At 55.5% G+C, this 57671-nt stretch carries 45 protein-coding genes (2 of these 45 cut by a window edge); 29 read left to right on the forward strand and 16 right to left on the reverse strand.

The genetic code is table 11. From position 1 onward, the window contains the following. The 10 genes from ACWHYZ_RS10575 to ACWHYZ_RS10620 all read right to left on the reverse strand — a co-directional run. Window positions 1–1261 carry the 5' portion of an acyl-CoA mutase large subunit family protein gene (locus ACWHYZ_RS10575; protein ID WP_447987218.1) on the reverse strand. Its footprint begins 335 nt before the window's first position, so 1261 of the gene's 1596 nt are visible here — the first part of the coding sequence; its start codon is at window positions 1259–1261; its stop codon lies off the left edge, out of view. A 2-nt stretch (window positions 1262–1263) separates the two neighbouring features. Further along, on the reverse strand, window positions 1264–2175 hold the full coding sequence (locus ACWHYZ_RS10580) for a 3-hydroxyacyl-CoA dehydrogenase family protein (protein WP_447987219.1): 912 nt from the start codon (window positions 2173–2175) through the stop codon (window positions 1264–1266). A 9-nt stretch (window positions 2176–2184) separates the two neighbouring features. Further along, complete coding sequence (locus tag ACWHYZ_RS10585) at window positions 2185–3369, reverse strand: thiolase family protein (RefSeq protein WP_447987561.1); 1185 nt, start codon at window positions 3367–3369, stop codon at window positions 2185–2187. Next, complete coding sequence (locus ACWHYZ_RS10590; RefSeq protein WP_447987220.1) at window positions 3369–4532, reverse strand: dihydrolipoamide acetyltransferase family protein; 1164 nt, start codon at window positions 4530–4532, stop codon at window positions 3369–3371. The genes ACWHYZ_RS10585 and ACWHYZ_RS10590 overlap by 1 nt, the downstream gene beginning before the upstream one ends. A 22-nt stretch (window positions 4533–4554) precedes the next feature. Continuing rightward, window positions 4555–5559, reverse strand: a complete 1005-nt coding sequence (locus ACWHYZ_RS10595; protein ID WP_447987221.1) for an alpha-ketoacid dehydrogenase subunit beta — start codon at window positions 5557–5559, stop codon at window positions 4555–4557. After that, entirely contained in the window at window positions 5556–6557 is a 1002-nt protein-coding gene (locus ACWHYZ_RS10600) for a thiamine pyrophosphate-dependent dehydrogenase E1 component subunit alpha (RefSeq protein WP_447987222.1), read from the reverse strand. The genes ACWHYZ_RS10595 and ACWHYZ_RS10600 overlap by 4 nt, the downstream gene beginning before the upstream one ends. A 29-nt stretch (window positions 6558–6586) precedes the next feature. Next, entirely contained in the window at window positions 6587–7351 is a 765-nt protein-coding gene (locus tag ACWHYZ_RS10605) for a hypothetical protein (RefSeq protein ID WP_447987223.1), read from the reverse strand. Then, window positions 7348–8352, reverse strand: coding sequence for a fumarylacetoacetate hydrolase family protein (locus ACWHYZ_RS10610; RefSeq protein ID WP_447987224.1), 1005 nt, complete (start codon window positions 8350–8352; stop codon window positions 7348–7350). Before ACWHYZ_RS10610 ends, ACWHYZ_RS10605 begins: the two co-directional genes overlap by 4 nt. Beyond that, a complete protein-coding gene (locus ACWHYZ_RS10615) occupies window positions 8349–9458 on the reverse strand; it encodes a homogentisate 1,2-dioxygenase (RefSeq protein WP_447987225.1) in 1110 nt (369 codons plus the stop codon). The genes ACWHYZ_RS10610 and ACWHYZ_RS10615 overlap by 4 nt, the downstream gene beginning before the upstream one ends. 277 nt (window positions 9459–9735) lie before the next feature. After that, entirely contained in the window at window positions 9736–10326 is a 591-nt protein-coding gene (locus ACWHYZ_RS10620) for a VOC family protein (protein WP_447987226.1), read from the reverse strand. A 247-nt stretch (window positions 10327–10573) separates the two neighbouring features. Here ACWHYZ_RS10620 and ACWHYZ_RS10625 point away from each other — a divergent pair, with 247 nt between their 5' ends. Genes ACWHYZ_RS10625 through ACWHYZ_RS10635 form a run of 3 tightly spaced genes read left to right on the forward strand, consistent with a single transcriptional unit; the run spans window position 10574 to window position 13720 of the window. Beyond that, window positions 10574–11362, forward strand: a complete 789-nt coding sequence (locus ACWHYZ_RS10625) for a TenA family transcriptional regulator (protein WP_447987227.1) — start codon at window positions 10574–10576, stop codon at window positions 11360–11362. Next, window positions 11355–12329 carry a hypothetical protein gene (locus ACWHYZ_RS10630; RefSeq protein ID WP_447987228.1) on the forward strand — a complete coding sequence of 325 codons (975 nt, stop codon included), beginning with the start codon at window positions 11355–11357 and terminating at the stop codon, window positions 12327–12329. Before ACWHYZ_RS10625 ends, ACWHYZ_RS10630 begins: the two co-directional genes overlap by 8 nt. Further along, a complete protein-coding gene (locus tag ACWHYZ_RS10635; RefSeq protein WP_447987229.1) occupies window positions 12326–13720 on the forward strand; it encodes a tryptophanase in 1395 nt (464 codons plus the stop codon). Before ACWHYZ_RS10630 ends, ACWHYZ_RS10635 begins: the two co-directional genes overlap by 4 nt. 161 nt (window positions 13721–13881) lie before the next feature. Here the strand turns inward: ACWHYZ_RS10635 and ACWHYZ_RS10640 are convergent, their stop codons facing one another. Continuing rightward, on the reverse strand, window positions 13882–14859 hold the full coding sequence (locus tag ACWHYZ_RS10640; protein ID WP_447987230.1) for a class I SAM-dependent methyltransferase: 978 nt from the start codon (window positions 14857–14859) through the stop codon (window positions 13882–13884). Window positions 14860–15876: 1017 nt separating this feature from the next. Here ACWHYZ_RS10640 and ACWHYZ_RS10645 point away from each other — a divergent pair. The 3 genes from ACWHYZ_RS10645 to ACWHYZ_RS10655 all read left to right on the forward strand — a co-directional run bounded on the left by ACWHYZ_RS10645 (window position 15877) and on the right by ACWHYZ_RS10655 (window position 19971). Next, window positions 15877–17817 (forward strand): right-handed parallel beta-helix repeat-containing protein, encoded by a 1941-nt coding sequence (locus ACWHYZ_RS10645; RefSeq protein ID WP_447987231.1) that lies wholly within the window; start codon window positions 15877–15879, stop codon window positions 17815–17817. An 84-nt stretch (window positions 17818–17901) separates the two neighbouring features. After that, window positions 17902–18057 carry a hypothetical protein gene (locus ACWHYZ_RS10650; protein WP_447987232.1) on the forward strand — a complete coding sequence of 52 codons (156 nt, stop codon included), beginning with the start codon at window positions 17902–17904 and terminating at the stop codon, window positions 18055–18057. A 657-nt stretch (window positions 18058–18714) separates the two neighbouring features. Then, window positions 18715–19971 (forward strand): right-handed parallel beta-helix repeat-containing protein, encoded by a 1257-nt coding sequence (locus ACWHYZ_RS10655; protein ID WP_447987233.1) that lies wholly within the window; start codon window positions 18715–18717, stop codon window positions 19969–19971. A 163-nt stretch (window positions 19972–20134) separates the two neighbouring features. On the opposite strand, the gene ACWHYZ_RS10660 is transcribed toward ACWHYZ_RS10655, so the two are convergent. From ACWHYZ_RS10660 to ACWHYZ_RS10680, 5 genes are all read right to left on the reverse strand, one after another. Continuing rightward, a complete protein-coding gene (locus ACWHYZ_RS10660; protein WP_447987234.1) occupies window positions 20135–21271 on the reverse strand; it encodes a glycosyltransferase family 4 protein in 1137 nt (378 codons plus the stop codon). 548 nt (window positions 21272–21819) lie between these two features. Next, window positions 21820–22671 (reverse strand): NAD-dependent epimerase/dehydratase family protein, encoded by an 852-nt coding sequence (locus ACWHYZ_RS10665; protein WP_447987235.1) that lies wholly within the window; start codon window positions 22669–22671, stop codon window positions 21820–21822. A 1-nt stretch (window position 22672) separates the two neighbouring features. After that, window positions 22673–24277 carry a hypothetical protein gene (locus ACWHYZ_RS10670; RefSeq protein ID WP_447987236.1) on the reverse strand — a complete coding sequence of 535 codons (1605 nt, stop codon included), beginning with the start codon at window positions 24275–24277 and terminating at the stop codon, window positions 22673–22675. A gap of 107 nt (window positions 24278–24384) precedes the next feature. Continuing rightward, window positions 24385–25590, reverse strand: coding sequence for a glycosyltransferase family 2 protein (locus ACWHYZ_RS10675; RefSeq protein ID WP_447987562.1), 1206 nt, complete (start codon window positions 25588–25590; stop codon window positions 24385–24387). A gap of 881 nt (window positions 25591–26471) precedes the next feature. Further along, a complete protein-coding gene (locus ACWHYZ_RS10680; RefSeq protein WP_447987237.1) occupies window positions 26472–27449 on the reverse strand; it encodes a hypothetical protein in 978 nt (325 codons plus the stop codon). Window positions 27450–28056: 607 nt separating this feature from the next. Between ACWHYZ_RS10680 and ACWHYZ_RS10685 the strand changes: the two genes are divergently transcribed. The 23 genes from ACWHYZ_RS10685 to ACWHYZ_RS10795 form a co-directional block, all read left to right on the forward strand. Continuing rightward, entirely contained in the window at window positions 28057–29460 is a 1404-nt protein-coding gene (locus ACWHYZ_RS10685) for a surface lipoprotein assembly modifier (RefSeq protein WP_447987238.1), read from the forward strand. An 88-nt stretch (window positions 29461–29548) separates the two neighbouring features. Further along, on the forward strand, window positions 29549–31774 hold the full coding sequence (locus ACWHYZ_RS10690; RefSeq protein WP_447987239.1) for a GumC family protein: 2226 nt from the start codon (window positions 29549–29551) through the stop codon (window positions 31772–31774). A gap of 152 nt (window positions 31775–31926) precedes the next feature. Then, window positions 31927–33342: a murein biosynthesis integral membrane protein MurJ gene (murJ, locus tag ACWHYZ_RS10695; protein ID WP_447987240.1), complete on the forward strand. Its 1416-nt coding sequence runs from the start codon at window positions 31927–31929 to the stop codon at window positions 33340–33342. 33 nt (window positions 33343–33375) lie between these two features. After that, window positions 33376–34509, forward strand: a complete 1134-nt coding sequence (locus ACWHYZ_RS10700; protein WP_447987241.1) for a hypothetical protein — start codon at window positions 33376–33378, stop codon at window positions 34507–34509. Between the two features lie 36 nt (window positions 34510–34545). Further along, window positions 34546–35658, forward strand: coding sequence for a glycosyltransferase family 4 protein (locus ACWHYZ_RS10705; RefSeq protein ID WP_447987242.1), 1113 nt, complete (start codon window positions 34546–34548; stop codon window positions 35656–35658). 64 nt (window positions 35659–35722) lie between these two features. Continuing rightward, complete coding sequence (locus tag ACWHYZ_RS10710; protein ID WP_447987243.1) at window positions 35723–37027, forward strand: O-antigen ligase family protein; 1305 nt, start codon at window positions 35723–35725, stop codon at window positions 37025–37027. A gap of 125 nt (window positions 37028–37152) precedes the next feature. After that, entirely contained in the window at window positions 37153–38301 is a 1149-nt protein-coding gene (locus tag ACWHYZ_RS10715; RefSeq protein ID WP_447987244.1) for a glycosyltransferase family 4 protein, read from the forward strand. 90 nt (window positions 38302–38391) lie between these two features. Next, on the forward strand, window positions 38392–39435 hold the full coding sequence (locus ACWHYZ_RS10720; RefSeq protein ID WP_447987245.1) for an NAD-dependent epimerase: 1044 nt from the start codon (window positions 38392–38394) through the stop codon (window positions 39433–39435). Between the two features lie 122 nt (window positions 39436–39557). After that, window positions 39558–41531, forward strand: coding sequence for an asparagine synthase (glutamine-hydrolyzing) (gene asnB, locus ACWHYZ_RS10725; protein ID WP_447987246.1), 1974 nt, complete (start codon window positions 39558–39560; stop codon window positions 41529–41531). Between the two features lie 45 nt (window positions 41532–41576). Beyond that, on the forward strand, window positions 41577–42293 hold the full coding sequence (locus tag ACWHYZ_RS10730) for a sugar transferase (protein ID WP_447987247.1): 717 nt from the start codon (window positions 41577–41579) through the stop codon (window positions 42291–42293). A 20-nt stretch (window positions 42294–42313) separates the two neighbouring features. After that, window positions 42314–43039, forward strand: a complete 726-nt coding sequence (locus ACWHYZ_RS10735; protein WP_447987248.1) for an acetyltransferase — start codon at window positions 42314–42316, stop codon at window positions 43037–43039. A 112-nt stretch (window positions 43040–43151) separates the two neighbouring features. Further along, window positions 43152–45683: an SLBB domain-containing protein gene (locus tag ACWHYZ_RS10740; protein ID WP_447987249.1), complete on the forward strand. Its 2532-nt coding sequence runs from the start codon at window positions 43152–43154 to the stop codon at window positions 45681–45683. A 145-nt stretch (window positions 45684–45828) separates the two neighbouring features. After that, on the forward strand, window positions 45829–46845 hold the full coding sequence (locus tag ACWHYZ_RS10745) for a right-handed parallel beta-helix repeat-containing protein (RefSeq protein ID WP_447987563.1): 1017 nt from the start codon (window positions 45829–45831) through the stop codon (window positions 46843–46845). Window positions 46846–46980: 135 nt separating this feature from the next. Then, window positions 46981–47778 carry an SLBB domain-containing protein gene (locus ACWHYZ_RS10750; RefSeq protein ID WP_447987250.1) on the forward strand — a complete coding sequence of 266 codons (798 nt, stop codon included), beginning with the start codon at window positions 46981–46983 and terminating at the stop codon, window positions 47776–47778. 82 nt (window positions 47779–47860) lie between these two features. Beyond that, window positions 47861–49777: an SLBB domain-containing protein gene (locus ACWHYZ_RS10755; RefSeq protein ID WP_447987251.1), complete on the forward strand. Its 1917-nt coding sequence runs from the start codon at window positions 47861–47863 to the stop codon at window positions 49775–49777. A 169-nt stretch (window positions 49778–49946) separates the two neighbouring features. Beyond that, window positions 49947–51068 carry a DegT/DnrJ/EryC1/StrS family aminotransferase gene (locus ACWHYZ_RS10760; protein WP_447987252.1) on the forward strand — a complete coding sequence of 374 codons (1122 nt, stop codon included), beginning with the start codon at window positions 49947–49949 and terminating at the stop codon, window positions 51066–51068. Window positions 51069–51139: 71 nt separating this feature from the next. Beyond that, complete coding sequence (locus ACWHYZ_RS10765; protein ID WP_447987253.1) at window positions 51140–52339, forward strand: glycosyltransferase family 4 protein; 1200 nt, start codon at window positions 51140–51142, stop codon at window positions 52337–52339. Further along, complete coding sequence (locus ACWHYZ_RS10770; protein ID WP_447987254.1) at window positions 52336–52992, forward strand: sugar transferase; 657 nt, start codon at window positions 52336–52338, stop codon at window positions 52990–52992. The genes ACWHYZ_RS10765 and ACWHYZ_RS10770 overlap by 4 nt, the downstream gene beginning before the upstream one ends. Next, window positions 52989–54527, forward strand: a complete 1539-nt coding sequence (locus tag ACWHYZ_RS10775) for a Rieske 2Fe-2S domain-containing protein (RefSeq protein ID WP_447987255.1) — start codon at window positions 52989–52991, stop codon at window positions 54525–54527. Before ACWHYZ_RS10770 ends, ACWHYZ_RS10775 begins: the two co-directional genes overlap by 4 nt. A gap of 144 nt (window positions 54528–54671) precedes the next feature. Beyond that, window positions 54672–56246: an NAD-dependent epimerase/dehydratase family protein gene (locus tag ACWHYZ_RS10780; protein ID WP_447987256.1), complete on the forward strand. Its 1575-nt coding sequence runs from the start codon at window positions 54672–54674 to the stop codon at window positions 56244–56246. A 42-nt stretch (window positions 56247–56288) separates the two neighbouring features. After that, window positions 56289–56672, forward strand: a complete 384-nt coding sequence (locus ACWHYZ_RS10785; RefSeq protein ID WP_447987257.1) for an SxtJ family membrane protein — start codon at window positions 56289–56291, stop codon at window positions 56670–56672. Window positions 56673–56731: 59 nt separating this feature from the next. After that, complete coding sequence (locus tag ACWHYZ_RS10790) at window positions 56732–56884, forward strand: DUF5989 family protein (RefSeq protein WP_447987258.1); 153 nt, start codon at window positions 56732–56734, stop codon at window positions 56882–56884. Window positions 56885–56894: 10 nt separating this feature from the next. Further along, window positions 56895–57671, forward strand: partial view of a carbamoyltransferase family protein gene (locus ACWHYZ_RS10795; protein ID WP_447987259.1) — the 5' end (the start) only. 1080 nt of this gene lie beyond the right edge of the window; 777 of the gene's 1857 nt are visible here — the first part of the coding sequence; it begins with the start codon at window positions 56895–56897; its stop codon lies off the right edge, out of view.

Below are 57671 nucleotides of genomic sequence, written 5' to 3' on the forward strand. Positions count from 1 at the left end.
CGAGGATTTCCCTTTGCGGGTAGCCGCGTTCGATCGCCCGCACCATTCCACCCATCTCGTCGAGTATGCGGAAATAGTCCCGAGCGGCTTCCTCCAGCCGGTTCGTCAAGGACTCGACATAGTACGAGCCGCCGAGCGGGTCGACCGTGTTAGGCACCTCGCTCTCATGGGCGATGATCTGTTGTGTGCGCAGCGCGAGCTTGACCGCCTCCTCCGTGGGCAAGGAGAGGGTTTCGTCCATGGAATTCGTGTGCAGCGATTGGGTGCCGCCCAACACCGCGGCGAGTGCCTGCAGTGCGGTGCGGACCACGTTGTTTATCGGTTGCTGGGCGGTGAGCGAGCAGCCGGCGGTTTGCGCGTGGCATCGAAGCTGGAGGGATCGCGGATCGCGAGGATGATACCGGCGTTCCATTTCACGCGCCCATAGTCGGCGAGCCGCCCGGAATTTAGCGATCTCCTCGAAGAAATCATTGTGCACGTTGAAGAAGAAAGACAGTTGCGGGGCAAATCGGTCTACGGGCACCCCAGCCTTCACCGCTTCCTCCACATACGTCAGCCCATCGTAGAGCGTGAACGCCAATTCCTGCATGGCGGTCGAACCGGCTTCCCGGATGTGATAGCCGCTAATGCTGACGGGATGCCACTTCGGAATGTGCGTGGCGCAATAGGTGATGGTGTCCGTGATGAGCTGCAGCGAGGGCGTTGGCGGGAACAGCCATTCCTTCTGCGCGATATATTCCTTGAGAATATCGTTTTGCAGGGTTCCTCCCAGGCGTTCATACGGAATGCCGCGCTTCTCCGCCACGGCCAGATACATGGCGAAGAGAATGGCAGCCGGACCGTTGATCGTCATCGAAGTAGTGACCTGATCGAGTGGAATGTCATCGAACAATCGTTCCATGTCCGACAAAGAGGACACGGCGACCCCGCAGTAGCCGACTTCCCCGTGGGCACGCGGATCGTCGGAATCGATTCCCATCAGCGTCGGCATATCGAAGGCGACGCTGATGCCGGTTTGCCCGTGCGCGAGCAGGAATTTGAACCGTTGGTTCGTATCGTCGGCTGTCCCGTAGCCGGCAAACTGACGCATCGTCCACAACCGCCCGCGATACATGGTGGGGTGAATGCCGCGCGTATAGGGGAAGGCGCCCGGGGTTCCGAGGTCCGTTTCGGGCGACCATCCCTTCAGATCATCGCTACTGTAGACGCGATTGAGCGCCAATCCCGAGAGCGAGGTGAAGGGTGCTTTGCGTTCTTGCATGGTTATGCCCCGGTCTTCGCATGCCCGGCGTGTGCAGGCGTCTGTGCGTCCGTTTCAGTGTACCCATAGAACCCTCGGCCACTCTTCTTCCCCAGCCGGCCCATCTCCACAAGCCGGCGAAGCAGAGGGCAGGGGCGGAATTTGGGATCGCCAAGGTCTTGATGCAACACCTCGCAAATGGCAAGAACCGTGTCCAAGCCGATCCGATCGGCGAGCGCCAGGGGGCCGACAGGATGATTGGTTCCAGCAGTCATCGCGAGGTCGATGGCTTCCGCCGGCGCGACTCCTTCTTCCAACAGGAAGACTGCTTCGTTGATCATGGGCATGAGAATGCGGTTGACGATGAAGCCGGGTGCGTCCTTGGAGACCACCGACACCTTGCCAAGCCGTTTGATGAACTCCAGTGCCCGATCCATCGTATGATCGGATGTCTCCCTGCCGCGCACAACTTCGACCAATGCCATGACCGGCGCGGGATTCATGAAGTGAAGTCCGACCACCCGGTCCGGTCGGCCTGAGGCGGCACCGAGTGTGGTGATTGAGATGGAGGACGTATTACTGGCCAGAACCGTTGCGGGGGGGACAATGCGGCCAAGCTGGATGAACACATTGGTCTTGAGCGAGAGATCTTCGGGCACAGCCTCTATCACAAGCTGCGCATAGCCCAGAGCCTCGAGCGCGGTCTTCGGATGAATGCGGCTCATGATGCCGCGAGCCTCATCCCGAAAAACCCTCCCGCGCTCGACGGCTCGCTCCACCCCCGTGCGGATCTTGTTGAGCGCATCGGCCAACGCCGATTCAGCATGATCCAAAAGAACGATCTCATACCCGGCCGTGGCGCAAACCTGACTGATGCCGCGACCCATCTGGCCCGCGCCAACCACTCCGATTGTCTTGATGTCTTCTTGCAACATCCCCGCCGGTTACGGACGTTCCACCACCATGGCCAGTGCCTCGCCGCCTCCGATGCAGAGACTGGCGAGCCCTCGTCTGGCGCCATGGCTCTCCATGGCGTAAACCAGTGTCGTCAGAATGCGCGCGCCCGTGGCGCCGATTGGATGGCCGAGCGCGATGGCCCCGCCGTTGACGTTCACTCGCTTGGGATCGAGTTCCAACTCGCGATTGATCGCCAGGGAAACTGCAGAAAATGCTTCATTGACCTCAAAGAGATCGATGTCGGCAATGGACAGGCCTGTTTGTTTCAGCACGCGCTTGATGGCCTCGACCGGCGCGATCGTAAACCACTCCGGTGCGAGCGCGGCCCCGGCATAGCCGACGATCCGGGCCAGAGGACGGAAGCCCAAGTCGACGGCTTCCTCTTCTGCCATGATGACGAGCGCAGCCGCGCCGTCGTTACACGAAGGGGAATTCCCGACCGTGAGGACGCCGTCTTCTTTGAAGACAGGCTTCAGCTCGCGCATCTTGCCGAGATCCACTCGATTGGGCTCCTCGTCGTCAGCCACGGTAACAAAGCGTCCTTTCTTCTGCGGGACTTCGACGGGCACGATCTCCCGTTTAAACGTCCCGGTCGCCATGGCTTCCCGAGCCCGGCGGTAGCTTTCCAAGGCGAAATCATCCAATTCCGTTCGCGCCAGTTGGTACTTCCCCGCACAGAGTTCGCCGCCATGTCCCATATGAAAATTGTTATAGATGTCCCATAGGCCGTCCTTGATCAGACTGTCGGTCAGCTCGCCGTGTCCTAACCGATAGCCTTGCCGGGCCTTCTCCAGTAGATACGGGGCGCGGGTCATGTTTTCCATGCCGCCCGCCACGATGATCCTTGCCTCGCGCAGTGCAATGGCCTGTGACGCCATGATCACTGTTTGCAGGCTGGAGCCACAGACTTTGTTGATGGTCGTAGCACCAATCGAATGCGGGATGCCCGCGCCGATTGATGCTTGCCGCGCGGGCGCCTGCCCCAGTCCTGCACTGAGCACACAGCCCATAAACACATCGTCTACGCGTTCTGGTGAAAGATTGATGCGTTTCAAGGCCTCGGCAATCACCACGCTTCCCAGCCTGGTCGCAGGGACGGCACTGAAAACCCCGTTGAAACTTCCGAGTGGAGTCCGGACGGCACTGACAATGACGGCTCGCTGTTGCTTCATCACAGGACTTGCTCCCAATTGCTTTGCTCAAGGTAGCCCTTCACCTTATTCATGAACCGGTCCGCCGTAGCCCCGTCGATCACACGGTGGTCAAATGACAGACTTAAATAGGCCATCGGTCGAATCGCGACGGCGTCATTGATGACGACGGCGCGTTTGTGAACCGCCCCGACGCCAAGAATCGCGATCTGCGGCTGATGAATGATGGGCGTGCTGAAGAGACTGCCGAATCCGCCATGGTTCGTAATCGTAAAGGTCCCGCCTTGCACCTCTTCCGGGTTGAGGTGTTTCGTCCTCGCACGTTCGGCGAGATCCGCCACTTCTTGGCCCAGTTGAGTCAGGCGTTTCCGATGGGGATGCTTGACGACCGGGACCAGAAGCCCTTCCTCTAAGGCGACCGCAATGCCGATATGGATATCGCGCTTCTGAATGATGCCCGCCTCTCCCCATGACGAGTTGAGAACGGGAAAATCTCTTATCGCGCGCGCAACGGCATGAATCACGAACGGAAGGTAGGTCAATGTCTGCCCTTCACGGACCTTCGCCACCGCTGAGAAGTCGGCTTCGAAGACCGTGACGACATGGGCAGATGTCTGACGGCTCTTGATCATCCGCTCGGCGATCATCTTTCGCATGGCTGTCAATGGCAGAACCTGCTCACTCTGAGGCACGGCGACCGGTTGTTCGTTCGTAATGTGTCGGGTCGCAGTCTTGCGCTCATTGTCTTGTTGTGCGATGTAGTCCAATACATCTTTCTTCGTGATCCGGCCGCCCCCGCCGGAGCCTTTGATCAGTGATAGATCAACGGCGTGTTCCTTGGCGACCTGTTTGACGGCCGGCGAATAATGATCTTCGTCGACGGGTGAGCGTTCCATCTGTCGAACGACCACTCCCCCGACACGGCTCACGACTCTGGCGTCAGGCGGTTCTGTATCCAGGCGTGCGAGAAGAGTGCCCACGGGAACCGTCTTGCCCGCAGGAACGAGCACGTCCGTTAGAAAGCCGCTGGATGGGGATGGGATTTCGAGGGCGACTTTGTCCGTCTCGACCTCTAATAGTGATTGATCCTTTTCCACTCGGGCTCCTTGAGGAATCAGCCAGGTGACGATGGTCCCTTCTGCAATGCTCTCGCCGAGTTGCGGCATGATAATATCGGTCTGCATGGTACTCCCCACTATCCTGAGCTCAATACGCGGCTAACGTGCGCGCGGCTGCCACGACATCACTTACCTTTGGAAGAAAAAACTCCTCCATGGGCGTGCTGAATGGAACCGGCGTGTCGGGCGCCGCGACGCGAAGGACGGGCCCGTCAAGGTAATCGAAACAGTCTTCCGCCAAGAGCGCCGCAATTTCGGCGCCGATCCCACCGGTTTTATTGTCTTCGTGCAGCATGATGGCTTTGCTGGTCTTTCTGACCGATTCGTAAATCGTCTCCTTATCCAATGGAATCAGGGTCCGTAGATCGACGACTTCCAGATGAATGTTCTCGCTCTCCAGCACCGTGGCAGCCTCTAGCGCAACGTGGACCATGGCGCCATAGGTGATGAGGGAGATCGTGCTGCCGGTTCGTTTCAGCTCGGCTTTCCCGATAGGCACAATGTAATCCTCTGTCGGCAGGACGGCCTTGATCCGGCGATACAGAAATTTGTGCTCGAAGTAAATGACCGGGTTAGGATCGCGAATCGCTGCTTTGAGCAGACCCTTGGCATCGTAGGGCGTGGAGGGAGCAACCAGTTTGAGACCGGGGGAATGAAAGAACCAGCCTTCCGGGCATTCCGAATGGAATGGTCCGCCATGCACTCCTCCGCCGAACGGGGCTCTGATGACCATTGGCACCGGGGCGTTCCACCGGTAATGATTCTTGGCGGCGACCTCGATGATCTGGTCAAACGCGCAGGAAATAAAATCGGCAAACTGCATTTCCACAACCGGTCGCAGGCCCATCATGGCGGCGCCGATGGCCGCGCCCACGATACCTGATTCGGCAAGGGGCGTGTCGAGGACACGATGGTCGCCGTACTTTTGGAGAAAGCCTTCGGTAATCTTGAACGCGCCACCATACCCTCCAATGTCTTCTCCCATCAGAAAGACCCGCTCATCCCGGCTCATCTCTTCATCAAGCGCCTGCGAGATCGCTTCCAAATAGGTCACCTCATGTGAGGTGGTGGAGTCGGCAACGCCGGTCGTCATGATGCCACCTCGTCTTTGGTTGCGAACACCCCGTCCAAGGTATCGCACCCTTCGGGAAGTGGACTGTGTTCAGCCCACTCCACCCCGGCTTCGACCTCCTTCTTCACCCGTTCCGCAATATCATGGAAGTACGCCTCGTCGGCATAGGTGAGTGCTTTCAACATCAGTTCGGTAATCAGGACCGGATCCTTTTGTTTCCACTCGTCCAGCAGGGCGCGGGGAACATAGGTGGCGGGATCATGTTCGGAATGGCCATGCATGCGCATGGTCTTGCACTCGAGAAACGTCGGCCCTTTGCCGGACCGTGCTCGCTGGATGGCTCGGCGCGCGGCGAGGTATACTTCGGCGACATCGTTCCCATTCAGGATTTCAGCGGGCATGCCGTAGGCCTTGGCCCGCTCCGCCACATGCTGAACGGCCATTTGGGCGCGGAGCGGGGTGGAGTAGGCATATTGATTGTTGTTGCAGAAGAAGACGACGGGCAATTTGCGAACGGCGGCAAAGTTCATAGCTTCATGGAAATCGCCACGACTCGTGCCTCCATCACCGGTGTTCGTGACGACGACACGACGTTCGCCGCGGATCTGAAAGGCCAGTGCGGCACCGGTCGCCACCGGCAAGTTATCGGCCAGATGGCTGACAAATCCGATCACGCCGCGTTTCAGATCCCCGATATGGACATTGCCGTCTTTGCCTTTTGTAGGTCCGGTCCGTTTGCCGAGGTATTGCGCGATGACCTCACCGGGCGTGATGCCGCGAATGAGAAAGGCGCCCATGTCGCGGTGGTAGGGGGCGATGACATCCTGGCTCTCCAAGGCGAAGGCGTAGCCGACGGCGATGGCTTCCATGCCGTGGCTCGTATAGACGCCCCCAACGATTCGGCCTTGCCGGTAGAGGGCTGTGATGCGATTCTCCAGCGTCCGTGTGAGCTGCAGATAGTAGTAGAGATGGAGGAGGTCGGTACGTGTGATATCTTTGGCGGCAACCGAAAGATCCATAAGTCCCTCCTTCACTGAAACAGTCGAGACTATAGTTCCGGCATGTCCCTCCAAGACAGGAGCGGCTTTCCATTCTGGCAGAGCGGGCACACGGACGGGTCCCACTGCGGCATCAAGAGATCGGCCGTGTAGTAAAAGGGGAATGTGCCGGTCAGTTCATCCATGAGGGGGAACTGACCGCTGTCGCGCCTCGCAAACACCATCATCCCGGCCAAGATGCCTCCATGATCCGTCACGACCTTGCCTAACTTGCTCACACACTGGCCGCGTGTCGTCACGTCGTTCAAGACCAGAAAACGCTCGCCGGGCCGAATGTCACCGTTCGCGACCTCGGTCCCAATCTTTCCGGTCTCCTGGTTGTAGGGGGTCAAGACGACCCGCAGCTGGATGGTATGCTGGAGCAGCTCTGCGACACGTTCGGCAAGCAGATGGGCGTCCGAGGCTGGGGCGACAAGACCCGTAAGGCGCTGTTTCTCATGAAGGCGCGCGATCCAATCCGCCATGTCGCGGGCAGTGACTGTGATGAGCTGAGGAATCCCGGCGATCGATTCGAATCTCAGATAGGTAGCCGTGTGATGTCCCGATACGACCGCTACGTGTGTGTCGAAGAAGACCGACTGCGACGTGCGAAGGATTCGAAGGATGTCCCAGTCATTAAGCTTGGATGCTGGAAACTCACGAATGATGCCGGCAAGTTTCGCATCGATGTCCTGTTCTTTGTAGAGTCGGTGATGTCGGTCACGAAGTTCTTGCAGGGCGTGGGCCGTTGGGGAATCGATCACTCTCACGCTCATGATTGTCTTCCTTCTTTCATGGGTTCGTCGACGATGCGCGTTCGCAAGATGCCGATGGGCTGGATCTCCAACTCCACGACGTCTCCCGGACTTAAGTAGCGATCCAGTTCAAGTCCGCATCCGCCTCCGACAGTCCCTGACCCGAAGACGTCCCCGGGGTAAATCGGTTCTCCACGGGACACATGGGCGATCATTTGAGGGAAGGACCAATGGATGCTGCCGAATCGTCCTTCCGACCAGACCGCTCCATTGACGCGCGCGATCATGGTGAGCGAGTCGAGATTGAGAATTTCGTCGGGCGTGACCAGGCATGGCCCGATGGCGGTCGCAAAATCCTTTCCCTTGGCGGGTCCAAGCCGGCACGCCATTTCTTGAAATTGAATGTCCCTGGCGCTGAAATCGTTCATGATCGTGTAACCGGCGATATAGTGCCTGGCATCTGATTCAGCGATGTCTTGTCCGCGTCGGCCGATAATGCACGCGAGCTCCAGTTCGTAATCCAGCTTCGTCGTATTCAACGGCCACGGCAGATCCTCGTCCGGCCCGATGATCGTGCGATGGTTGCCCTTATAATAGACTGGCGCTTTATACCATTCGGGTGGCACTGGCTGACCCCGCTTTTGTGATGTGGCCGCAATATGGTCTTCAAATGCGATGAAATCACGGAGGGAAGGGGGATTGGGAAGCGGCGCGACCACGCGAACACGGTCACAGGAGTACAGGACACACTCGCCCTCCGGACCGCGCACACTCTCGCCGAGGCGCTGGGCATAGTTAAAGGCCTCTCGGGCTCTTCCCAGAGCTGAAGCTCCGCCTTCGAGCAGCTCCAGCATGGACGTAGGAACGGCGGCATTGGCAATCCGATACGGTTGCGGCTCGTGCTGGTCGGCGAGCAGTCGGCCATAGGCCATATTGAGATCGATGATACTGTCCTGATAGAGAGCGCCGGCACGAACAAACGCGCCGACCGGAGTCTCCACTCGAAAGCTCACGAGTTTCATACCCGTCTCCATGTATCGCCGTAGTCTTTCACCTCAACGGGTTCCAGCTCAAATAGCACGGTGAACGGGGTTCGGGATTCGATCATGATGGCCACCTCATCTGTCGATGTTTTGGCCCGGCTCGCGTCGACGGCTTGCGGTTGTGGGCCGTGATGGATGCCTTGAGGATGCAGGGTTATCATGCCCGGCTGTATGCCCGCCCGGCTAAAGAAGCTCCCCTCGTGATAAAAAAGCACTTCGTCATAATCCATGTTCCGGTGATAGAAGGGGACCCGTAGTGATTGAGGATCGCTTTCCAACGGACGTGGAGCGAAGGTCGACACAAGGCATCCCCCGGCCTGGAAGGTGGCGTGGACGCTTGGAGGCAAATGGTAACGTGCACTCGCCACGGGGCGGAAGTCCCGCACGTTGAGTTTGGCGACCCATAAGTCTCCCTTCCATCCCACCACATCCATTGGGTAAAACGGGTAAACCACGGACGTATAGATGCCGGCCCGTTTGATGCGGACCTCCCATTCTCGTGCATCTTGCAGTGCGTCACTACCGGGATCGAGAATCGGAGCCGATACAACTCCCATATCGAACAACGCATGTTGGCCGAGGAGACCTCGGTCAGGCAGTCTCATCATGGCGGGCGTCTCCACAATCAAAAAGAGTGAAGGATTGGTCTCGACGTTGATCCGATAGGTGGTGCCCTTTGGAAGCAGTACATAGTCCCCGGGCTCATACGCCAGCATCCCGTAATCGGTTTCGAACCGTCCGCATCCGGCATGGATAAAGTACAGTTCGTCGCCGTCCGCATTCCGGACGAAGTAGGGCATCGTCTCGCTCCGCCGTGACACGAAGAGGCGGACATCGGCGCTGTGAAGAATTTCAACAGGTCTGGCATCGGCTACCCGCCGATCGGAAGCGGAGAGGGTCGAGCACGCAAAGGCACGGGGACGAAGCGGTCCCTCGATGCGCAGCCAACCGGTTGGAGGATGTCGTCGATACAGATGAGAAGCCGGGCCGCTAAATCCCTGACGGCCGTGTTCTTCTTCGTACAGCCCCTCGGGCACAGCGACGTGTGCCTGGTTGGGCGCGCAGCCTTGTTTGATTAGGTACATCGCGGAGCTCCCCTTGGCAGGATGTTGAAAAAGGTCGCCTGTTACACCCACCCGCCCCTGGCGCGCCAAGACGCGCCCCTTCCCTGCTTCGTTCTCGGCTTGAAACAATCCTCAACGTATTCGAGGAAAGAGCCGGTCTTGGGCGGCTGCTCGGGGCAGGGCGGGTGAAATAATGATACGCCTCCGGTTGTTTGTCGCCTGCGGCCTGCCGGACGGCCTTTTTGTACATCCTGGTAGAATATCCTCCGACTTTTGAGCATAGCTTGATATGGGTTGCTCATGACGCGCGCCGTGTCGGCGTTGCCGTATCGTCGCGTACTGAGAGGGCGTCATAATCGATGATTGTCTGCTCCACGCCGGTCATCTGGTCCCGCTCGATATCTTTGTACAGCGCTTCGACGGTGCCCCGTACGAACGTCTTGGCTTGCTCACCCCCATGCTGGCGTTGAGTGAGCTCCAGAAACATACCGCCGCCCGGGAATAACGGATAGGTAAACCGCTGTTTCAACGGACCAAAGCCATCCCGGCCTTCCTTCAGCGGGCCGCTGAATTTGACGCCGTGCGATTCCCACTCTCGACAGACGGCTTCGATGTCATCCACTTCAATCGCGACATGCTGGATGCCTTGGCCGTATTTCTCGATAAACTCGTTGATCTGGGACTTCACCACCTTGTCCCGGCCATGCATGAGCGCGATCTTGGCTTCCCCGCGCTGGACCACCACAGTATCCATGCTGGATTTGTCGCTTCCCACATCTTGCGCCGACCAGATGACATCGAATCCGAGGATTTTCGTAAAGAGGTATTCGCAGGCCGCGAGGTCCTCCACGCAGAGGGTCACATGATCAATGCCCATGGAGTCTTTCATAAGATGTCCCTCCTACAGATGTCGCCAGTATAACAAATAAAATGCATGATTCAATATAAAAAATACATTAAATGTTGCAGCAAAAGATGTTCCTGATGTCTCGTATGATCGAGTGTGTAATCATATTAGCCTGATATGGCAAGAGATATAGAGACAAATATTATCTTGCCAGAGTAATAGGAACGTTATATCATGCCACAGTAACTAATGAAATAGTGATGTCCCTGTGTGAGCGAGGAGGTGCGTCATGACCTTCTATCAAGAGATGCGAGCGGAGGTGTTGCGACATGGGGCGATCAATAATCCTTATCTCGACCGGTTTGAAACCGGCGGGCTCACCGATGAAGAGGTGCGATTGTTCGCAGTCGAATTTTATAATTTCGCGCGATTCTTTCCGAAGATCCTCGTCGCCCAGTTGGTGAATACCGAGGATGAGGCGGTGGCCGACGAGTTGACGCAGGTCCTGTATTCTGAACTTGGCGATGGCTGTACGAAACATCGGCATGAATTACTCTATCGAGACTTCCTCCGATCGATGGGCATCGCTGTCCATGAGGCGATGGCGGGTGCGATGTTGCCGTCTACGCGGGCGTACATTGAGGGCATGGAACAGTTGTACAGCAGCGGCAACCACGCCAAGGCACTGGGGGCATCCTTTGGTTTGGAAAATATGGCGATTACGATGTGGGACCATCTGATTCCAGGGCTCGAGAAGCTTCGTCGAGACCGATATCCTGAGATGGACGTGACATACTTCACATTCCATCGCGCGTTGGAGTCGACACACGAGGAGGCCATGGCCAAGGCGGTGAAGGCGATTGAAACTGCACCGGGTCTCGGGTCGGGAAGGATGTCTCCGACCGAATCAGGTGATTTTCACAGTGGGATGATCGCCGTATTAGATTACCTCGAAGGATTTTGGAAAGGATTGAATTACGCCAGGACGCAGACCCGCGGAGCAGCCCTCGATGCTGAAGAGGGTGGGTCGCCCTGGGTTCAATTTAAAGGTGAGCTGATGAAAGGCGAGCATGTCTGAGATTCCCAGGTATCTCGAGCAAGTGAAAGACCGCTATCGTCTCACGAGCGATTACGCCTTGGCGGAAAAGCTTGGGATCGCTCAGCCTGATGCCAACCTCATCCGGCGTGGGCTGAAAGTGCCGAAGCCGGAGCTCTGCATCAAGATCGCCAAGTTGTTGGGAAAGAATCCCGTCGAGCTTCTCCTAACCGCCCAGAAAGACAAGGCGCCGGCACAGGCCAAGGAATATTGGACGCTGGCCTTAACCGCCGTCGACGTCATGTTGCACGTCCCCAAGAGCCCTAAATATATCCCGCGCAAGGTGGAAGCAATCGGGCGTGAGTTGCGCCAGCTTGAATCCCAGACCTTGGCCTATGAAGGTGCGGCGGCCAGTGCGGAGGCAGTTCGCTTGATGGAAACGGCGGAGCGATCTGTGGATACGCTGATGGAGCGTTGGAACATTTGGAAAAAAGGCGAAGCCCTCTATCCGAGCTATCTCTTAGCCAATCAGGCCGCCGTGGGCCGTGGTGTCAAGATTCGCCGTTTGCTGGTCCTCACATGCGAGCAGATGCAGCGGGCGGCTTTAGTTGCCGATGCGGCCCAAGTCATGGATGATCAGCAGCGCGCCGGCATCAAAATCTATTATGCGTTCCGTGAGGAATTGATTCGTTCGCCGGCCTTTCAAAGACTTGAAGAAGATTTTAAAAAGCATGGCGCCGCCCAGGATCTCAATGCTGCGATGTTTGATGGTGAAATCCTGATCTTTTCTCAATCGTATGGCGAGGTGCCTCTCGGGATGGTAGGAAAACCGACGCCGATCACGATGATCAATCAGTTGATGATTACGTGGAAACCGGAACTGATTCGGGACCTGAATCCGGCACCGCTCTTTGATATGACGCGGTATGTTTTTGAATATGACGGCGCGAAGTCGTTCAGGGCACAGGTAGCGCGGGTGAAAAACGCCAAGCTGGGAAGCCTGGTATGAGATTCCCCTCTGAGCCATTTAAGATCAAAGTGGTGGAACCCATACGGCGCACGACGCGTGAAGAGCGCGAGGGACTGCTTCAAAAGGCCGGGTACAATCTCTTTCAGGTGCCCGCGGACAGTGTGTATGTGGACCTGCTTACGGATAGTGGAACCTCGGCGATGAGCGATCATCAATGGGCGGGCTTGATGCTGGGCGACGAATCGTACGCCGGGAGCAAAAACTATTATCATTTTGAAGAAGTGGTCCGGTCGATCTTTGGGTACACACACGTTATCCCGACGCATCAAGGCCGCATGGCCGAAAACCTGCTGTTTTCCACTGTGGTGAAGCCCGGTATGTGCGTGCCGAACAATATTCATTTCGATACGACTCGTGCCAACATCGAACATCAGCAAGCCGAGGCGCTCGATCTGGTCATCAAGGAAGCCTATGATCCTCACTGCGATCTGCCCTTCAAAGGCAACATGGATCTGGTTCGTCTGGAGGACGTCATCAATCGCGTGGGCCGGTTCCGTATCCCGCTCGCCATGGTGACGATCACGAATAACAGCGCGGGCGGCCAACCGGTCTCAATCGAAAACATCCGCCAGACTCGAGCGCTGTTGAATCGTTATGGCATCCCCCTGTTCTTTGATGCCTGCCGGTTCGCCGAAAACTGTTTTTTTATTAAAGAGCGAGAGCCTGGATACGCCGATACCCCGATGCTGGAGATTGCACGTGAACTCTTCAGCTACGGGGACGGCTGCACCATGTCGGCGAAAAAGGATGGACTGGTGAACATCGGCGGGTTCCTCAGCCTGAATCAGGATCAATGGGCGCAAGACATTACCAATATGCTCATTCTCGTGGAAGGCTTCCCGACGTATGGAGGACTGGCGGGACGCGACTTGGAAGCCATGGCCCTCGGACTTCAAGAAGTTCTTGACGAGGAATACCTCCGCTTCCGCATCGGACAAGTTCGCTATCTGGGGGAGCTGTTGGGCAATGCCGGCGTCCCGATCTTAAGGCCGATCGGTGGACATGCGGTGTATCTCAATGCCAAAGAGTTCCTGCCGCATGTCCGTCGGGAGGAATATCCGGGTCAGGCGTTGGTCGTCGCGCTCTATCGTGAATATGGCATCCGAGGCGTAGAGATCGGAACGGTCATGTTCGGCAAGAAAGATACGATCACAGGAAGAACGACCTATCCCGAGCTGGAAATGGTCCGTCTAGCGATCCCTCGTCGCGTCTATACCAATATGCAGATTATGTATGTGGCTGAGTCGATTATTGAATTGTATCGCCGCCGCGATATGATCCGTGGGCTCACTCTGACATACGAAGCTCCTGTCCTTCGGCATTTCACCGCTCGATTTCAAGAAGCCCCCTCTCGCGCTTACATTAGTTAAGTTAAGAAAGCGCGCCATCCGTCTGCCAAGCTGTTCAATCTTGTCAGGACGGCTCGCAGTCGCCTCTGGTTGTTAGTGGAAGTGAAACGTTGCGTGATTAAGTGCACTTTCGACTAGGGAGAACAAAGCGAGCGAAGATTTCCGCGCCAGTCGCGTTCCAGCTAAGTATTTTTTATTGCCTGCATAAAAGCTGACCGCGTCGCTAAATCTTCATCCGTCAGGTCCCGAAACTCAGGGGCTAACTCCTGTCGTTGAACTCCCGATTCATCTATGGTGCGCAAATCGCAGACGAGTCGGAAGCCGTGTCGCTTCAGCTGATCAATATGGGCTGAGTGCGGCTGTCGGTTGAGGCGGTACGGCCTGGTTCCTTCCAAGTAGCGCCAGGTTTTCATTGGATAGGCCCAATGGCCGTTCCATGTGCGGGCGAGAGTATGGCAACTAAAGTCAATCTGGTGCGACATGACGCCACCCGGTTTCAACCACCGCTGGAACAATGAGTAGGTGTCTTCCATGGAGACATACTCCAAGACGGCGTGCGAACAAATCATATCGACTGAGTCTGGTCTCACAGGTTCGCATGACCTGCCGTCCCAAGGAGCGACATACGCAACCGTAAGACCTTCGCTCTGCCCTGTCTGAGTCAGCGCCTTTCGAAGGCTCTGAACCCGCTCGTACGATAGGTTTTGGTGGTGCGATTGAAACAGCTCGACTAGTTCATCCAGGAGGCGCAGGTTTTTCTTGGGCTCAGTCTGCCGCACACGATCGAAAGCATAATACTGATTCGCTCCCCAGAGTAAGGCTGTCAGTCCGACGCCGAGGGAATGTCCAGGGCCCAGTTCCACCACAGTGTTTGGAATTGCCTGGAGTCCGTTCTGTTGCGCCATTGTGAAATGTCGGCGCCAAACAGCATAGCAATAGGACGCGGACTGTGAGTCTGCTCCGGTGCAGGTCAACTTCCAGCCGTAGTAGGAGATGCCTAAACTAATAATTCTCCTGCACCACCATGGCAATGTGCCGATCCAATTTTTCAGGGGTCTCATAATGCCCAACCGATTGCCGTGCAGCTCCCAAAAGGACGCATCTACAAGGTGTCCCTCATAGCCTAGCCGGTTCAAGGGCGCTATCGTGCATTCTGCCATTTAACAGTCCAGACTGCGTTGCCCGGCTGTCGTCGTCACTATGACAGTAGAGCCACGTGTTGAGCACGTCGGTCAGACAATGGCGGAGGGCAGACGATGTTCTTAGTACCGTTGGTGTGCTAAGCACGATAGTCTTGTGGTCGGCAGCTTACTGCGGTGCCTCGGCTTACTTCAGAGTACTGTCGCAAGTTTCTCAGAAAGCCGCCAAAGTCGAAGAGGGCCTAGGTAGACTGACCCCGTATCTATTATCAGGTCCTTGACCGCAATATCTCGCTTCGTGGTCTGTGCCTCACCAGCCATGCCGATGGCAGTCTCTTCCAGCACATCGCCCTAACAGGCATCGTATGAGTGCACGTATAACTGTCGAAGAGAAGGGACTTTAATGGATAAACAATGCGAACTACGTATCGATTCATTCCCCCCAAAATCGATTGAGCAACTATCCTTCGTTCTCTAATCGCAGATCCCCGCCTTATAAATTCTCAATGGCACGACGATAGAAAGCGTTTGACCGGACAATTTGAGGTGTAGGAGCGGGCAATTGATCAAGAACAGGCCATTCTCTTAAGAGCCCTAATTCATTTCCATGCCTTGTTTTTAGCTTAGTTAGATTATTGGGGAACGATCTTAAGGTCGTGAGGTTGGACGAATGGAGCAAAGTTTAAAGAATAACGTCTATACCCTTGTCTGCGTACACGGTGTTATGACAGCGCGTAGATGCAATTATGACAGCGCAACAAGCACGCATTAAGTATATGGCCACAGGCCGAGGAGGGCACTTCAACGGTTGGTTCAGTTGCGATCAGCCCATAAAGAGCTGTCTACAGCACATCATTCTATCTAAGGATTTTCGGTATATGAAGCATAGCAAGCCAAGCGTGTTCGCAGAGCTTATGTTGTTGGAACTACAACAGTACAACTGTCGGGTAAGCGCATTGATGAAGAACCATCGCAACGCAGTGCAGTAGAAGGCGTGCAGACAGTCAATGTTTCCTTTAACACCAGGAGGGTTTTGGCATGACCGATACACAATATTTTTCAAAGCTCCGAGGATTCTTGTCGGGGAGGGGCCGACGAAAGACGCCCCGGCCGGGCGCTCGCCGGTCATCGGCATTCTCTGTAGAATCGCTCGAAGCTCGTGTGCTGCTCAGTGCGGATCTCGCCGGTGCGATATCCGTGGCTGACATCATCAAGAGCACGACTTTCGGTCAGCAGCCTGCTGTCGTACAGAACGTGCAGAATGTCCAAACGGCCCCTGCATCAACGGCGACTACAACTTCATCAGGCACGAGTGGGACGATTAACCTCGCTCGCGCAACGCGCGACTCCGGGAACGCCTATCTGGTGTCGCAGGACTTCGGGACGGCTCGGGATACGCCTACGGCCCCGACGGCCTCGTCACTGCGCATTTTCGAGAACGGCCGGGAACTCGGCCCGGCGCATTCGCTTCATGCGGACATTGAGAATCTGGGGAATGGCCGATTCAGCTATTGGGGCGGCAGCAACGGCACCGCCATGAACCTGTTTTTCTCCGCCTCGGATAACACCAACCCGATGACCAATGGGCGCACCTATACGTATCAAGTCGGAACGGCGACTGCGCCCGCGCCGAGTCCCACGCCGACGCCGGCTCCTGCCCCGTCCCCCACACCGACCGGCGTCAGCGGGACCATCAATGTTGCAAAGGCGATGCGTGACTCTGGCAATGCCTATCTGGTGTCGCAGGACTTCGGGACGGCTCGGGATACGCCTACGGCCCCGACGGCCTCGTCACTGCGCATTTTCGAGAACGGCCGGGAACTCGGCCCGGCGCATTCGCTTCATGCGGACATTGAGAATCTGGGGAATGGCCGATTCAGCTATTGGGGCGGCAGCAACGGGACGGCGATGAATCTATTCTTCTCCGCCTCGGATAACACCAACCCGATGACCAATGGGCGCACCTATACGTATCTGGTCGGCACCGCGACTGCGCCCGCGCCGAGTCCCACGCCCGCCCCGTCACCCTCACCTGATCTAACGGCTCGGACCTTATTTGTGTCTCCCACAGGCTCCGACAGTAATGACGGCCGTTCCGCCAACACCGCCTATAGATCTATCGGCAAGGCGGCATTAGCGGCTCGTCCGGGTGATATTGTCGATATCCGAGGCGGCACGTATAAAGAATATGTCGTGTTGGCGAACAGCGGCACGGCCGACAAACCCATCGTGTTCGCGGGCCATCCGGGCGAGACCGTCATAGTCGACGGATCCTCCATCGCGCCCGATCCCTCGGCGACGCCCGGCAACATGCATGGCGGGCTGATTTCGATCAACGGGGATTATGTGACGATTAGGAATCTGGAAGTGACCAAGAGCGCCGGGCCGGGTGTTCAAATCTACGGTGCACATGACGTCGTCGACGGCATTCATAGCCACGACAACTTCGGGTCTGGTATCCATACTTGGCAGGCGACCTATGGGGTGATCGAAAATTCCACGGTGCATGACAACTTCGATCATCGGCCCAACAATCCCACCTGGGATGGCGACAATTCGGACGGCATTGCCTTAAGCGGGTATTCAAGCCACATGACGATCCGTAATAACACCGTGTACCACAATTCAGATGATGGGATCGATCTGTGGGACGGCAGCAACAATGTTGTCGAGGGCAACACGGTTTACGACCACGGCTATGGGATGGGCGGCGATGGCGAAGGGATTAAGATCGGGGTGGGGACAGGCAATCTCGTCCAGAATAACATTGCGCACGACAATCGTCTGGCACAATTCGAGGGCGGGGACACTGGCGGCAACAAGATTATAGGCAACACGGCCTACAATCCACGCTGGGTGGACTTCAATAACGGGTTCTCTAACAGCCAGCCCACCCCCAACGTGTTTCAGAACAACACCGGGACCAAGGTGAACGGCATGAACACCGCCATTCAGATCGGCAACAGCTGGCAGGCATAATGGACCTTATGACTGGCAAGAATCGTTGCCGGTGACGGTCCCCGGCGGTGGCCGTTGAGCAGAGCCCATCGGTAGGGGCTGACGATGGATCTCGAGCACCCTCTCATGAAGATCCATCGATATGCCGACGTCGTTCGGGAAAATGAAGGGCAGCTTGCGGGGCTCATGGACCATAAACATGGGCTCCGCGGCTGCTCTCTCTCGTTCAATCCGATACCGCTGAGCTCCTTTCTCGAATAGTCAACTTGACTGGTGAACTTATGAAACAGTGGCGTGAGAATCATACGGGAGTGTCGAATGAGCATGTCTTCCAGCGGCATCGTTTGAAAGTGTTGTGCAACTTCTGTTTGAGGGTGGGTAATTCATTCTGTCGACGGATCTCAACATGTCCAACGTCAAATCCTACCTCGCGGCATAGAATAGTCATTTCCCCTGCCACAGACGGTTACTATAAAATCCGGGTCGACCATAAAAGAGATTTCCATACTGCCTCACAAAATCGCAGGTGATTCAGCGCTCCGCGCAGCATATCGGTAGAGTCGATAATATTCGCGCACCCGCCATTCGAACGAAAAATTCTTCTAAGTTGAGCCATCTGCCATAACTCATGGCGCTAGGTTTACGGAATTACACCGAGACGCGTAACGTAGCGGCTTCGCTTTTGTCGGCCTCGAGTGATAAAACAGAAACGCTAGGCACTGAAATGTCCAGTCTGACGCTCTCTCCGTGTCATCTCCTTCCAGCACGTTAAAAATACAAGTATTTTCTGCGCACACAGAATGAAGAGAGGTTTGATTCGACCAGTTCGGGGCACAGGACCTAATTTTTGCCATTGATCTTCAGAAAATTCTTGGTTAAGGTCCCGGGCCTTCATCAACCCATTTTCAAGGAGGGGAAATGACACGATCGAACATGCGCCGCCGGTTGAACGGGAAGGGTCAGAGAGATGTGAAGAAACGGACAAGTTCCTATAGTCTCGAAGCCCTGGAATCCCGAGTGCTGCTGTCTGGAGATCTTGCCGCCGTTGCTCCGGTTGTGCCGGTGCAACCAACGCAGCAGACCTTCACGGTGGCTCAACTCCTCGCGCAGCCGGCGACGTCCTTCTCTCAAGGGGCATCAGCGCCAAGCGCGCCGCCAAGCCAGACCTCTTCTCTGCCGATGGCCTCTACCGTGCCATCAACCGGAATCACATCCACAAGCATATCCGCGGATCAAGCGACCGGGACCTTATTTGTGTCTCCGACCGGGTCGGACGGTAACGATGGTCACTCGGCGAATACTGCCTTTCGGTCGATTGGGCAAGCGGCGAGAGTCGCTCAGGCGGGGGATATTGTCGATATCCGAGGCGGCACGTATAAAGAATATGTCACGTTGGCAAACAGCGGCACGGCCGACAAACCCATCGTGTTCACGGGCCATCCGGGCGAGACCGTCATAGTCGACGGCTCCTCCATCGCGCCCGATCCCTCGGCGACGCCCGGCAACATGCATGACGGGCTGATTGCGATCAAGGGGGATTATGTGACGATTAAGAATCTGGAAGTCACCAAGAGCGCCGGGCCGGGTGTTCAAATCTACGGTGCGCATGACGTCGTCGACGGCATTCACAGCCACGACAACTTCGGGCCTGGCATCCATACTTGGCAGGCGACCTATGGGGTGATCGAAAATTCCACGGTGCATGACAACTTCGATCATCGGCCCAACAATTCCACCTGGGATGGCGATAATGCGGACGGCATTGCCTTAAGCGGGTATTCAAGCCACATGACGATCCGTAATAACACCGTGTACCACAATTCGGATGATGGGATCGATCTGTGGGACGGCAGCAACAATGTTGTCGAGGGCAACACGGTTTACGACCACGGCTATGGGATGGGCGGCGATGGCGAAGGGATTAAGATCGGGGTGGGGACAGGCAATCTCGTCCAGAATAACATTGCGCACGACAATCGTCTGGCACAATTCGAGGGCGGGGACACTGGCGGCAACAAGATTATAGGCAACACGGCCTACAATCCACGCTGGGTGGACTTCAATAACGGGTTCTCTAACAGCCAGCCCACTCCCAACGTGTTTGAGAACAACACCGGGACCAAGGTGAACGGCATGAACACCGCCATTCAGAGCGGCAACAACTGGTCGGCATAATCCGGTGAGACTATTAAGCCGGAATGCGGTATGGGTGAGCAGTTCAATGCCGCGCCTTGTACAGATAATCACCTAACTAGGGGGAAATGGAGAGCAGCTTGCGGGGGCGTTCCTAGGACGAACGTCCCCGCGACTGTTCGCCTCCTATGAACCCAGACAATAATCATCCGGTTGTGTGGTCGGCACGTCGTTGGGTGCCATGCGCCTTGATGTTATGGTCATATGAAGTCCGGCGTTCATCGGGATTGATAAGTGTTTCCCAGACGTTCATTATGCTGTCCGTATTAAATCGTTTCGATACTTCTACAGCATGTTCTCCGAGGCGCTTTCGTTCCGAAGGATCGGATATCAGACGGTTCATGGCTGTAGCTAAGGCCGAAGGATCGTTGAGAGTGACAAGGACCCCGTCTATTTCGTCACGAATAATTTCAGCGGCACCGTCCCAGCGGGTGGAGATGACCGGCAACCCGCAAGCCATCGCTTCAATTAACGTCATTGGAAAACCTTCGTAGTGAGACGACATGATAAATAAATCCACTGTCCTCAGAAAACCGATCGTATCCTGAATGCAACCGGGAAAATGAACCCGATCCTGAAGTGTTAGAGCCCCCGCCATGGCTTCAAGCTTCGATCGCTCCGGTCCTTCTCCGATAATGACTAATGACCAATCGAGATGTTCGTACGCCACCTGAGAGAAGGCCGATATCAATATATCGAAACCTTTTGTATCGTTCAGTCTTCCGATGGCCGCGATAGTGTTCCCCGCACGTTTTCGCTGTGGCGGAAACCGTTGGTAGAGGGAAAGCGCGACCGGATTTGGGATCACATGCACACGTTCCTTCGGTGCCAAAGTCTCAGCCCATGAACGTATTCTTTCAGACAGAACGACGACGGCATAGGCCCTCCGATACAACAGATACCGTAGCGCTCGGAGCGGGAGAATGTCCGGTGCGGCCTGGCGTGGATCAGTATGCTCGCAGATAATGTTGCGGGTTCGCAGGCCGACACAAGCCAAAATCGAGAGGACGTTCTCGGTCGGCATGAAACTGATGACGGCATCCGGGCGAGTCCGGCGAATCTCCCGGCGTAGCCGGCTGAGGTTTTGGAGAATGTGCCGTTCCCTCAGGCCGAACCCAATGCGCTTCACGAGCGGATGTAGTTGGTAAAAATCCTCACTCGTGGCGCGAATCGTAATGAGTGTGACATGCCGACCCTGCGCTGCCCAATAATTCGCGATAATAGACATCACACGTTCGGCACCCCCCGCCTTCATATGGCCGATCACGAGAATTAACTTCATGGTCTTCCTCTATTGCAAACCAATAACGATATGGTGGGTTCAGGTTTGAGCGAACCCCGGCACAATCCCCTTTCTGTATCCGTATCTCGTGCGTCACCGCTCCGCGATGCGCGCTTTTTGAAGCACCAAGTTTGTGATGTAGGTGAAGAATGAGGCCTCTAACCCAAGAGTCCCATCCTTGACGATTGGCCCTTCCCGGCTTCGTTCCAGGAATCAGTCGGAGTTTATTAGAATGTCCATCGAAGGGAAGGTCCGGGTCGAGAATCGTTGATCGATAGATATCCGGATGGTTTGAGAAGTCAAGTTCCTCAGTGATGCTCAATATCGCGAGCGGCTTGACGGGGGTCAACTGGTCGGATAGGGACCTACGGTACTTGCAAAGGTGCTCCTTTCTCCGATGCATCCGGTCAATCATGTGCTCAAAATCTTGTGAATGTCGAAAACCGCCGCCATCTTTATGGCTTATGATGGAATAGATTCGTCATAGCGAAGTTATATCTTTGGTGCCCAGGCGTCTGGTTCCCTTGCAGGACATAGAAGGAGTCAGTCTACGCGAAGTCGCGAAATCGTATACCTAGGCGGCGAACCGGGGCAAAATCGGGATCTGGGTCTTGGTTTAACAGGCTGATCAAGCTGTCGCTGCGAAACGGCGGTCTCACACCGGCCCTTTCCAAACTTCGTAGCCCCGCCCAAATGAGCAACGGCGGGATAGGAACAAAAAGCCGGATGTTGCGCCCCTGCTTTTTCCCAAGATGGCGGACGATTTCCGCAAACCTCCACCTCACTGGAGACGCCGCAATGAAAATGCGAGAGTTCGAGGCTTGAAAGGTGGCCGATGATGTTCCATTCTGAACTAAGGCCACGATAAGGCGTCCAAGATCTTCTCTATGGCACCAGTAGAGATGCTGTCCGCCCAGGCCCACCATGGGCAATATGGGAAAAAGGGCGGCAAGTTTTTCCAACGAACCGACCATTCCGCCGGACGATCCGTCCGCGAAGACCAATCCCGGCCGTATGACGACGCCGCCGGCCTTCAGGACTTCTTTTTCTACAAGCAGCTTTGATTGTCCGTATTTTGATCGGGCGCCTTCAAATGCGCTTAATGACGAGATGAAGATGATCCTTTTGATTCCTGCGCGTGTCGCCTGATGAATGAGCATTTTCGAACCCTCGATGTTCACCCGCGCGATGTCGGCCGTCTCGTTCAAATGAAGTGCCCAGGCGCAATGAATGAGAGTGTCGGCATCCGGCAGCGTAAGGCGGTCCGCATTCGCCAAGTCACACTGGAACTGGGCCGTGGAGGCCCGCCCAAGTGCAACGACATCAATTCCCGCATTCTTCATCGTCCGGGCGATTCCTGACCCAACATAGCCGGAATACCCTGTAACCGCGCAGCGCATATCAACCCGTAGCCGCTATGGTATCCGCGATTCGATACGCGTTTGCCATCGCGGACAATGTGATCGTTGTGCTTGGAATCGTCGGAAACACGGTGGCGTCCACGGCATGCACCCGTCGAAACGAGTGGGGCCTGCCAAGACAGTCGGTGGTGAATTCGTGTCCTGACCCAGACCGCATGGGGAAGCTCCCACCAGAATGAAAGCCCCGTCCCACGTCTGCGAGCTGTAGCTGTCCAGGCATGGGAACGAATCCCAGTTTGCCGCTGTGCTTGACGAGATAACGGTACACCCTTCTGACCACTGCTCGCGTTTCCGCATTGTGTACGACCGAAGTGCGGATGTCCGTCGATTCGTCCGTACCGATGTCCAGCCGGATTTGTCCGGAGTGGCTTGAGTGCAAGTATCCCTGCAATACAATCAGTCGATCCAAGAACTGTTTCTCCATAGATAACGGAAGGAGGCGTGCGAACGCGCCGAGTTTCCTTTTCAGAAGCGATTCGTACACGGCGTTGAATGTATAAGCTTGGAGATGAACCGTATACGGACTGACCGCCTTGTCCCGAATTTCGAGGAACAATTGCGACAACGTATGGGTTGGCAGCACGGACGCCTCGCGATGCCGCTTCAACATTACCGCCGGAATGAGGAAGTATTGGCTGTCCTGAAGTTCTACAGCCTCAGCCAAGTTCTTTAGGCTTTTGAGAACAATGGCCGTGGTATTTATTACCCCGGCTGCAACAAAGACCCGATTGCCCGTAAGTCGAGTACGTGTCCCGTCGGAGATGTTCGTACACGATACTTCTACAGCTCGATCCGTTTCGTGCAGCCGGTTCACATGGAGGCCGCTGCGGTAGGAGAACCGGGGGGAACGGCTCAGCTCCTCCAGTGAATCGCCCGACTCGTAGATCAAGCCATAAGGACAGCCGACCATGCATAGGCCGCAGTACACGCAGTTGGATGCGAACGTTGTCGGCCGAATTGCCAAGCGGCTGGCTCCGAATGTTAACCCATGCCGCCGGAGAGCGACGGCATGCTTCTTGAGGTGCTCCAGCAGAATGTGCGCTTGCGAGCTAGGGGTCAAGCCGGCATGCGGCGTTCCATACAACGGATAGATATCGGAGAGATCATCTTTGTGAGCGGCAAATCCGATCCAATCCAGTACCGTCTTATAATACGGCGCGAGGTCGGCTTCCGTAATGGGCCATCCGCCCAAATCCCAATCGGCATACGGCAACATCGATGCCCCCCACACATTAGATAATCCTCCTCTGGCAAAAGAAGGTTGAAGGCCTACGGCGTTAGATGAAAACCGAACGCCGTAGGCAGGTGGGCGGTAAGGGAAATCAGATCCAAATAAATATTTGTTTGGGAGCGAGCCTTGATGCTCCAGGAAAGGTTGCTGAATCTCTGCCAGCGTCCCGCCGTCCCACAGTTCACGCGGTGATCGGCGCATGGTCGCGATTTTTTCAGCAACGTGGGATTCCAAGGTCAAGCCTACATCAACCATGACGACATACTGTCCCCGGTTGAGCAGCGCCTTTGCCGCCGCTACTCCACATGGGCCAGAGCCGATGACGACGTTGACCGAATTATGCATTTCCGGCAAGGATAATCTTGGGACGACACGCATCCGTGGTTAATCCGTGTGATTCAATTCTTCGCATGTGTGTGGAAGGACCCGGGAAGGCCGGTCTTGAAACCAAGCCGGCGAGCTTACTTATGCTGCAGTCCGAGCACGCTGAGAAAAAAGCTGGACAGCACAATTTGAAATCCGAGCATGACCGCAGTCACAGCGGGTACAACTATGCGCAGCATCTTGGAGGGATCCAAGGGTCCGAAGGAAGACGCTCCCCATGAGCTTAAGGCAAATAAGGTTGCACCCACGCCCAAGCCGATGAGAACCACTCCAATGATTAAGCCGACCTCCAGCGTGATGTATCGAAAGACCCGCTGAATGGCCGGATCATCGGGCAGCAATCCCTCGCGGATTGCATAGATCTTTGCAAAGGCCGCAAAGTTGATGGCCTGAAAGCCGACGTTGATGGCCAGCGCCGCGTAGAGGAGAGTGTGCACGTCGAAGCTGACGTTGTTGATGGTGCGGGGGCCGGGAAGCAGCCAAATCCACCCCGCCACCCCAAGCGCCATCGCGAGCGCGCCTGGATAAAGGAACAGCCAACGAGGACAATAGAGCAGCAAAAAGCGCAGGTGCCTCCAACCGTCGCGCCAGGTCCGAAGATGCGGAGGCCGTGACCGTCCGTCGGGAGAAAGAGTCGTGGGCACCTCGGCGATATGCATGCCTTGCAGCGTCGCCTTGACGACCATTTCACTTGCAAACTCCATCCCGGCTGTCTGCAGACCAAGCCCCAGAAATGCGGCCTTGCTAAATCCCCGCAAGCCGCAGTGAAAATCTCCGCATGGACTACCAAAGAAGAGACGGCCAAGGCGCGTAAGGACCGGATTACCTAAGTATCGGTGCAAGAGCGGCATGGCTCCCGATTTGATACCGCCCTGAAATCGGTTTCCCATAACCAAGTCGTAGCCGGCGCGTAACTTTTCAATGAAGGGCGCTAGATTGGAAAAGTCATAACTGTCGTCGGCATCCCCCATGATAATGAATTTTCCACGCGCCTCCGTGACGCCTCCGATCAATGCCGCTCCGTAGCCTCGTCGTGTGACGTCAACGAGACGCGCCCCGGTTCGGTAGGCAATGTCCCGCGAGCCGTCCGTACTCCCATTATCCGCGATCACCACTTCTCCTGAAATGCGGAGGTCGTCAAAGGCCTGCTGAGCTTTTCTAATGCATGTTTCCAAGGTTTCCGCTTCATTGAGGCACGGCATGACCACGGATATTTCTATAGCAGGAAGCCGGCCGTCCTTCTCGGGATCGTCTACCTCGCTCGATACACATGTAGCTGCCATTGCGCCCTGAACGCTCATATTGTCTCCTCCTTGAAATATCGAGGTTGTGCAGCAGTTAAAAGGCAAGAGGTGCGGCAATACCGTTGCATATCAGGGCGGCTTGGCCCTGTCGGTCGAACATTAATGGCGTAGCGGGATAAAGGGTGCGTGCTTGATTTATAGTGGGAGCGGCGTAACGCGAAGTTGAATGCGCTTATCACATGGATGCATGATCGCTCTCGGCCACATTCGTGCCGATGAATGGGTACGTCAGTTCGTAAACGTGAAAGTCGGCGTTTGAAAATACCTTCTTGCAGAGGTCGAGGCATCTTTCAATAGAGTGGCGTTCCCATCCGATATTCTCAGGCCTGACAATTCCTCCTCCAAGCCGTTGCGCCGAGGACAAAATACCGCCCGTGAAGTTGTTGAAAGTAACTCCACGCCGTTTCATCTCCCGAGTTGTTCCCACGTGGCCCGGGATAAATCGACGCGGGCCTCCCAGTCGGCAGGGCAAGGCACGCGGCTTACGAAAAATAATGACGTCGTCGCAGTGGGAATAGTCGTTTTTGTCTCTAACGCCGACATAGATAATTGGTTATCATCAGTCTCATCGGGGCGTTGTCGAGGCGCCAGCGGCAATTGGCGCCATAAGACAGGAAGGGAGGTAAGAAAGAGTCAGTACCGTAGGCGCATCCTCTTCAAGCAATGCTTCGCCTTCTGACCCACAGTTCAAACAGGCCGCATAGGATGCGGCATACCAATACCAGACTCTATTGCCAGTCCAATACCCCAATTGCTGATATTGCTGTCAGTCAAGATCTGATGTGTAGGTTGAACGCCATACGGAAGGCCGGGATCCGCAGGTCCCTTTGATGCAGGGGCCCGCCGTGCATACGATCCGGTTAGCGGGTGATGGATGTTGCTTCGACTTGATGCTGCGTGTCCTCATCCCGGTCAATCGGAATATTGCTGTATGCGCGGTAAGTATACCGTCGCTTGTTCGTGATAGGATTGGAATTGTCGGAGGCGGAAAAGTACAGCGTGTTACCCCAATGACTGTAACGGCCTCGGCCATGTCGTCGGATATCAAGATGTTGTGAATGAGCTGGGCCCACAGGCACTCCATCTTCATAAATTCTGAGGCTGGATGCGTTCGGCGCGCCCATCGTATCCCCTACGCTTTCAAAGGTTTTGTAAAAGACGTAGCTGTAACCGGCTTCGTGTGAGACTTTGGAGGGGTCAATTTCGCCTTCAACATAGGAAGGCACCACGTGAGCCTGGACTTGACGAAAGAGGCTTTCCGCTGTTTCTAATTCATGTTTCAACGACGGCAAGGATCCTGGTGAAAGCCCGCAGCAGTTGGCTAACAACTTGAGCTGCTCTTTGAGCCGCGCGAGGTTGATGCGAATATCGCGCAACTGTTGTCTATGTTCCTGTGGGTTGTCCAACAACGATTCGAATTGATCCCACACCGCCCTGGCATGGTTTTCCAGAAACTCGGTGAAATTGACTAGCTCGGTCCGTACTGACTCCTTTCCAGTGAGGCGCACCCGCAGTTTCCCTGCGTCCGTTGCAAGGTTTGTCAGCGCTTCTTGAGCTGAACGGATATCCTTCAAGCAGCAGAGTCTTACTGCGTCCTTGGCGAGTGTCGTTTCCTTGTATGCTGGTCTGGCTTCGGCATAGTTGCCGACATCAGATGGCTCAGCGCGTCCACCAATCGGCGTGCGGAATGAGCCCCACATAGCTCCAAGACCAAACGCGGCACCTAAGCTCAATGTCCATAGGGCCGCCTTCAGCAGCAGCACACGCTTGGTGACGTACTGGTGTCGCCGTCCTGGCGGCCAACCATACAACCTGAGTTCGTCGCTTTGTTCATTCATGGCAAAAGGAGAAGAGCACGATAGAGCCAAATGGTTTCGTCCTGTATCAGTACGACATGCAAGTCTACGTATGGGATTGTTCTACGTACTCTCTCGGTCCTTACTCTCTGGTTGCATCGTTGCGCGGTAATCTGTCGCTGCATTGGGCCTACAGCAAAGTTTTGCCATCCTTCGTCCGATATAAATTTCAGCAAAATCCTACTGGCCATTCTTGGATATAGAGCTTAGCTTGTCATTGCCTCCGGGCTTTCCCCTTCGAGCCAAAGTTCACATTCATGTAACTTACGAGGCGAAGCTATATCCGCCTGCATACTCTGGAGAGACAGAGTTGTTGGCGCAGATAGCGGCCGTCTAGAATCGCCACCAGCTCGTAGCAATCGCTGCCGCTTTCGGGAGAATCGACCTTGCCGTTCAGGTCACCGGCTTCAACCTCCTCCGTAAGTATCGGATCGGGCCGCCGGACCACCGTGGGCAACGAAAGACTCGTTATCGCCCTTGAGGGATCGTGGCACCGTTGTATGGACTCTATAGACAGATCCGGCGACAACGAAACACCCAAACGTTGAACCTTAAGAATACATTGCGCCCTATTGTTGCGATATCTTAAGTGAATCATCGTCGCCGTGTAGTCATCGCGTTTGCCGCACTTCTTGTTGTAGTAGAGCTTCAAGAAAAAAGCTGGAGCCAACAGCTGACGCCATCGCCGCAGTTGTTTGGTGGAACGGGGTCTCTCGTTGTGTCGCGGTTCGTGAACCCAGCTCTGCTTGGAGCGCTATATTCCACGCCCTATCTACCACTGACAGGGTATTATCCGCTCTATCCCGGGAGATTTACTACGATTAGGCGAGAACAAGGGATGAGCGCCGGTCCCGTCATTTTGCATCCCTCGATGGGTATTGCGGAAATGTACACGGATAACGTGTTTCGAACGGATGCCAATCGGCGCAGTGATTTTTTCACGACCCTCGCACCTGGCATACAAGCACAGTTGCCGTTTTCATCAGGTCGTCATCTTTTCATGGCGGATTATCAAACCAATATTCAGTACTATAGCCGCACTCCGTCCAATAATGTTCAGGATCAGACGGCGTCGGGCCGTTTGCAATTTAACTTTCCCTGGGGAGGACGTCTGGACCTGCAGGGCCAGCATAAACTGGGACATGACCCTAGAGGATCTGCATTCGATCTCCAAAACTTAGAAGTCAACAAATGGACAGCTAATGGGTTTACCGCGCAAATGGGCTATGACGGAACGCGTCTGGGAGCCGTCTTCACCACACAAATATTGCGGTGGGACTTTTTGAACAATGACCAAGGAATCTATAGAAACCAGCTCTCGAACTATGTGGGCCTGACACTGACGGGAACCGTGTCCCGCAGAACATCAATCCTCGTCGATTTTCATCTGATTCAGACCATCTATGATCAAAACAAGAACCTTGACGGGACAGTCTATACCGGCAGTGTCGGAGCTCGATGGGACATTACAGGCAAAACGACGGGCGAATTCCTCGTGGGATATCAAGTACTGAAGTTTGATAAGGCTCCCGTCCAGCAAGAGGGTCCCATACTCAGCCAATTCAATAGGGAGCCGGGCAAGGATACGGCGCCGGGTTTCTTTGTGTCCGGGAGTCTGTCCTGGAAGCCGACTTCCGGGTTGACCCTCGTGCTACAACCCTACAGGACGATCCAACAGACTGTCCTCCTCGGTACATTTTTCTTTACATCCACTGGAGTCAATTTGTCGGCGGTTCAGAAGCTCACTGGACGTATGGATGCGACCCTCAATGCCGGGTTAGAAAGGGACAAATTCGATTCGAGCCTATCCACAGGACCCACCGGGTCCTCTCGATCCGACACGTTGAAGAACATCGCTGTCGGTGTCAATTACCGTGCCGTCAAATGGCTCGGCATCAGCTTCCAGTACGTCTTTGAGGACCGAACGTCCAACGTCCAGCAGTTTAACTACTTCGCGAATACCGTCATGGTGTCGTTGCAGACCCTCTTCTAGGTCTCCTTTCCGAAGAGAGCGTGTCGGAATTGATTACTCCCAACCCCAATCTGTATGGTGGCCTCACTCTCTGAAAGGGACTGCGCCCATGCCATTTGATCAAGTCGTCAAGTTTGAAAATCTGCTCGGGATCGTACTCCGGCGGTTTTGGTTGGTCGTGGCAAGCGTGCTGCTGTGTGGAGCAGTTGCCGCAATCTGGTCTTACCGCCAGGCCCCGGTCTATAAGTCTGTGGCGACGGTCGTGGTGGAACGGGAAGAGCCGGCCAGCTTGGAACGCGTCGGAAGTTACTTTTTGATACCGGAATACTACCAAACCCATTTTGAGCTGTTAAAAAGCCCAGGCGTGATAGAGGAGGCGGCCCGTCATCTGGAATTATCGCAATGGCCGGAATATATGCAGAAACCGCCATCAGAATTTGAGCAATGGGTCAGTCGTACTTTACCGTCATTCCTGGGAACAGCGGTAGAAGATCGATGCCGCACGTATCCCGGCGAGGACAATGGTCACGATCCCAAAATTGACGGCTGTTTGCTTAAAGCGTTTGAGCAGCGAATTGAAGTGAAGCCGGTCCGCGGGACCCGGCTAGCACGTATCTACGTCGAGTCTCAGGACCCCGAATTGGGCGCCCGTGCCGCGAATGCCCTGGCCACAGCCTATATCGATGGTCGACTGGCAATGAGCGCGCGCGGGCGAGAAAAGGCGGCAGACTGGTATTCGAACCAGCTTGAGCGACTTCGAAAAAAGGTTGAGGAAGCGGAATATCAACTGTATGCGTACCGGATTAAACATGGATTGGTCGATGCCCATGACGGACAGCGAGATATCGCACAGAAGCTTGGTGAGCTGAATTCGGAGCTTATCAGAGCTGAAATGAAGGCGGCCGAAGCGTTGACCCGATCGCAACATGTCAGCTCTGTGGTCAGACAGGGGGATGCCGAGGGGCCGATTAATTGGTCACTGATCGATTCCTTCAGCGAGGTGTTGTCCTCCTCGTTGATTCAGTCCCTTCGTGCGCAAGAGATCAAGGCTTCCGGGCAGATTGCTGAGTTGATGGATAAGTACGGTCCGCTCCATCCAAAATTGGCTCATGCCAAATCTGAACTTGCCGACCTCCGTGAACGGATTCAGGGTGAAGTCCAGAAAATCTACCACTCAGTCAAGCAAGACTCTGATATGGCAGAGGCCCGAGTTCGGGTGATCAGAGAGGCGGTGAATCGGCAAAGAGTTGCGAAGACCAAGCTCGAGCAGAACGAAATTGAGTATGGAATTTTGGATAGAGAGGCAAAGAGCACCAAGCAACTGTATGAAATGTTTCTCAAGCAAATGAAAGACCGAGAGCTGTCGCCCGAGGTCAGCGACACCCCCGTGTATTTAGCTGATGCCGCTGTGCCGCCGGCCCGTCCAGTAAAGCCAAAGAAAAAACTCAATATCTTACTCGGTATGCTGACCGGCCTCATGTCCGGCGTTGGGCTGGCGATCGTGTTGGAAGCGAGGGATAGCCGACTGAAGTCGTCCGATGATGTAGAACGACACCTGCCCATGCTTCCGATCCTGTCCATTATTCCACGTCTCACTAAGCATGATGTTGGCCAGTTGAAACTTATAGAGAGTCACAATGGTGGCCGAGCGGCCGCAGAGAGTTTTCGCGACTTGCGAACGACCTTGCTGCTGTCGGCAGGACAAGAACAACCCCTGTCGCTGCTTGTTACCAGTCCCGGGCAGCGTGAGGGAAAAACAACCGTGGCCGTCAACCTTGGCGCCGCCTTTGCCCAACTGCAGCATGTCGGCGTCGTGCTGATCAATGCCGACTTGCGGAAGGTGGAGTCTCATCCGTTGCTCAACGTCATGGCGGGGAATGGCGAGGGCCGAGGGCTCAGCGAATACTTAGCCGGCCACGCACAGATTGATGAGGTGATGTACCCAACTGTCATTCCCAATCTTGTTGTGGTGCCACAAGGCTCCATTCCCTCGAATCCATCCGAGTTGATTCATTCGCAAGCCATGATGAAGCTTCTGAAACACTGCCGAGCTCAGGGGCGGCATGTGATCATCGATGCTCCGCCGGCATTGCCGGTGGCGGATGCATCCATTCTTGCCACAATGGTCGACGGAGTTCTCCTGATCGTCGGCGCCTTTGAGACTAGGCGCGAAGAAACGGTATTGGCCGTCCAGCGCTTGACCCACAATAGCGCAAAGATCGTCGGATTGGTGATCCAAAAAGGGATCCCCCGTGCAGTACCTTACTACGGCCGCAATAATGGTGGCGATCGCAGTCACCAGCTCACGCACCAGCGATTGCCGGTCCAGCGCTAATCGACGGTCAACCTCTGTCGCGGGTTCTTTGATTTGGTATCCTATTTGCCGGCCGCGTACCCTGTAAAATTTACATTCATATTAATGCGCATCAGCCCCGCGTAGGGCGGCGTGCCAGGAGAGGTGTTTAATATGTCGGTGAGCGGCTGAACATGCCAAATGGCCTTCAGGTAAGCCGGATGGGCTGGAATCGATGGCTCGCTTGGCAAAGCAAATCGGTCAACAGGCAGCTGCTTGCGACGATTTTGACTGTCGGTGGCTGTACCGTGTTGGTCAAAGCCGTTGCGGCCTTCAAGGAAGTGGCCATTGCCTACCAGTTCGGTACCGGTGACGCGCTTGAGGCGTTTGTCATTGCCTTTCTAATTCCCCAATTTGCCATTACGTTGATCGCCGGTTCCCTTAATGCGGCGCTGATTCCGACGTATATACACGTTCGCGAGCATGACGGGCTCGCGGCTGCCCAATCACTGTTCTCAAGCGTGGCCCTATGGATCGTGGCATTGCTCATCGGTGTTTCATTCGTGTTTGCTTTGGCCGGGGGACGACTGGTTCCGATGTTGGCGTCTGGTTTTGGCGCCGACAAGTTACATTTGACGGGGTGGCTGTACTACCTGCTGTTACCGACAGTCGTCTTCAGTGGCTTGACCACCACATGGGGGGCCGTACTGAACGCGGGCAATCGATTTGTCGGGGTCGCGATGCTTCCGATGGTGACCTCGCTTGTCACGCTGTTCGCGCTCGTCCTGTTCAGTCAGCGGTGGGGTATTTATGCTTTAGCGATTGGGACAGTAGGGGGAGGACTCCTCGAAGCGGTGCTGCTTGCCTGGGCGCTTTCCCGAATCGGGATTTCATGCATGCCTCGCTGGTGCGGAATCAGTGCGGCAGTCAGAGAAGTGTTCAGGCAATCGATCCCGGTTATTACCGCTGCGCTGCTGATGGGCAGCACGCCCATCATCGGGCAATCGATGGCGGCCATGTTGGGGCAAGGCAGTGTGGCGGCGTTTAATTATGGCGGCAAGTTTACTGCCCTGCTTCTCGGCGTGGGGTCGACGGCGATCAGCACCGCCGTCCTCCCGCATTTTTCCCGGATGGTGGCGATGAATGATTGGGGCGGGGTCAGGCACACGCTCGCCACCTATACGCGATTGATCCTTTTGGTCACCCTGCCACTCACAATTCTTCTCGTCTATTTCTCGGAGCCGCTGACACGCGTGCTCTTCCAAAGAGGCGCTTTTACGGATGCCGACACCCTACTGGTCAGCCGAGTGCAAGCCTTCTTTGTGTTGCAAATTCCGGTTCTTTCCCTGGGCATCATGGTGGTCCGGCTCATTTCGGCCCTCAAGGCCAATCACGTGATGATGTGGGGGACTGTCATCAATTTATGCCTGAATATCCTGCTCAGTTATGTGTTGATGCAGCGCATGGGAGTGGAAGGATTGGCATTGTCGGTCAGTCTCATGCATCTCGCCTCAACAGCATACCTAGTGTTTATGGCCTGGAGATTAACGGCGGCGGCGGAGCAGACGACAGGGAGACGGGATGAGCCGGCGAGGCGTGAGGCATTGTAATGCGATATTCATCTCAACGAGAGAGAATGGAACATGGCTGCATTTCTTAAAGTGACCCTCGTCACGATGGCGATGTGTATCCTCATCGAGGGGGGCACGTGGCTGCATCACGTCTGGACGATGAAGCAAAGTTTGCCGGCGTACAAGCCGCAGCATTTGGTGGATTTCTATAGGTTCTATCGCGTGAACCCTGATTATCGCACCGCAACGGTTCGAATCAATGCCGCCGGATTTCGTAACGATGAAGAAATCGCGACAGCTAAGCCGGCCAACATCAAACGCATCGTCATGATGGGCGGCTCGACGGTCTGGGGGTCCGATGCGCATTATCCTTTCTCGGGAAGCATCGACAACCGCGACACAATCGCGGGACAGCTCGAACGTATCCTTAATGCACGCGCCGAGGCGCGAAATGAAACGACCAGAGTGCAGGTGATCAATGCCGGGACTGTGGGGTATGTGCTGTTTCAGAATCTCATCCATTTTAATCATCATGTGGCGGCCTTTAATCCTGATATTGTGATTGCCATGGATGGACATAACGATCTGGATGCGCTTGTTCTCCAGATTCAGCCGTATCATCATCGAAACGAAGGCCCGCTCGCTCGGGCCGTCAATGAACCGACGGTGTCCGATGTGATCCGTCAGATCATCAAATTCGGAGAAGACCACAGCCTGTTCATCCGAAAGGCGTCCACTAGAGTGCGGGAACTTGCCTGGCGGTACGCATTGGAAGGGCAATTTAAAAAGCAGTTTGACCGCATACCGAGCGAGGCGGAGATTGAGCGGTGGCTGAATGATTATGAGACAACAGTGAGGCGGCTCGATGCGTCGGCGAGAATAGGCGGTGCACGCGCGCTGTTTGTTGTACAAGCCGAAGCATGCGGAGAGCGACATAAGTCAATGACACCAGAGGAAGTCCGGATCCAGCAATACTGGAATTATTACACCTGGCTCCATACCACCGGGCGGGATCGACTGATCGACCGCCTGAAGCAGGCAACGTCTCGCCACGGCATCTGGTTCAGTGATATTTCCGATGTCTTCAAGGAAGAAAAAGATCAAGCGTATCTCGACTACACGCATCTGACTAGTCGCGGCGCTCATATTGTTGCGACACGCTTGGCTGATGTGATTGAAGCGCGAGGATGGCCGGAGCAGACGTAATCGTCGTCTTGATTCTTCCTACGAGGACCGTCTCTCATGCGAATAATGCTAATGATTTCTTCGCTTCGTGCAGGAGGGGCCGAGCGTGTGATGAGCCTGATGGCAAATTATTGGGTCGCTCAAGGCCACTCAGTGACCTTATTGACGCTGGATGGTACGCATGACGATTGGTATCCGTTGGATGTCCGGGTTCAACGTGTGGGATTAGATCTACTCATGCCGTCGGCCCATGTACGTGCGGCGATCTGGAACAACATCACCCGGTTCCGGCGGTTGCGGCATGAAGTGTGTAGATGCCGGCCGGATATGGTTGTGAGCTTTGTCGATAGAATGAATACGCTGACGTTGCTGGCCGTGGGAACTCTTGTGCCGGTAATCGTATCGGAGCGGACTGACCCCCGCAAATATGCGATGGGCCGCATGTGGAACGTTCTGCGAACCATGGTCTACCGGAGGGCTGCGGCGGTTGTCGTACAAACGAATGCTGTAAGGCCATGGGCAGCACGACTGATCGCCGAGCGCCGGGTGCAAGTGATTCCGAATCCCATCGATCCGCGTCTGGACGAGACGACGGTTCTCCCGACGTTCCAAAAAACGAATGCGAGGATTGTGGCGGTCGGGAGATTGGTTCAGGAAAAAGGGTTCGATGTTCTGATCCGGGCTTTTCATCGCTGTAGTCGGCGGCATCCCGACTGGTCTCTCACCATCATTGGCGAAGGTGAAGAGCGTGGGACTCTGGAAGCACTGGTCTCCCAATTGAGCCTCAAAGATCGAGTAATGTTGCCGGGGCTTGCGCGTCAGCCTGACGTGATCCTCCGCGGTGCGGACATTTTCGTCCAGTCCTCTCGGTTCGAAGGATTTCCCAATGCGTTACTGGAAGCGATGGCGTGCGGAGTGGCGGTAATTTCCACGGCGTGCGCCGGCCCAAGTGAGATCATCCGTAACGGGATCGACGGTCTATTGGTCCCACCGGACGACGTAGAGGCCCTGACGTCTGCTATTGAGTGTCTCATCGACGATTCGGCGGTACGGCTGCGTCTGGCTGGTCGGGCGTTAGAAGTCAGGAGGCGCTTCAGCATCGACAAGATTATGGATCAATGGGACATATTGCTCCAGCGCACATTACATAACTCGCCTCCCGTTTCGTAGGAGTTCCGTCAATTGCATCCATCCTGCGGAGGAGCCGCTACCATGCAGCGATATGAGGGTCCCATTGTTTAACCTATATCAGCGTCTGCTCGCCGTCCTAGCGATCGCGCTCTTCTTCTCAAATGCCTCTCACTTTCTGTTCTATAAGGGGTGGGACGTCTTGGGGCCCCCGAAGATATGGGTGATAGGCTTTGTCGTGCTCACGGTGCCATTATTCCACCATATCCTTTCGTGGGATCTTCGACGATCCCCGATACTACTGTGGTGTGTCTGTTATGTGGCGGTGTCTCTCGTATGGTTTTTTACCGCCTCCGATAGCGAAATGGCGTGGCAAGAACTACGATTGCGTGCGCAGTCCGTCCTCCTGCTCATCTCCCTATTGCTTGTCTTCTCGGATGCGGGCGCTATTCTGTGGGCTAGGAGGACCATTGCACTGTTGGTTGTCGTGGGGGTCTTCTTGAATGTGTTCGAAGTCTTTGTTCCGACAGTGCTGAATTATTCCATCGGCCGTTCTGCCGGTCTCTATATCAACCCCAATTCAGCCGCCCTAGCGTTAGTCGTAGGGATGGCCCTGAGTCTGACCGCTTTGCGACCGTCTTATCGGGGGCCATTCGTCGTGCTGGTTCTTCTTGGCGTGCTGACGACGATTTCGAGACAAGGTACGTTGGCACTCTGTGTTACGGTGGGATTAGGTCTCTTTTGGAAAGCCATTGACGTACGGCAAATAGCGGTCGCGTGTGCCCTGGCGCTCCTTCTTGTCCTTGGTGTGTTACTTCCCCGACTCGATGCGTTGATATCGTATTTGGAAAGCGTCGGCTTGAGCCGCTTTGTTGAAGAGCGAGTGGGATGGGTTATGGACCCGACCCTTGAAGAGTCTCCATATGAAGATAACACGCACAGCAGGATGGATGCTGCCGCAGAAGCATGGGACAAGTTTAGCCAAACGCCATTCTGGGGACAGGGCGTCGGTACACATCTTGCGATGGCTGGTGGGAACGAAGAGAATATCGTCGCGGTTGGGTCGCATAACATGTACCTGACCTATATGGTTGACCATGGAATCCTTGGAGTTTTGGTCTTTCCCCTCTCTGTCCTCGCAGCGGTCTGGCGTGCGCGTGGCAATGTGAAAGGCACCAGCACAGCCTTTGCTGCCAGTCTTCTCATCTTGGGCTTCTTCAGTCACAATATCCTCATGGATACCGTTGCGCTTCCTCTGTTCGCACTGATGGCATCAATGACGGCGCTGAGCCGTGACAGTTCAGGGGAGCAGGGGAAATCGGTCACGAGCGAAGTCAACGACTCCGCATGGACGACTCAGATGAATGTAACCATGATCACTCGCCCCTCGTCGTTCACGTCCACCTCTTGATGAAGACATCTCTGCAGGCTCTCTTTCTTCGGATACTGATATGAATCCGCTCGATGGAGCTCATGTCGGACCGATGTGATGTGTCGTGTCTCTTAATAATCGACGTCTTGACGCACGAGAACTCCATGAAGCCTCGCAAAATAGCCTTCGTGATTACCAATCTCGTCATGGGCGGCGCTGAAATGATGCTCTACAAGATGCTGTCGCGGCTCAATCGCAATCGATTCAGCCCGCAAGTCGTCACGCTGATGGAGATTGGACCGATGGGCAAACGGATCCAGTCCCTGGGCGTGCCGGTTCATGCGCTCGGCATGGCGCGAGGGATACCTAACCCCGTCTATATGCTCAGGCTCGCGCGCTGGCTTCGAGAAGACCGCCCCCATTTGGTTCAAACCTGGCTGTATCACGCGGACCTGCTTGGCGGACTCGCTGCGAAATTAGCGGGTGGCATTCCGGTTGTATGGAACATACGGCATAGCAATCTCGATCGTCACGAAAAGCGGCGTCTCTTCTGGACCGTACGCACCTGTGCGGGCGCGTCGCATTATCTGCCTCAGCACATCATCTGCTGCTCTCAGGCCTCCCGGCGGGAGCATGTGGCGGTCGGATATGCTGCCGAGAAGATGAGCGTCATCCCGAACGGCTCCGATGTGGAAAGCTTCAAGCCGGATTCACGGGCCAGGCACTTGGTTAGACAAGAGCTTCGCATCCCTGATGCGGCTCCATTGATTGGGTTCATGGCTCGATTCCACCCGCAAAAGGATCATCGAACGTTCATAGATGCGGCTGCACGGCTGCATCGCGACAGGCCGGACGCGCATTTCTTACTCTGCGGCGAGGAGATCACCGAGGCGAATCCCGTACTCATGAGCTGGATTGAAGGCACCGGGGCGCCACAGTGTTTTCACCTCCTTGGACTTCGCATGGATATCCCCCGCCTCACGGCCTCCCTTGATATCGCGACCTCCACCTCGGCATTTGGCGAGGGCTTCCCGAACGTCATCATCGAGGCGATGGCCTGCGAAGTCGTCTGCGTGGTGACCGACGTTGGGGACTCCGCCGCAATTGTGGGCGAGTTCGGCTACGTCGTACCGATTAGGAATGCGGAGGCGCTTTACCAAGCATGGACCCGCGTCATCGACGCTACTCCAGAAGTTCGGCAACAATTGGGACGAGCAGCGAGGAGGCGGGTGAGAGAGCATTTCAATCTTCCCGATATTGTCACGCGGTATGAGGGGGTCTTCGAACGGTTTGCGTCTCAGGATGATGCGTAGTCGGGGGCGGCACGTCATCTAACCGGCATTAGGGTCTCTCAGTCTGGCGGAATGGAACGAACGGTATCGGGCCAATATGGAGGACAACGGATGATTCTCGTGACCGGCGCCGCCGGATTCATCGGCTCTCATGTCGCCCTTGCCTTGCTACAGCAAGGTCATGACGTGGTTGGCATCGATAATCTTAATGACTACTACGATGTCAGTCTGAAGGAAGCACGTCTGGCCAGATTGGCGCCATTCGAGCGCTTTACCATGTGCAAGGTGACCATAGCCGATCAGGAGGCGTTATCGGCCATCTTCACCCGCTATCCCATTCGGTCGGTCATCCATCTTGCGGCACAGGCGGGGGTCCGTTATTCCCTGACCAATCCTCAGGCCTATATCGACAGTAATATCGTCGGCTTTACAAACATGCTGGAATGCTGCCGAACGGGAAAGGTCCAGCACCTCGTGTTTGCGTCGTCCAGTTCTGTCTACGGGTTGAATAGGAGCATGCCGTTCTCAGTTCGCGATAACGTTGACCATCCCGTGTCGCTCTATGCGGCCACTAAAAAGTCCAATGAACTTGAAGCGCATGCCTATGCGCACCTGTATGGTTTGCCTTGCACGGGGTTACGATTTTTCACGGTGTATGGGCCATGGGGAAGGCCCGATATGGCGCTATTCATGTTTACGCGAGCCATTTTGGCGGGCACTCCGATTTCTGTCCACAATAATGGACAGATGCAGCGTGACTTCACCTACATCGACGATATCGTCGAAGGAGTCACCCGGGTCTGGCAAAAACCGCCGTGCCCTGATCCTCAGTGGTCCGGACACTCTCCTCAGCCAAATAGCAGCTCCGCGCCGTATCGAATTTACAATATCGGTAATCATCAGCCGGTGGCCCTCCTCTACGTCATCGAACTTCTTGAGAAAGCATTGGGGAAGAAGGCCGTCAAAACCATGCTTCCCATGCAGCCTGGCGACGTACAAGCGACCTATGCCGATGTGGATGACCTGGTTACTGACGTCGGCTTTAAGCCCGATACTCCCATTGAAGTCGGCGTGCAACGGTTCGTCGAATGGTATCGGGAATATCACGAACCCGAAAGCTGTCAGCCGCGTGTCGGTATGAATGAAACGATATGAACGCGGCGTATCTGCTCCGTACCTAACTTATTCTGCTCGTTTGATAGATCAATCAGTTCAGCGAGTCGATCCTTACATTTCCATTTGTTTTCGGAATAGCGCCAAGAGCTGGAGGTTGCTGAGTGTGCGGCATTAGCGGTTTTCTCGACACGGCCGGTCGTTTCACCGAGCAGGAACTTACATCGGCCGCCGTTGATATGGCGAACACTCTGTATCACCGCGGGCCCGATGATGGCGGGACATGGGTCGATGCGCGCGCTGGGATTGCACTGGGACATAGGCGTCTGTCCATCTTGGATCTTTCGCCTCAAGGACACCAGCCAATGCGATGCCGATGCGGGCGATATGTCCTTGTTTTCAATGGAGAAATCTACAACTTCCAGGAATTGCGGCAGGAATTAGCCGGGTTAGGCCAGACCTTTCGAGGGCACTCAGATACCGAAGTCATGCTGGAGTATATCTGTCACCATGGTCTTTCAACGGCGATCACGCGATGCAACGGCATGTTTGCGTGTGCATTGTGGGATCGAGAAGAGCGGACTCTGTACTTGATGCGGGACCGTTTAGGAGAGAAACCGCTGTATTATGGATGGATGGGCGCGACATTTGTGTTCGCGTCGGAACTCAAGGCCCTCCGAGCGCACCCGCAATTTAACGCCGACGTGAACCGCGATGCCTTGGCTCTTTACACGCGCTATGCCTACGTTCCGGCTCCCTATTCCATTTATAACCATGTTTCGAAGATCACGCCCGGCACGGTGGCTGTCCTTCGATCCCACAGCGGCAAATGGTCCATGACCTGTACAGAATACTGGTCTGTTCGGGACGCGGCCGAACGTGGGATGGCGAATCCCTTTCCTGGGTCGGAATCGGAAGCCATCGCTTCCTTGGATGAGCTACTTCGCGACGCCATTAAGCTTCGAATGGAAGCGGATGTACCGTTAGGGGCCTTTCTTTCGGGAGGCCTTGATTCGTCGACGGTCGTCGCCCTCATGCAAGCCCAAACGAGCAAGCCTGTACATACTTTTACGATCGGCTTTCATGAAGCGGCCTACAACGAAGCCATCCATGCGAAAGCCGTGGCAGCCCATCTCGGAACAGACCACAGAGAGTTATATGTGTCACCAGAGGAAGCGCGAGCAGTCATTCCCCGTCTTCCGGATTTATATGACGAGCCATTTGCCGATTCGTCGCAAATACCTACATATCTCCTGTCGGCGTTAGTTCGCCGCCATGTCACCGTTAGTCTGTCGGGAGACGCAGGTGACGAACTATTCGGCGGGTATGACCGCTACTTCCTTGCGCTAAAAATATGGAACATGCTGCGATACGTGCCGGCTGGCGCTCGTCAAGCCGCCGCTTCGCTCTTGACCTCCGTCCCGCGCAACACATGGACGACCCTCCTTGGCGGGATAGGACCTCTGTTATACCGGTCCAAAAAATCCTGGGAGCCGGGAGATAAGGTCCATAAACTGGCGGAGATCCTCGCCGTGCGGGACTGCACGGCGATGTACCATAGGCTCGTCTCTCATTGGAAATCCCCTGCATCGCTGGTTCACGGCGCCATGGAGCCTGCGACGGTGCTGACGGATCGACGCGAGTGGCCTCACCTCTCGGCATTTGCCGAGCAGATGATGTACGTCGACACTCGAACTTACTTGCCGGACGACATTCTTGTGAAAGTGGATCGGGCCGCTATGGGTGTCAGTCTCGAAACAAGAATTCCGTTCCTAGACCACCGCATCGTCGAGTTGGTGTGGCGGTTACCGCTGTCCATGAAGATGCGAGGGCAGACGGGCAAATGGCTTCTACGGCAACTGCTCTATCGATATGTGCCTAAAGCACTGATCGAACGGCCCAAAATGGGATTCGGCGTGCCGATAGAAGCATGGCTCCGGGGACCGTTGCGGGAGTGGGCGGAATCCTTACTAAATGAGACTCGGTTGCGGAATGAAGGATTTTTTTCCCCCGAGCCGATCCGGAAAAAATGGGCGGAGCATCTTTCGGGACACCGAGACTGGGCATACGAACTCTGGGATGTGTTGATGTTTCAGGGCTGGCTTGAAAGCATAAAGGACGGCCATGTGAAGCGATAGACAGCGGGCATCATTTCCATAGTCATCCGACACGGGTCAATAGACGTGCAATCATTCTATCAACGCGTTGGGAAGCGGTATCTGGATGTCTGCCTCACCATACCTGCCGTGGTGATATCGGCGCCACTATTCGTCTGCCTCGCCGTGCTGGTGCGTGTGAATCTCGGTTCGCCGGTTCTCTTCACGCAGCAACGCCCCGGCTTACGTGCCCGCATCTTTACCATCTATAAGCTTCGGTCGATGACCGATGCTCGGGACGCCGACGGTCGCCTCCTTCCGGAGTCGCAACGCATCACACGGTTCGGTCGTTTTCTCCGTTTTTCCAGTCTGGACGAACTTCCAGGTTTGTGGAATGTCGTGAAGGGAGAGATGAGCCTCGTCGGGCCACGGCCTCTGATGAGGGAATACCTCGACAGGTATAGTCCTGAGCAGCAACATCGACATGATGTCCTGCCGGGCATCACCGGTTGGGCTCAAGTCAATGGACGAAATGCGCTGACGTGGGAGCAGAAGTTCGAGCATGATCTGTGGTACGTCGCACACCAATCGTTATGGCTTGACGTGAAAATCCTTCTGCGAACCATTTGGAAGGTGCTTCGTTGCGAGGGCATTACACAACCCGGGCATGCGACCATGGAACCGTTTAAAGGGATGCAGCCGGTAGCTGTGACACCCGATCCTTTCGAGCCTCGTCAGGAGGCAAAGAGGGAGCTGTCCCACCCCGAAAATTACGTGAAACATCCACCTCTATCTGTTCGCTAGTTGAATAGAAGGACCACGATATGAACACGACCAAGCGTTTATTCATCGTCGGGGCGGGCGGTTTGGGCCGTGAACTCGTCGATATCGTCCGGGCATCTCCGACATGTCGATATGCTGATATCGCCTTCATTGATGATACTGTCCAGGCGGGCACGCTGATCGACGGCGTCCCGGTTATCGGGGATAGGAGAGTATTGGGCCATCTGTCACCTGACTCAGTGATGGTATGTGTGGCGGTGGGGAATCCTGAGATCCGTCGCAATCTAATCGAAGACCTGAGGCGCTACGGTCATACAGCGGCGAATCTCATAGACCCAACCGCCCTGATCCGTACATCGGCAACTTTTGAAGAAGGGACGCTTGTTCTCGCACGGGCCGTGATTAGTTCTCATGCCTTCCTCGGCCCGCACGTCGTGATTAATATCGGTGCCGTGATCGGGCACGACGTGTCCGTCGGCCGTTACTCGGTGATAGGAGCCGGTGCTCTGATCTCAGGGGGCGCCACGATTGGGGAGGGTGTGTTGGTCGGGGCGGGCGCCACGATTCTTCCTCATGCGACGGTCGGGAGTTGGTCGAAGGTCGCGATGGGGGCCGCAGTGTTTTCCCCGGTCGGTGCCAACACGACTGTCTTGGGAAATCCGGCCCGCCCAATCGTGGGAGGACATCCACCACCTGTTCAGACGAACCCCTCGACGAATGGATTCTCGGGGATAGCGCCATCGGTTCTAAAAAAGGTTGACGGCTGATTCCCGCTATGAGGTTCATTGTTTGCACAATACTTGTCACAACCCGGTGAGTGATGTCATGCAGTCGTCTAGAAACATATGGCCGACACGCTTTCCTATGGCTGTGCTTTTCATGCTCATAACGTTGCTGAATTGGCAACCGACTGCCTACGGCGCAGATGCCATGTCGGTTCCGAATCCAGATTATCGCCTTGGGCCTAATGATGTGATTCGCGTCCAAGTCTTTGGCGAGGACGATTTGACTGTAGAAGGAAAGGTGGGGGGGGACGGCACGATGAACTTTTCCCTCCTGGGACCCATCCGGGTGGGAGGGCGGACGGTCCAAGAGGTGCGTGAAGAGGTGACGGCACGGCTCGCAGAAGGGTATCTGAAGCAGCCGAAAGTCACGATCTATATTGTCCGCTATCGGAACTTCTACGTGAGTGGTGAGGTGAAGACGCCTGGAGGATACCCCTATGAGGATGGCTTGACCATTGAAAAAGCGATTTCCCTTGCCGGTGGGTTCACGGACAAAGCGGAGAGGCGCGCCGTCAAGGTGAATCGGGTGACAAACGGGCACGCTCTGACGCTGCCCCTTGAACTTTCACAGTCTGTGCGACCAGATGACACGGTCATCGTGGCGCCGAGCGAGAAAGTCTATGTAACAGGCGAGGTCGTACGCCCAGGCAGTTATCTGTATGAGGCCGGGATTAGTCTTCAGAAAGCCATCACGCTTGCCGGAGGGTTCACGGAGAAAGCCGAGCGGAATCATCTCACCGTATTGCGCCATGCCAATGGAGGCGAAGAGGCGGTGCCCGTGACGCCGGAGAGCGTCATGCTGCCGGATGACATGATTGTCGTCCCGGAAGGGCAGCGGTTCTACATGACCGGCGAAGTCAAAACGCCCGGACGATATCGGTACGAACCGCACCTGACGATCAACAAGGCGATTTCCCTGGCCGGCGGCGTGACGGAGAAGGCGGAGGAGGGGGCGGTGAAGCTGACGCGACTGACCGACGGTCATGCGCAGACGATCCAGGCGGGGCTCGATGTCTCCATCTTGCCGGATGATATCATCGCCGTTGAACCGCAAACCCACAGGTTTTATGCGAGCGGCGAGGTAAAGACCCCGGGCGGCTATCCATACAAACAAGGGCTGTCGGTGCATAAAGCGTTGGCGATGGCAGGGGGAATGACAGAGAAGGCTGCTCGCGAAACCATCAACGTTCTGAGGCGCACCAACGGCCAAGAGAACACTTTTCCCGTCAGGTTGGATAGCGCTGTGCTGCCGGACGATATCATTGTCGTCCCGGAAGGACAGCGGTTTTATGTCAGCGGCGAGGTGAAAAATCCTGGTCACTATTTCTATCAGAAGGATCTGACGATTCATAAAGCCATCTCGATGGCCGGCGGTGTGACGGAAAAGGCTGAGTTGGGCACCATCAAAGTGACCCGGTTGACGGACGGCCAAGCGAAGACGTTTCAAGGCGATCCGGATTCGTTTGTGCTGCCCGAAGACGTCATTGTCATCGAACCGCAGGTCCATAAGTTTTATACCAGCGGAGAAGTGAAAACGCCGGGGGGATATCCCTACAAGCAGGGCCTGACGGTTCATAAGGCGTTGGCAATGGCAGGAGGTCTGACGGACAAGGCCGAGCGCGGCGCCATGGCTATCCTGCGGCATACCAACGGACAAGAGGAGAGTCTGCCGGCCAAGCTGGATAGCCTGGTGATGCCGGACGATATTATCGTTGTTCCCGAGGGGCAGCGCTTTTATATCAGCGGGGAAGTCAAAACCCCCGGGCGATATCTGTATGAAACGAACCTGAGCGTCAATAAAGCGATTTCGATGGCCGGGGGCGTGACGGAGAAGGCGGAAAACTCGGCCGTCAAACTGACGCGCCTGACAGGCGGTGAGGCTAAGACCATGCAAGCTGCACCGGATGCGCTCGTCTTGCCTGATGACATCATTGTCGTGGAGCCGCAGACCAATAAGTTTTATGTGAGCGGAGAAGTCAAGACCCCTGGCGGCCATCCCTTTAAAGAAGGGCTGAATGTGCAAAAAGCGATCGCGATGGCGGGCGGGACCACGGAGAAGGCCGATCGGGACAGCGTACGAATCGTTCGAGTTATCAATGGCCGCGAAGAGAGTACAAACGTAACGCTGAACGCGGCCGTACGAGCGGACGATACGATCGTTGTCCCGGAAGGCCGGCGCTTTTACGTGAGCGGAGAAGTGAAGACCGCCGGACGGTATCTCTACGAACAGGGGGTCACTGTGCAAAAGGCTATTACGATGGCCGGCGGATTTACCGAGAAGGCGGATAAGGCCGGAATGGCGGTCGTTCGAGTGAACGGCAATACGCTTCATACGATGGCCGTTGAACTCGACGCCCTAATCCTGCCGGAAGATCTGATCGTCGTCGCGCAGATTCAAAAAGTATATGTCAACGGGGAAGTCAAAACGCCCGGTGGGTATGCTTACGAAAAGGGGTTGACCATTCATAAAGCCGTCACGATGGCTGGAGGCTTCACCGATAAGGCCGCTGAAGGACGCATTAAAGTCTTGCGTAGGGTCAACGGCCAAGAGCAGTCCTTCAAGGTCAAACTCGAAGATTCCGTCCTCCCCGAGGACATCATCGTGGTTCCACAAAGCTTTTTCTAACCGCACGACACATACACTCCATCGAGGGCAATTGTATAAGCGTAACAAAAACCTCCTTATGCTTCTGGCGTGGTCGATGCTTTCACACAGTATGGTTACCTGTGTTCATCCATCATCCGATCTTAGCTATCGAGATGGCTTGCCTGTGGAAAGAGCGGCACATGCCACGCCATCCTTCGCATATCCGACGCATGATGTCGGCATTCCGACCTTGTACGTCGCTCCTACAGGGTCCAACGATCAGGATGGGCGCTCTCCTGCCACGGCATTTGAAACGATAAGCCGGGCAGCCTTGGCAGCCGGTCCGGGCGATGTCGTCGAGATCCGAGGCGGGACCTATTCTGAATATGTCGTGCTGCAGACGAGTGGAACAGCCGAACGGCCTATCACGTTTATGGCCCATCCCGGCGAGCAAGTGACGATCGATGGGTCAGGGCGAGCCCCGAATCCCGACCTGATGCCCGGAAATGACGGCAATCCTCCGCTCCTCACCGTTGCGGGCAGCTACATTATGGTCAAAGGCCTAGAAATCAAGAATGCCGCAGGCTGCGGGGTCAATATATACGGCGACCACGTGACGCTTGACGCGCTGCATGTCCATAATAATTTTTTGGCGGGTATTGATGCCTGGAAAGCGGCGGACGGGGTGATTGAAAATTGTACGGTGCATGATAACTACGATTACCGTCCCAACAATGCCGCCCTGAGCGGGGATACCGGGGACGGTATTGCCCTGAACGGACCGTCCATCCGCATGACCGTACGAAACAATACCGTCTATCACAATTCCGATGACGGAATTGATGTCTGGGACAGCAGCAACAACGTCATCGAAGGCAATACCATCTACAACAATGGCTATGGGACGGGCGGCGATGGTGAAGGGGTCAAGATCGGACCGGGGACCGGCAATATTGTTCGGAACAATCGTGCCTATGGCAATCGCCTCTCCGGCTTTGTGGGCGGCGAGACAGGCGGGAATGAAATCCGCAACAACATTGCATACGGCAATTGGCGCGACTTCAACAATTCACAGTCGAACAATCAGCCGAGGCCGAACATCTTTGCCGATAATGTCGGTGATACGATCTATCGGATGGGGAAGGCCGTTCAGATCAATAATAGCTGGAATCCAGAAGTCCGTTTCACTCCGGCTCCATGACCGGATCTCTCCGGCCATCCGACCGCGCCCGCGACTCTCTTCTCTTGTCGATGCCCGGCGTGCAAGTTCTCAGGTCGAAGGGCATTGATTACCGTCCGGTATAGAGCCCGGCAGGAACCAGAGGAGGATAGGGAGATGTCACTCGTCGCTGTGCTGCGTTGCTCACGCCGCAACAAGACTGTCATCTATCTATTCATCGGCCTTATCTTGTGGCCTCTCGGCGCCCTTGCCGATCGTGTGGCGGTTCCCAATCCGGGGTATCGTCTTGGCCTAAATGATGTAATCCGAGTTCAAGTCTTTGGCGAAGATGACTTGACGATGGAAGGAAAAGTCGGCGGAGACGGCAAGATGACGTTTCCACTTGTCGGGTCTCTTCAGGTCGTGGGAAGAACCGCTCAAGAAGTGGCGGACGATTTCACGGCTCGCTTGGCGGATGGGTATCTTCGTCAACCGAAGGTCACCGTCTCGATTATCCGGTATCGGAATATCTATATCAGCGGAGAAGTAAAAACACCGGGGGCGTATCCCTATGAAGACGGTCTGACGGTTCAAAAGGCTGTGTCCTGGGCCGGAGGATTGACCGAGAAGGCCGATAAGACGGGTTTGACGGTGGTCAGGGTGAATGCGGACAAGCTCGATACCTTGCCCGTTCAGCTTGATGCGCTCATTCGCCCCGATGATGTGATCGTTGTGGCGCATGCACAAAAAATCTATGTCAGCGGAGAAGTGAAGACCCCGGGAGGGTTCGTATATGAGAAGGGGCTGACGATGCATAAGGCGATCACGCTGGCCGGCGGGTTTACGGATAAGGCGGCTGAAGGGCGCACAAGGGTGTTGCGCACCATTAATGGCGAGCAGCAGTCGATTCGAGTCAGACTGGATGACCCCGTCCTCCCAGAAGATATTATCGTCGTTCCACAGAGCTTTTTCTAACTGTCCATCGCATCTGACATCGCTTCTTCGGTCAAGGCGAATCACCCATTGACAGAGCCGTGCGACCAGGAGTGCAGACACAATGGATGCTCGCCAAACATGTGTCATTGAACGCCGCATGAAAGTCCTAACGGTTCTTTTCATCGCTATTCTCTTGATGCCGGCATTTGCGAAGGGAGCGGGCCCGATCGCACTGCCCGATCCCGGGTACCGGCTCGGTCCCAATGACATCGTGCGCGTGCAAATCTTTGGCGAAGATGATTTGACTACGGAAGGGAAAGTCGGCGGTGACGGCACGATGAATTTTCCTCTGCTCGGTCCAGTCCAAGTGGGTGGCCGGTCAGTCAAGGAAGTCCGGGATGATGTCACGGCTAGGTTGGCAGAAGGCTATCTCAGGCAGCCGAAGGTCAGTATCTCTATCGTCCGCTATCGCAATGTATATGTGAGCGGGGAAGTCAGAACGCCGGGTGGCTACCCGTATGAGGATGGCCTGACGGTTCAAAAGGCTCTTTCTTTGGCCGGCGGATTGACGGAGAAAGCAGATCGGCGCGGGGTGAAGGTCAACCGATCCATCGATGGTCGTGTGCAGGCCATATCAGGGGATGCTGCGACTCCTGTGTTTCCCGACGACACCATTGTCGTCGCCCCCAGCGAGAAGGTCTATGTGACAGGGGAAGTGGCCCGACCCGCGACCTATGCCTATGAAGAAGGCATGAATCTTCAAAAAGCCATTACGCTGGCGGGTGGATTCACGGACAAAGCCGAACAGGGCATGATCAAGGTGACCCGGCTCACAGATGGGCTGGCGCAGACCATCAAAGCTGAGGTGGAGACGCTCCTGCTGCCCGACGACATCATTATCGTGGAATTGCAGAACCACAAGTTTTACGCCAGTGGCGAAGTGAAAACTCCGGGGAGTTATCCTTACAAGGCGGGCATGACCGTGCACAAAGCGGTTGCGATGGCGGGAGGCTTGACGGAGAAGGCCGAGCGCGAACTTCTCAGAATTCTTCGCCATACGAACGGTCGTGAAGAGACCGTTGCCGTCAGGCTCGATGCGCCGGTATTTCCCGATGACATTCTTGTTGTCCCCGAGGCGCAGCGCTTCTATATCAGCGGCGAAGTCAAAACACCGGGACGGTATGTGTACGAGAAAAGCCTGACTCTCCACAAGGCCATTTCCATGGCCGGAGGCACCACGGAAAAGGCCGAGGAAGGCACGGTCAAAGTGACACGCCTAGCGGACGGCCAGGTCAGCACCCTCCATGGCGGGCACGACATGCTCGTGTTGCCGGACGATATTATCGTGGTCGAACCGCAGATGCACAAGTTTTATATCAGCGGAGAGGTGAAGACGCCGGGAGCCCACCCGTACAAAGATGGCCTCACTATTCAGAAGGCCATTGCGATCGCCGGCGGCACGACTGAAAAGGCTGACCGTGGAAGCATGCGAGTGGTACGGATGGTGAATGGCCGGGAAGCGACGGTCCTCGTGACGGCCACGGCGCCGGTTCTGCCCGATGACAACATTGTGGTGCTGGAGGGGCAGCGCTTTTATGTCAGCGGAGAAGTGAGAAGTGCCGGTCGGTATCTCTATGAACCGGGCGTCACCGTACAAAAGGCGATTACAATGGCAGGCGGGTTTACCGAGAAGGCAGATAAGGCAGGCATGACCGTCGTCCGGGTGCACGGAGCGGCGCTCGATACAGTCCCGGTAGAGCTGGATGCGGTGATCATGCCCGACGATCTTGTTGTGGTCGCTCATGCGCAAAAAATTTATGTGAATGGAGAAGTTAAGACGCCCGGTGGATTCCCCTATGAGAAGGGCCTGACGATACATAAGGCCATTACGTTGGCTGGCGGATTCACGGATAAGGCAGCGGAGCGGCGCACGAAGGTGCTGCGTACCATACAGGGAGAGCAACAGTCGATCCGAGTCAAACTCGATGATCCGGTCCTTCCGGAAGATATCATCGTCGTGCCACAAAGCTTCTTCTAGCGAGACAAGCCTTTCGGGGCGGTATCGGCCCAGCCCGTCCCCTGAGTAGATACAAGACGACATGAAATCTTGCGGCGTGCGCCGGGGAGCGCCGTTCGCCGCACTCTCCGTGAATGACCTCGTCGATCCTAAGCGATGCACCGAAGAATCCATACAGAGGAGAACCGATATGACACCTATTCCAATTATTCGCCCCACGCTTCCTTCCATCGCACAAATCATGGACGAGATTCGTTCCGGTTGGGACGTAGGCATGGTCACGGTCGGGCCGACCGTGAAGGCGTTAGAAGAGGAGGCGTGTCGACAAACCGGCGCGCAACACGCCGTCGCTCTTTCTTGCTGCACTGCCGGTTTGATGATGATTCCACGTGCCTTAGAATTGGCGGCCGGTAGCGAGGTCATTGTGCCCTCATTCACTTTTGCGGCGACGGCGCAAGCGCTTCTTTGGAACGGTCTCGTGCCGGTGTTCTGTGAATGCCTGCCCGGGACATGCTCGTTGGATCCGGAAGATGTCGAGAGAAATCTGTCACCGCGAACGTCGGCAATTTGTGCGGTGGCGGTCTATGGTTTGCCTCCCGATATCGATGCGTTGCTCGAAGTCGGCCGCCGCGCCGGCGTGCCGGTCTATTTCGACAGTGCGCAAGGACTCGGAGCGACCTATCACGGGCAACCGCTCGGGTCATGGGGGACGTGTGAAGTGTTCTCGCTCAGCCCGAGTAAGGTTGTGACTGCGATTGAAGGCGGTCTCTTCACGACTAATGATGCCTCTCTCGCCGGCCGCATTCGCGCGATGCGAGACTACGGCAAGGATCCGGTCAAGGGCGAGGAAATGGTGTATCTGGGATTGTCCGCCCGCATGAGCGAACTGCATGCTGCCGTCGGGCTGCACTCGCTGCGGTCCATCCATGAACTGGTGAAGGCACGGATGACACGGATCGGTGTGTACCGCGAACGGCTCGGTGCGTTGCCGGGATGTTGGGTGCAGGAGTATCCGGATGATCGGACGACCAGCGGCAATTATTTTGTCCTTTTTATTACCGACAAGGCCAAGGCGAGCCGGGATGATGTATACGAATCGCTAAAGCAGGCGGGCATCCAGACGAAGCGATATTTCTATCCCCCGCTTCATGAGCAGGCCATCTTCAAACAATTTCCAATGAAGGTCAGCGCTCGCCTGTCGCAGACACAATCCACCAGTCGAGCCGGCCTGGCGTTGCCATTGTACTGTCACATGCCGCAGGAAGAGATCGACATGATTTGCCGGCGTGTTGAAGCCTTACTCGCCTCATGAGGATGAAGGGCGATGTGGGCTGATCCGAAGCCCTGCAGCTCCATAATCGCCGGAGACTGGTGAAGGTTACGATGCACAATGCCAAGCCCCGTCTCGTTTTGCTCATCACCGAAGACTTCTATCTATGGTCGCACCGGCTTCATGTCGCTCGCGCCGCCCGGGATGCCGGGCTGGACGTGCACGTCGTGACACGCATCCGCGACTATGAGAAGCCGCTTAAAGAAGAAGGGTTTACGTTGGTGCCGATCCCGTTCCTTCGACGTGGCAGACAGCCAGTCGGTGAATTGTATGGCGTACTCAAATTGGCCCAACTCTATCGGCGACTCAAACCGGATATCGTTCATCACGTCGCCATGAAACCGGTTCTCTATGGCTCGTGGGCGGCGCGGCTGGCTGGCGTGCCCGCTGTCGTCAATGCCGTGGCGGGTCTGGGGTATGGGTTCATCGCCGAGGGATGGCAGGCGAGGGTTCTGCGAGCAGGATTGCGGACAGGTCTGCGGTCGGCTTTGGCTCTTTCAAACTCGAAAGTGATCTTTCAGAACCGTGAGGATTTCGAGCGGATGGTAAGAGAGAAGGTCGTACGAAGAGAGCGGGTCGTCCTCATTCGCGGTGCCGGCGTCGATCTGACCAAATACACGCCTTCCGAAGAACGCCCTGGTGTTCCGATGGTTGTTTATGGCGGGCGGATGCTCTGGCATAAAGGGATCAAGGAATTTGCCGACGCCGCCCGTCTTTTAAAGCAACGCCGTATCCCGGCGCGGTTCGTGCTCGTGGGGAAAACCGACCCCGACAACCCGGATAGCCTTTCCGAGAACCAACTCCTTTCCTATGAGAAGGAAGGGATCATTGAGTGGTGGGGCCATCGCGAAGATATCCCGGAAATCCTGTCGGGCGCCCAGGTTGTTGTGTTGCCTAGTTACACTGAAGGGCTGCCGAAGATCTTGCTTGAAGCTTGCGCCTGCGCACGCGCGGTCGTGGCCTGCGCCAATGCCGGTTGCCGCGAAATCGTCAGAGATGGTGAGAACGGCTTTCTGGTTCCTCCCAAAGACGCGGTGGCGCTCGCGCGAGCCATTACGGATCTGCTAACAGATGCGCGACTCCGTAAAAGGATGGGAAAACGCGGTCGCGACATCGTGATGAATGAGTTCTCAGTTGAGCAGGTCGCGCGTCAAACCCTTGAGGTGTACGACGAACTCTTACGGCAAGTGGGGCGGGCATCGTTTGACGTGAAGAATTATCAGGCCGCCATCGAGACAGGTAAGAGCGCGTGAAACGGGCACTAGACATTTGTGGCGCATTTGGAGGCCTGCTGGTGTTGGCCCCTCTGTTCGCCATCGTCTCGGTGCTGATCAAAATCGGCTCCCCCGGGCGCGTCTTCTTTCGGCAGGAGCGGATTGGAATGGGATTCCGTCCCTTCTGGATTTATAAGTTTCGCACGATGGTGGAGGATGCTCCGATGAAAGGCGGGACCGTGACGGCGACCACCGACCCGCGGATTACCCCGATCGGAGCCATCCTACGGAAGACGAAAATCGACGAACTGCCGCAGCTTTTCAATGTGCTGAAAGGCGATATGAGTCTTGTCGGCCCGCTCCGGCCGGAGGTTCGCCACTATGTCGACATGTTTCGGCCACAGTATGAAGCCATTCTGACGATGCGGCCGGGACTTACGGATCTCGCCTCTTTGAAACGTCCCGATGAGCAGGAGTTCCTCGCTAAATTTGAGAATCCTGAAGAGGAGTACGCACAACATCTGTTGCCGGAGAAGCTTCAATTGGGGAAAGATTATCTTCACCGAGCCTCATTGCTCTTCGATCTCAGGTTGATCCTGAAGACCATGCTTGTCCTAATGGTACGAAACAATCGGTGGGTGGAGAAAGAGGGTCAGGCCGTACCCTACGAGACCAGAGGAGAACATCGGTGAACGTTATTCATTTGGGTCATGCGGGATTGAAACTGGAGACAACCAGAGCCACGATCTTGTTGGATCCATGGTTCTCACCCGAGGGCGCGTTTCAGGCGTCTTGGTTCCAATATCCTGATAATGCCCATCTCGTAACTCCTTCCTTGTTCAAGCCGAACGCCATCGTGATCTCACATGAGCATCTGGATCATGTGGATCCTTGGTTTCTGGCACGAGTGCCCTCGGATGTGCCGGTGATCATCCCTCGTTACCCTTCACCAGTTTTGAAGCGGAAGATCCTCTCGGCCGGTTCGCGGACTATTCTCGAGCTGGGCTTCTGGGAGCGGGGCAATCTCGCCGGGGGAGTGGAGGTCTTTTTCGTTCCCGAGGAATCACCGGTGAACCACGATGCCGCCGTCGTCATGCAAGCCGGCGGGTATACCCTCCTGAATATGAATGATGCGCGGCTTTCCTCTGTACGACTGAGAGAGATTCGAACTTCTGTCGGGGGTCGAGTTGATTTGTTGTGCCTCCAAGGAGCCGGCGCCTCGTGGTATCCGATGTGCTACGACTATGCGGATGTCCGACGCGAAGAACTGTCCCGGAGCAAGCGCCTCGCCAAGCTGGCGTATGTGGCGCGTGTGGTGAAAACCCTGGAACCGGTGACGGTATTTCCCTTTGCCGGTCCACCCTGCTTTCTTGATCCAGAAATCGTTCGGCATAACAATGAGATGCAATCCGGGATCTTTCCGGACCAGCGACAAGTCTGCGAGTGGCTGGCCACACAACGGATCACCAATGCGGTGTTGTTGATGCCGGGAGACGGATGGGATCTTAAGAGTCGGACCAAGGATGCGGATCCTGTCTGGAACGACTTCTCGCTGGAGGATAGAGAAATCTATCTTGCCGCGTACGCGGAGCGCCGACGCCCCTATATCGAAGCGGTGCGCGCCCGACATCCGGAGCCGGCTGCCTCCCAGTGGGAGCCCTTCCGCGACTACTTCGAGCGTCTTCTAAAAATGAGCCTTTATTTTAACCGAAAAATCGGCATGCGTGTCGGATTCGATATTACTGGATACGGCGGAGGTCACTGGGCGGTCGATTTCCGTCCAGGGTCTGAAGGGGTCTTCCAAACTGATGATGACTGTGCGTATCGATACCGTTTTGAGTCCCGTTGGTTGCCTCCGCTGCTTGCGGGAACCGTACCTTGGGAGGACTTTTTCTTATCGTTGCGGTTCCAGGCATGGCGGCATCCCGACCTATATAACGATCATTTGCTGGGGCTGCTGAAGTTTGCCCATCCTGAATCGCTGGAGGCGGTGGAACGATTCGAGACATCCGCGAACAGCAATGAGCACATTACGATCCATGCCGAAGGCTGCACGTATCAGATTCAGCGCCAATGCCCGCATGGTGGGCATGATCTCTTGGAGAGTGGCGAGGTCCTTCCAGGCCGTATCCTGCGCTGCTTGGGCCACCACTATGAATTTGCTCTCGATACCGGCGAGTGCGTGAACGGCTCCTGCCCGGGGCTCGTGTCCCACCGGATTACATAGTCTCCTTCGAACCTCGCGGTACTGCTTTGATCGGTACGGCGCTTAGCAAGAGATTTTAGCAATCGGCTCATCGCGTTTCTTTGCCGACGATTCTTCACTCCTCTGCCAATTTCAAGAGTGATTCTTAGAAACAGGAGGAAACACATGTTGACCGGAAAAATTCGTGCTTCTCTCGACATGGGCATGCGGATCGCCGCCGATGTCGTTATGGTCAACATCGCGCTCGCCATCGCGATGCTGACGCGATACTTCATTGTCCTCTGGGTAGAAGGAACCCTGTCACCCCATGATGTTCTTATTGAGTATGTCGGGCAATTTCTCGACAGTTTCTGGCTTCTGACCCTCATTTCCATTGCCGTCTTCTACGTCAGCGGATTTTATACCCGCGGACGGTTCTATCAGGGTCAGTATAAAGCGCTCGTCGTCGCGCAAGCCGTAAGCTTGAGTTACTTGATGTTTGGATTTGTCGCCTTGCTGACGCAAGGGGCCATTGCACTTCCACGTAGCGTCTTTTTCATCGGTTGGGTGATGACTGCAGGCCTGCTGATTGTCTCGCGGCTCTGGTCGATGTTGTGGCGAATGATGGACGGAACCGGCATGCCCCAGGATCGGCCTCGGCCGACGACGAAAGGGGCAACGGGCAAGCGGATTCTGGTGATCGGCGGGGCAGGTTACATTGGGTCGGCACTCCTGCCCAAGCTGCTCGATCGTGGTCACCATGTCCGTCTCCTCGATCTGTTTCTGTTTGGGAAGGAGCCCATCGTTAATGTCATTGGGCATCCCAACTTGCAAATCATCCAGGCTGATTTTCGTCACGTCGATAAAATCGTCCAAGCGATGAGCGGTATGGATGAGGTCATTCATTTGGGCGCCATCGTGGGAGATCCGGCCTGTTCGCTGGATCAGGAGTTGACGGTCGAAGTGAATCTTATGGCCGTACGGATGATTGCCGAGGTGGCGAAGGGAAGCGGGATCAGGCGGTTCTGTTTTGCGAGCACCTGTTCCGTGTACGGGGCAAGTGACGAGATTTTGGACGAAAGATCGCACCTTCATCCCCTCTCTCTCTATGCGCGGAGCAAGCTGGGATCGGAGAAGGTGCTGATGCAAATGGCAGATGATCAGTTTTCTCCTGTCATTCTAAGATTCGGCACGGTGTATGGGCTGTCCGGCCGCACGCGATTCGATCTTGTGATTAATCTCCTTACGGCGAAAGCGGTGAAAGAAGGCAAAATCACCGTCTTCGGTGGAGGGCAATGGCGACCCTTCTTGCATGTCAACGATGCAGCGCTCGCCCTACTGAAGGCAGTAGAAAGTCCCACAGACCTCATTCACAGCCAAGTGTTCAATGTAGGATCAAACGAACAGAATTACCAATTGGGTGATGCCGCGAAGATTATTCATTCGTTTGTTCCACAAGCGGAAGTGGTAGATATGGGAGCCGATACCGATTTCAGAAATTATCGGGTCGACTTCACGAAGATCAAAAAAATGCTGAACTTTAGACCGGAATGGACGTTACAGCAAGGCGTCCAGCAAGTCATTGCTGCGTTCGAAAAAGGAGAGGTACGGGATTATCGGAACGCGATGTATAGCAATGTCAAATTCCTCGTCGAGGAGGCCAACTCATGCCTCATCAGGCGCGAAAAGGGATGGGCGTATGAGCTCATCAAAGAAGAGGGGAAGCCGGAGAAGGGGTCCATTGTCAGCGCAGCACGTTGACCTGCATAGGGAAAAGAAGGATGCCGACGCCAGGAGGAATGTATGAGCGATGAGAATCGACGGTTTGGAATAGTGATGGCCGCGGGGTTCTTTCTTGTGGGAGTTATCCGGTACATCTCGACCGGCATTATTACCTGGTGGCTGGGCGCTCTCGGCCTTGTCTTGCTCTTGGCGGCCTTTACGTGGCCGCGAATTCTGGCGCCTGTCCGAGGTGTATGGATGAAACTCGGCCACGTACTCGGGTTCGTGAATGGACGAATTATCCTGACTGTGCTGTTTCTTGGAATCATCACGCCTGTCGCGCTTGTCATGCGGCTGTTTAGAAAGCAGCCTATTGCGGACCGATTGTCAGCCGCTGTCGACTCCTATTGGCATCCGCGGTCGCCCGAAGAGTTTGTCCCTCAGCGTATGGAGCGTCAGTTCTAGGGGTCGGACGACCGCATGATTGCATCACTGCCATAACCATTTTACCGGCGGAGTGGACGATGAATACGTTTGTGATGGAATTGTGGAAATTTATGCGAGAGCGAAAGAAGTTTTGGCTTTTGCCGATTATTATGGTGCTGGTTCTCTTCGGCACCTTGGTGGTGTTAACCGAAGGGTCCGCTGTCGCGCCGTTTATTTACACACTGTTTTAGGTAGGTCACTATGAATGTACTGGGAATTTCAGCACTGTATCATGATGCGGCCGCGGCTCTCGTCGTTGACGGGCGAATCGTGGCAGCGGCCCAAGAGGAGCGCTTTACCCGACGGAAACATGACGCAGGTTTTCCAAAACATGCCATAAGGTATTGCCTGCAGCATGCCGGGCTAACGCTGTCACAGATCGACAGCATTGCGTTCTACGATAAACCGCTATTGAAGTTTGAGCGCCTTTTGGAGACGTATCTCTCCTTTGCGCCTCGCGGATGGCGCTCATTCATCTCCGCGATGCCGATATGGCTTAAAGAGAAGCTGTTCTTAGAAAAGATGCTTCGAGATGAATTCAATCGAGTGGCGGACGCACAAAGTTGCCGACCATGGTCGAAGGCATTTCTTTTTCCCGAGCATCATTTTTCGCATGCCGCGTCAGCCTTCTATCCGTCGCCGTTCCAGGACGCTGCCGTTCTGACCATGGACGGCGTCGGCGAATGGGCTACGACCAGTTTCGGTATCGGGCAAGGATCCTCGCTGACTCTTCAGGCTGATATTACATTCCCGCACTCTCTTGGCCTGCTCTATTCGGCCTTTACCTATTACACAGGCTTTAAGGTGAACTCCGGTGAGTACAAGGTCATGGGACTGGCGCCCTATGGCGAGCCAAAGTATGTCGATTTGATTCTGACGCACCTCATTGATCTGAAAGAAGATGGGTCGTTTCGATTAAACCTCGACTACTTCGACTATTGCACCGGCTTGCGTATGACGAATGATCGGTTTCATCGT

This window comes from Nitrospira sp. Nam74 (genome assembly GCF_965152615.1).

Excerpts from the sequence above, each read along its gene's own strand:
- ACWHYZ_RS10765 (WP_447987253.1), top strand. The coding sequence starts at position 51,140 with ATGCACAATGCCAAGCCCCGTCTCGTTTTGCTCATCACCGAAGACTTC.
- ACWHYZ_RS10790 (WP_447987258.1), top strand. The coding sequence starts at position 56,732 with ATGAATACGTTTGTGATGGAATTGTGGAAATTTATGCGAGAGCGAAAG.
- ACWHYZ_RS10675 (WP_447987562.1), bottom strand. The coding sequence starts at position 25,590 with ATGGCAGCTACATGTGTATCGAGCGAGGTAGACGATCCCGAGAAGGAC.
- ACWHYZ_RS10620 (WP_447987226.1), bottom strand. The coding sequence starts at position 10,326 with ATGAAAGACTCCATGGGCATTGATCATGTGACCCTCTGCGTGGAGGAC.
- ACWHYZ_RS10705 (WP_447987242.1), top strand. The coding sequence starts at position 34,546 with ATGCGAATAATGCTAATGATTTCTTCGCTTCGTGCAGGAGGGGCCGAG.
- ACWHYZ_RS10600 (WP_447987222.1), bottom strand. The coding sequence starts at position 6,557 with ATGGATCTTTCGGTTGCCGCCAAAGATATCACACGTACCGACCTCCTC.
- ACWHYZ_RS10680 (WP_447987237.1), bottom strand. The coding sequence starts at position 27,449 with ATGAATGAACAAAGCGACGAACTCAGGTTGTATGGTTGGCCGCCAGGA.
- ACWHYZ_RS10785 (WP_447987257.1), top strand. The coding sequence starts at position 56,289 with ATGAGCGATGAGAATCGACGGTTTGGAATAGTGATGGCCGCGGGGTTC.
- ACWHYZ_RS10650 (WP_447987232.1), top strand. The coding sequence starts at position 17,902 with ATGGATCTCGAGCACCCTCTCATGAAGATCCATCGATATGCCGACGTC.
- ACWHYZ_RS10690 (WP_447987239.1), top strand. The coding sequence starts at position 29,549 with ATGCCATTTGATCAAGTCGTCAAGTTTGAAAATCTGCTCGGGATCGTA.
- ACWHYZ_RS10605 (WP_447987223.1), bottom strand. The coding sequence starts at position 7,351 with ATGAGCGTGAGAGTGATCGATTCCCCAACGGCCCACGCCCTGCAAGAA.
- ACWHYZ_RS10740 (WP_447987249.1), top strand. The coding sequence starts at position 43,152 with ATGCTCATAACGTTGCTGAATTGGCAACCGACTGCCTACGGCGCAGAT.
- ACWHYZ_RS10665 (WP_447987235.1), bottom strand. The coding sequence starts at position 22,671 with ATGCGCTGCGCGGTTACAGGGTATTCCGGCTATGTTGGGTCAGGAATC.
- ACWHYZ_RS10760 (WP_447987252.1), top strand. The coding sequence starts at position 49,947 with ATGACACCTATTCCAATTATTCGCCCCACGCTTCCTTCCATCGCACAA.
- ACWHYZ_RS10700 (WP_447987241.1), top strand. The coding sequence starts at position 33,376 with ATGGCTGCATTTCTTAAAGTGACCCTCGTCACGATGGCGATGTGTATC.
- ACWHYZ_RS10755 (WP_447987251.1), top strand. The coding sequence starts at position 47,861 with ATGGATGCTCGCCAAACATGTGTCATTGAACGCCGCATGAAAGTCCTA.
- ACWHYZ_RS10615 (WP_447987225.1), bottom strand. The coding sequence starts at position 9,458 with ATGTACCTAATCAAACAAGGCTGCGCGCCCAACCAGGCACACGTCGCT.
- ACWHYZ_RS10580 (WP_447987219.1), bottom strand. The coding sequence starts at position 2,175 with ATGTTGCAAGAAGACATCAAGACAATCGGAGTGGTTGGCGCGGGCCAG.
- ACWHYZ_RS10595 (WP_447987221.1), bottom strand. The coding sequence starts at position 5,559 with ATGACGACCGGCGTTGCCGACTCCACCACCTCACATGAGGTGACCTAT.
- ACWHYZ_RS10640 (WP_447987230.1), bottom strand. The coding sequence starts at position 14,859 with ATGGCAGAATGCACGATAGCGCCCTTGAACCGGCTAGGCTATGAGGGA.
- ACWHYZ_RS10635 (WP_447987229.1), top strand. The coding sequence starts at position 12,326 with ATGAGATTCCCCTCTGAGCCATTTAAGATCAAAGTGGTGGAACCCATA.
- ACWHYZ_RS10720 (WP_447987245.1), top strand. The coding sequence starts at position 38,392 with ATGATTCTCGTGACCGGCGCCGCCGGATTCATCGGCTCTCATGTCGCC.
- ACWHYZ_RS10715 (WP_447987244.1), top strand. The coding sequence starts at position 37,153 with ATGAAGCCTCGCAAAATAGCCTTCGTGATTACCAATCTCGTCATGGGC.
- ACWHYZ_RS10585 (WP_447987561.1), bottom strand. The coding sequence starts at position 3,369 with ATGAAGCAACAGCGAGCCGTCATTGTCAGTGCCGTCCGGACTCCACTC.
- ACWHYZ_RS10780 (WP_447987256.1), top strand. The coding sequence starts at position 54,672 with ATGTTGACCGGAAAAATTCGTGCTTCTCTCGACATGGGCATGCGGATC.
- ACWHYZ_RS10660 (WP_447987234.1), bottom strand. The coding sequence starts at position 21,271 with ATGAAGTTAATTCTCGTGATCGGCCATATGAAGGCGGGGGGTGCCGAA.
- ACWHYZ_RS10750 (WP_447987250.1), top strand. The coding sequence starts at position 46,981 with ATGTCACTCGTCGCTGTGCTGCGTTGCTCACGCCGCAACAAGACTGTC.
- ACWHYZ_RS10590 (WP_447987220.1), bottom strand. The coding sequence starts at position 4,532 with ATGCAGACCGATATTATCATGCCGCAACTCGGCGAGAGCATTGCAGAA.
- ACWHYZ_RS10630 (WP_447987228.1), top strand. The coding sequence starts at position 11,355 with ATGTCTGAGATTCCCAGGTATCTCGAGCAAGTGAAAGACCGCTATCGT.
- murJ (WP_447987240.1), top strand. The coding sequence starts at position 31,927 with ATGCCAAATGGCCTTCAGGTAAGCCGGATGGGCTGGAATCGATGGCTC.
- ACWHYZ_RS10610 (WP_447987224.1), bottom strand. The coding sequence starts at position 8,352 with ATGAAACTCGTGAGCTTTCGAGTGGAGACTCCGGTCGGCGCGTTTGTT.
- ACWHYZ_RS10645 (WP_447987231.1), top strand. The coding sequence starts at position 15,877 with ATGACCGATACACAATATTTTTCAAAGCTCCGAGGATTCTTGTCGGGG.
- ACWHYZ_RS10655 (WP_447987233.1), top strand. The coding sequence starts at position 18,715 with ATGACACGATCGAACATGCGCCGCCGGTTGAACGGGAAGGGTCAGAGA.
- ACWHYZ_RS10625 (WP_447987227.1), top strand. The coding sequence starts at position 10,574 with ATGACCTTCTATCAAGAGATGCGAGCGGAGGTGTTGCGACATGGGGCG.
- ACWHYZ_RS10735 (WP_447987248.1), top strand. The coding sequence starts at position 42,314 with ATGAACACGACCAAGCGTTTATTCATCGTCGGGGCGGGCGGTTTGGGC.